This window comes from Stenotrophomonas sp. SBJS02 (genome assembly GCF_020428325.2).
Lineage (GTDB): Bacteria > Pseudomonadota > Gammaproteobacteria > Xanthomonadales > Xanthomonadaceae > Stenotrophomonas > Stenotrophomonas africana.
Genome location: NZ_CP109812.1, coordinates 437206 through 492860, shown reverse-complemented (window position 1 = coordinate 492860; position 55655 = coordinate 437206). Strand labels below are relative to the sequence as shown.

Sequence of the window (55655 nt, the reverse complement as noted above, 5' to 3'; positions counted from 1 at the left end):
TTCGTTGCCGCTGTAGTCGCGCACACTGGCGCGCACGATGTACTCACCCGGCGGCAGCGCCGACGGCTGCCAACGCCCGGTTTCCATCAGGCCGTCACGCACGGTGTTGGTGGCCAGATAACGGAAACGGGTCACCGCGCTGCCATGCACGGTGATCCCACTGTCGGGGGCGTAGGCCACGCGCACCGCTTCCTTCTGCGGCGGCATGCGGTTGAACACGATGTTCCAGCGCGGCTGTTCGTAGCCCTGCAGCGGTTGACCGCCCGCATCGAGGATCTGGTAGCCCACCTGGTACATGCCCAGGCGTCGACGCGGCAGGTTGTTGTCAACCTGGTCCCAGGCCTCGATCACGATCTGCACGCCACGCCCCTGCCGCGCCACCATCACCACGCCGTCGCCGCCGGCGGCCATGGGCTGGTCGTTGTCGTCCAGCAGCGCCACATCGGTGATGCGCGGTGCGAAGTGGTCGGCGTAGTTGTGGAAGCCCAGCGCCACGGCATTGGTCTCGAAGCCACCGGTACCCACGGCCAGGTGCACATGCGCCTGGTTGTTGATGCTACCCAGGCGATCGCCGACGTGGATGCGCATGCCGCGCCGCACGCGCATCCGCTCCAGCTTGCCCTGCTCGTCGTACAGCGCCTGCCAGCGCGCATCGTAGGGCTCATCGCGCGGGGTGCGGCCGACCCGCATGTGGATGTACTTGAGGCGATCCACGGCCAGGCCCTCGGCCTGCTCGCCCAGGCTCCAGGCCGCCATCGGGCTGCTGATCTTGCCTTCGGCGATCGCCAGCACGGTCTGGCCCACATCACCGCGCACGTCGAAGCCGCCATGCAGGTGGTGGCGGCTCTCGCCGGTGAAGTTGCCGCGCACCTCACCCAACGTACCGACCACTTCATGCCAACCGTCCTGCGGTGCCAGCGGCCAGCGGCCGCCCGTCTTCGGCAGCGCCGCATCGGCGGCCGGGCCGACCAGTGCCGGTGCCGGCAGGTCGCCTACCGGCAGCGGCCGCAGGCGATGCAGACGGTAGCTGGCGGCGTCGGCCACCAGCACGCTGCCATCGGCATCCATCGCCAGTCCGCTGGGGCGGGCCAGGCGCGGCAGGCGACCATTGCCGACCAGCGCGATCTGGTGGCCCTGCGGCGTCACCTGCACGATGCGGCCATCAAGATCACCCACGTACAGCACGCCGTCGTGGGTGGTGGCCAGTGACAGCGGCCCATTGATCACACCACCGGCGGCGACCACGGTGCTGACCGTGCCGTCGGCGCCTACGCGGCGCACTGCGTTGTTGAACAGGTCGGCCACCAGCAGCGCGCCCTGCGCATCAAAGGCCAACGCCACCGGCGTATCGAAGCGCGCAGCGGCGCCGGTGCCATCGGCCAGGCCCGGCCGATCGCCGCCGGCCAAGGTGCGCACCATGCCGTCGATGCCGATCACCCGGATGCGGTCATTGAAGGTATCGGCCACGTAGACCTGGCCCTGCGCATCCACGGCGATGCCCATCGGCGCATCAAAGCGTGCCTGTGCGGCGGGACCATCAGCATGGCCCTGTTCACCACCGGCCAGGGTGGTCACCTGGCCATCGGTGCCGATACGGCGGATCGCATGGTTGCCGGTGTCGGCCACATACAGGTTGCCCTGCGCGTCGGCGGCAACGCCCGAAGGCGTATTGAAACTGGCCTGCAGTGCCGGGCCATCAACGCGCCCCTCGCCCTGCCCGGCCACCGTTTCCACGCGACCATCGGGAAGGCGGCGGCGGATCCGGTTGTTGTCACCGGCATCGGTGAAGTAGATGCTGCCATCGGCAGTACGCAGCAACGCGTACGGATCGGCGAAGCGTGCCTGCGCGGACGCGCCATCACGGTCACCCGGGTGGCCATCGCCGGCCAGCGGTTCGATCTGCGCGGTCCACGCCAACGGCGTTGGGGCCGGACCCGCCGGTTCAGCCAGCGTATGCAGCGGTGTCTCCCACCAGGTCGCAGCCAATGCCACTACTGTCGCCAACGCTACGCCTGCCGCCATCCATTGCCACCGTGCCATCGTGCTGCGCTGCCTGCCTGCTGTCTTAAGAGGCATCGACAATAGTCGCTGAACGCACGATCCGCCATGGCCAATCGTGCGGACAAACGCCAGAATTCCATCGATCGCGCTTGTTCTCGCTGGCTGCAGCGGGTTCAATGCGGTTCCCACGGATGGAGATCCTCCATGCCCCGCATCCTCCCCCTCGCCACCCTGCTGGTGGCCGCCCTGGCCAGCACATCCGCCGCCGCCTCGATCACGGTGGCGCCGCAGAAGCCGTCAATCACCGCCGATGCGATGCACCAGGCCTACGCCACGCGCTGGGATGAGGCCATCCAGCAGTCACGCAGTGGCAACACGCTGGGCGCGCTGATCGCGATGGAACGGCTGATGGAAGATCCGATGCTGGATGACTTCGATGCCGAACATCGCGGCCGCGCCGCACAGGTGGCGGGCTGGACCGCGATGGTGCAGAAGAAGCCGGACCAGGCCCGCCGCTACCTGCAGCGCGCACAGGAAGCGCTGCCGGAGGATGCGCAGATCCTGCTGACCCTGATGTCGCTGGAGCTCTCCGAGAACAAGCCCGTTCCGGCTACCAGGCTTCTGGTGCAGGCGCTGAAGCATGCCGACGCGCCGCTGCCGCTTGAGCACCAGGCCATCAACTATCTGCAGTACCGCCTGCGCGACCAGCCGCAGCAGCGCATGGAGCTGCTGCAGGCTCTGTTCGACAACGGCTGGAAGAGCGGCGGCCTGGAGCCGACCGGACTGTGGCTGGCACTGGCCACGCTGCAGGCCGACAATGGCCGGGGCGACGACATCCCGGCCACGTTGGCGCGCATCACCGCCCCCGCCGAGATCATCCGGCTGCGCAGTGACAAGCGCTTCGATCGCTATGTCGACCGCAACGATGCCCGCTTCGATCCGGTGCAGGCTGCACAGAAGCACCTCGACGAACTGCGCGTGTCCGGCCTGCTGGATCGCAAGCTGGATGCACGCATGGCCGAATTCAGCAGCACGCTGCTGATGCTGGACCGCAACGAGGAAGTGCTGGCACTGACTGATGGCATGGCTGGTGCAGCTGCCGAAGGTGAGTCGCCCTCGGCGGCGGAAGCCGAATGGGTGGCGTGGCTGCTCAACAGCCGGCTTACGGCACTGCGCCGGCTGGGACGCACCGACGATGCACTGGCGGCGGCACAGCAGGCCGCCCGCATCGGCGCACTGGGCCCGGACGGCATCGAGCACCAGTTGAATGTCAGCTTCGTACTCACCTCGCTGGGCCGCATGCAGGAGGCTGCGCAGATGGCAAGCGATATCCAGGGCCTCGCCGGTTACGGCAAGGCTGCACAGGCCATGGTGCAGTTCGCCGCCGCGCGCGAGCGGGGCGATGCCAAGGCGATGGATGCCGCGCGCGAAGTGATCCTTGCCCAGCGCAACGACGCACGCCTGTTCCATCGCGAGATGCTGCTGGACGAAGGCAACCTGGAGGGCGCAGCGGCGGTGCTGATCGAACAGCTGCGCTCGCCCGATGACCGCGGCGAGACGCTGGCCAGCCTGCAGGACATGCGTACCTATCCGTCGCTGCCGGGTGACGTGAAGATCGATGCGGCCTGGCGTGCCCTCAAGCAGCGCGCGGACGTGCAGGCCGAGCTCGCCCGCGTCGGCCGCATCGAGCGCTACGAACTGGTCAGCAGCTCAACCTCGCGCTGAGCGGCTTTTGTGTAGAGCCGAGCCCATGCTCGGCTGTAATTGGCGCAGCCGAGCATGGGCTCGGCTCTACAACGCCACGTGCAGGCAGCACCGTCCGCCTAGCGCGCCGGCACCTCGGTACGGATGCCCATCGCTTCACGGTAGCGCGCGTACAGCGCCATCACCTTGTCCACATAGGCCAGGGTCTCGGCATAGGGCGGCACGCCCTTGTAGCGGGTGACCGCGCCGATGCCGGCGTTGTAGGCGGCAGCCGCCAGCGGCCGGTCACCGTTGTAGCGGCGCAGCAGCGCGCGCATGTAGCGGGCGCCACCCTCAATCGACTGCTGCGGCGAGAACGGATCGCTCACCCCGTATTCCTGCGCGGTATCGGGCATCAGCTGCATCACGCCCTGTGCGCCCTTGCTGGACACCGCCAGCGCATCGAAGTTGCTCTCGGCATGGGCGATCGCGCGCAGCCACGCGTCATCCACGCCGGTGGCCTTGGCGGCAGCCTTGAACTGTTTGGCATGCTGGGCCAACTGCGGCTTGCCGACCTTGCCCAGGCCTTCGTGTGCAGGCTCACCCGGCGGCGTGGCCACGGTGAACTTCAGGAACACTTTCGAGCCGGGCAGGTTGCGGGTGGAATAGACCAGCGAGCCGTCCTGCTCACGCTCGTACAGCACGCCGCTGAACACGCCCATGTTGCCCCACAGGTTCGGGGCCTGGATGGCGTTGTCGTCGATCTCTTTGGCGGTGCAGCGAGAGCCCGGTTCCGGGGCGGTGGCCAGGCTGACGGTGTTGCCCTGCACACAGCGGTAGACGGTGCGCGCGGCGGCCAGCCCGGGCCACAGGCTGGGCAGCAGCAACAGCGCAAGCAGGAGAGGGTGACGGGACATGGCGGCCGGATCATCCGGCCGCGCCCGCTAATGTTGGGTGAATGGGGGTCGGGAAGGGGCACCGGGACCCGCACCGGTAGAGTCGACTGTCAGTCGACTATCGCGCGCAGCGCGGGCTTTTCCGGTGGCCCATGGAAGAGCAGTCGACTAACAGTCGACTCTACCGATTTCCGACGTTCCCTATTTCCGGCATTGCCGAGTCCCCACGTTCCCGGTCATTTCGCGGTCCTCCGACGCACCCAGTACCCCACGCCCAGCAGCACGAACCACACCGGGCTGGCGATCAACGCCTGGCGGGTGTCGGCCTGCAGGCTCAGCAGCACCAGCACGCCGGCAAAGAACACCAGGCAGGCCCAGCACATCGCAACGCCGCCGGGCATCTTGAAGATCGAGGCAGCGTGTCGCTCCGGGTAGCGACGGCGATAGGCCATGTAGGCCGCCAGGATCAGCGACCAGACGAAGATGAACAGCACCGTCGCCAGCGTCGTCACCAGGGTGAAGGCGGTCACCAGGTTCGGAATCAGGTAGATCAGCAGCGTGCCGCCCAGCAGGCACAGGCAGGAGAACAGCAGGCCACGGGCCGGCACGGCGGCGCGTGACAACTTCGACAGCCCGCGCGGTGCGTGGCCCTCTTCGGCCAGACCGTACAGCATGCGGCTGGTGGAGAAGATGCCGCTGTTGGCCGAGGACGTGGCCGAGGTCAGCACCACGAAGTTGATCAGGCTGGCGGCGGCGGGAATGCCGGCCAGCACGAACAGCTGCACGAACGGGCTCTTGTCCGGCACCACCTGGCGCCACGGGGTGACGGCCATGATCGCGATCAGCGCCAGCACGTAGAAGATGATGATTCGCACCGGAATCGAGTTGATCGCCTTGGGCAGGTTGCGCTCGGGGTCGGCGGTTTCGGCGGCGGTGGTGCCGACCAGCTCGATGCCGACGAAGGCGAACACCGCAATCTGGAAACCGGCGAAGAAGCCGACCAGGCCCATCGGGAACATGCCGCCGTCATTCCACAGGTTCGACAGCGACGCGGTGTGGCCACTGGGCGAGGTGAAGCCCCAGGCCACCAGCCCGGCGCCGGTAATGATCAGCGCGCAGATCGCCACGATCTTGATCAGCGCGAACCAGAATTCCATCTCGCCAAACAGCTTCACCGTTACCAGGTTCAACGACAGCAGCAGCATTACGCAGGCCAGCGCCGGCTTCCAGGCTTCAAGCCCGGGGAACCAGAACTGTGCGTAGGCAGCGATCGCGATCACATCGGCGATGGCGGTGACGATCCAGCAGAACCAGTAGGTCCATCCACAGAAGAACCCAGCCCAGGGGCCGAGCAGGTCGGTGGAAAAATCGATAAAGGATTTGTACTGCAGGTTGGACAGCAGCAGCTCGCCCATCGCGCGCATCACGAAGAACAGCATCGCGCCGATGATCAGGTAGACGAAGACGATGGACGGGCCGGCCAGGCTGATGGTCTTGCCCGACCCCATGAACAGGCCGGTGCCGATGGCACCGCCGATGGCGATCAGCTGCAGATGGCGGTTGGACAGGCTGCGGCGCAGGTGCTCCGGGGGCGTTGCGGGCTCGGTCATGGGCGTGGGAAAGGGCGGGCGAAGCGTCCGACGGTAGTCCTCTACTGCCCCGAGCGCCAGCGCCGGACGGCCCGATCACGTCAAACCTGGCCGCTTTCATCACAATGTGACCCAATACCGGATTCGTCCCATTCCACCCGGCCCGGCGCCATGCTCAGATAGCCGCATCTGCCCAAGGACCGGCCCCGCCCATGCTCCCTGCCCTGCCCGCCCCGCTGGAGCTCCGGCCATGAGCCGGCTGCGCGTGATCATCGGCGGTACCGCGCTGGCGCTGCTGGCTGCTGCGGTGCCGATCGCGGTCATGGCCTACGCCACCTGGGACCGCGCGATCAGCGTCGAACAACAACGGCTGCACGACATCGCCCTGCGCACCCTGCGCCGTTCCGATCTGTCCTACCACGAGGCGCTGGCCGCGCTGAAATCGGCCGAGGCCAGCACCACCTCGGGCTGCGACGACGAGCACATCCGGCGCATGCAGACGCTGGTGATGACCACGCCGTCGGCCGACCAGATGGGTTACTTCGAAGGCGGCAAGCTGCGCTGCACCTCATGGGGCCCGTTCCGCTCCGACGTGAACCAGCCCAGGGCCGACCATGTGACCAGTGACGGCGCCGGCATTGCGGTGGACGTGCGTCCCGAAGCCAGTGGCCGACGCCAGGTCCTGTCGATCCTGTATGGCAACTACGACGTGCTGGTCGATCCGCGCCGCTTCGTCGATGTCATCGTGGATCCGCATGTCCGCCTGGCGCTGGCCAGCCCGGATGGGCGCCTGCTGGCCAAGCAGGACGGCATGGACCCGGCACTGCTGGAGACCCTGCTGCGCAATCCCGGCGAAGGGCTGGACCAGAACACGCTCTACGCCACCGCCCGCAACCAGGAATGGCTGGCGATCGCCACCACGCCACGCACCGCGCTGGCCGCCACCTTCCGCCAGCAGGCCTGGCTGTTCGTGCCGCTGGGCCTCCTGCTGGCGGCCGCCGGCGCCGGGCTGGTGATCTGGCTGTCGCGGCGGCGCCTGTCACTGCGTGGCGAGCTGGCCACCGCCATCCGTCGCCGCGAGCTGTACCTGCATTACCAGCCGATCATCGAACTGGACACCGGCATCTGCGTTGGCGCCGAGGCCTTGATCCGATGGCAGCGCCCGGACGGCACCCAGGTGCGGCCGGACCTGTTCATTCCACTGGCCGAAGAGGCCGGCATGATCGCCGCGGTCACCGACCTGGTGATCGAGAACGTGGTGCGCGACATGCGCGAACTGCTGGTGGCCGACCGCAGCGCACATATCGCGATCAACCTGGCCGCCGAGGACATCAGCAGCGGCCGTGCCTTGCAGATGATCTCCAAGCACATGGCCGGCAGCGGCATCCTGCCGCAGCAGATCTGGATGGAGGCCACCGAGCGCGGCTTCCTCGACCTGGATCGCGCCCGCACGATGCTGGCGCAGGCACGGCGTGCGGGTCACAGCGTGGCCATCGACGATTTCGGCGTGGGCTTCTCCAGCCTGCAGTACCTGGAACAGCTGCCACTGGATGCGCTGAAGATCGACAAATCGTTCATCGATGCGATCGGCACCGAGAGCGCGACGAGCCCGGTGACACCGCACATCATCGACATGGCCAAGGAACTGGGCCTGTGGGTGGTGGCCGAGGGCGTGGAGACCGAGGCGCAGCTGGCCTACCTGCACAGCCGGCACGTGGAGTTCGGGCAGGGCTGGCTGTTTTCGCGCCCACTGCCCCGTGATGAGTTCGTGGCGTTCCACCACAAGCGGCAGCAGCGATATGGCGCGGCGCGGGAGCACATGCAGAATCCGCGCAGCGTGCCGATCGAGCGTGAGGGAGTGGAGTAGGACGGCGAACGGCGGAGCCCCTCGTGGTGGGTCGCGCCCGGCGGATCCATCAGTTGGGGCCGGGTGGATGGTCGCGCAGGGGGCGCTGCAAGTACGTCCATGTAAGCTCGGTCGCCGCATCCATGCGGCTCACGCCCCTGCGCAACCCACCCACCCGGCCACGGACACATTGCGGCGGCGTCCCGCCACGGAATCAACGGAAGAAGGCAAAAGCAAAGGCAAACGCGGGTCGCTGCGCTCGGTGGATCCACGCCATGCGTGGATGGCGGCGACCACGGTAGTGCCGGCCGCTGGCCGGCACCTCCGTAACGTTTGCTCTGGGCCTACGCCCAGGCCTTCGGCCGTGCCAGCAGCCACGCCACGCTCACCGCCAGCAGCAGCAACGGCAGCCATCCCAACTGGTTCGGGCCGCCCGCCTGCAGCAGCACACCACCCGCAACGCCACCGGCGGCGATGGCCAGGTTCCAACCAGTCACCAGCATCGACTGCGCCAGATCCGCGGCGGCACCGGCGCGACGTGCCAATGCGGTCTGGAACAACGTAGGCACCGCGCCGAAGGCCACGCCCCACAGGATCGTCGCCAGCAGCAGCGGCGTCGCTTGACCCGGCCACAACAGCAGGGTCAGCACCGGCACGATGAAACCGATCACCGCCGCCCACACCAGCGTGCGCAGATGACGGTCCACGCCCCAGCCGGCAATGCCGATGCCGGCGATGGCGGCCACGCCAAAGGCCAGCAGCAGGCGGTCCAGCCACGGGCCGGCACCCGCCTCCACCGCCAATGGTTCGATGTAGGTGTAGAGCACGTTGTGCGCCAACACATACAACACCATCACCAGCAGCGCGCTGCGCACGCCGGGCATGCGCCAGACCGCGCCCAGCGATGTGCGCTGGCCGGCACCGGCAGCGGGCAAGGCTGGCAGCGCCCAGCGCGCGTAGGCCAGCAGCCCCACGCCCAGCACGCTCATCAACGCGAACGCCCAGCGCCAGCCGATCTGCTGGCCCAGCAACGTGCCCGCCGGTACGCCCAGCGACAGCGCCAACGGCGATCCGATCATCGCCACCGCAATGGCTCGGCCCTGCAGCGACGGCACCACCATGCGCGCGGCGTAGCCGGCCACCAGCGACCACAGCAGGCCACCACTCACGCCGGCCAGGAAACGTGCGGCCAGGATCAGCGGATAACTGCTGCTCAGTGCGGTCAGCGTGTTGACCACCACGAAGCCAGCAATCGCAGCCAGCAACAAGGGGCGTCGCGGCAGGCGCTGGGTCAGCGCGGTCATCGGCAGTGCGGCCATCACCGAGCCAAGCGCATACACGCTGACCAGCTGGCCGACCGCCGCATCACTCACACCGAGGCTTTCGCCCATCGGCCGCAGTACACCGGCCGGCAGGGTCTCGGTCAGCAGGGTGATGAAGCCGCCGCCGGCCAGCGCCAGCAGTCCCGCCCACGGCAGGCGCGTGGCTTCACCGGCCGGGCTGGCCGCATCAATGACATGGCCGCTCATCGCTCGGTCTCCAGATCGGCGTACACCGCGTCACGCAGCTCATCAACGAAGGCACCGTCCATGCCTTCGTACAGGGTGTTGGTCAGCGCCACCACGCTCAGCCCGCGCGCAGGGTCAACGAACCAGCTGTGCCCGTAGGCACCGCCCCAGCGCCATGTGCCTGTGTTCTGTGGCGTGCCGCCGGCGGCAGCATCACGCAGCACCGCAAAGCCCAGGCCGAAGCCCCAGCCGGCCGGTTCCGGCGGCCCCTGCTCACCCACCTGCGGGGTGGCCATCTGCGCTGCCAGTGCGGGCGGTAACAGGCTTGAACGTTGCACATCACGCAAGGCCTCCAGCACCGCCATTACGTCATCGGCGGTACCGACCAGACCGGCCCCTGCCGAAGGGAAACAGCTGGCATCGGTGGCACGCGCGAGGCTGTACTCGATGCCGACGGTACCCTCGAACGGAGCGACCACCTCGCCTTCCTGAAGGCGATGCGGGTGTGGCGTGTCGGTGACATAGGGCGTGGCCAACCGTGCCGCGTTGCGCGCAGCAAAGGCTGTATCGCGCAGGCCCAGCGGTGCGGCCAGCAAGCGCTCGAACAGCACCTGCAGCGTTTCACCGGTTGCTGCTTCGGCCACCGCACCGGCCACATCCACGCCCAACGAGTACAGCCATTGGCTGCCCGGCGCGAACAGCAGCGGTGCCTGCGCGATGCGGTGCACGTTGTCGGCCAGGGAGAGCGGGTTCGCGTCCAGCCCATCGCTGACGCCGGCGCGTGCATAGGGGCCGTCGACGTCGGCCTCCAGGAAGCGGTAGCCCAGCCCGCTGCTGTGGCTGAGCAGCTGGCGCAGGCTGATCGCTGGCGTGCTGCCATCAGCCAGCGCCGGGCGGAAGTCCGGCAGCCAGCGTTGCACCGGAGCATCGAGGTCGAGCACGCCCTCGGCCACCAGGCGCAGGATCACCGTGGTCAGCAGCGGCTTGCTGACCGATGCCAGCCGGAACACCTGATCGCGCTGCATCAGCGTGGCCGACTCGCGATCGGCCAGTCCGGTCGCGCTGGCATGGCGCAGCACACCGTGCTCGCGCACCAGCACCACCGCACCGACCAGGCGCTGCGGGTGCACGTGCTGCAACAGCCGCTGCACCGATGGCAGCGTCGGCGTGGGTTCAAGGGAAGGAGCGGCATTCATCGCGGGAATCCGTGGGGAGAGGCCTGCCACGTTAGGCAGCGGGCGTCCGCGCAAAAAGCCGGTTGCCGCTCCGGGCATCATGGACCGTGCAGTCCGCAATCGGCATGATGGCCGGAACTGCAAGGCCGCAACGGTCCCGCGCCACCCCGCACCACAGCGTTGCGATGGCGGAGCCGCCCGCTACAGCCGCGCCGACCTACCCTGCCGCTTTCATTGCCCGCACGCCCATGTCAGTCCTGGACAACCTCGCCAATCTGCAGACCTTCGTGCACGCGGCTGATACCCGCAGCTTCGTCGAGACCGGGCGCCTGCAGGGCATCTCGGCCTCGGCCGCCGGCAAATGTGTTGCCCGGCTGGAGCACGCGCTGGGCGTGCGCCTGTTCCACCGCAGCACGCGCAGCATCACCCTCACCGCCGAGGGCCAGCTGTTCCTGGCGCGCTGCCGGCGCATCCTCGACGAGCGCGATGCCGCGCGCACCGAGCTGGCGCAGCCGCACGCCACGCCCCGCGGCACGCTGCGCATCGGCCTCCCGTTGGTGGGCGACCTGACCCTGCCGCTGATGGCCGAGTTCATGGCGGCCTATCCCGATATCCGCCTCGACCTCGATTTCAGCGATCGGCTGGTCGATGTCATCGAGGAGGGCTTCGATGCCGTGCTGCGCGTCGGCGAGCCCAGCGACTCACGCATGAACGCACGACGCCTGGGGGTGTTTCCACGCCGCATCGTCGCCTCGCCCGCCTACCTGCAGCGCCGCGGCACGCCGCGCACGCCGGCCGACCTGTTGCAGCACACGCTGCTGCACTACCGCTTCCCCAGCACCGGCAAGCTGGAACTATGGCCGATCCACTGGCCCGACCATGAAACCCCGCAGGAACTGCCGGTGCACATGGTGGCCAACACCATCGAAGCACGGGTAGCGCTCGCATTGCGCGATATCGGCCTGGCCTTCGTGCCGGTGCACTCGGTGCGCGATGCACTGGCCGACGGCCGGCTGGTGACCGTACTCGACGAGCATGTGCACTCCTGCGGCATCTTCCACCTGCTGTGGCCCTCCGGCCGCCACGTACTGCCGAAGCTGCGGGTGTTCATCGACTTCGTCAGCGCACGCCTTGAAACCGTGCCGTAGGCCGGTAGATCCGCGCTCGATGGCCGTGCCACGTAGGGTCGAGCTTGCTCGACTGCTCCTCAAAAGCAGTCCAGCAAGCTCGACTCTACAATTCGCATGCCCTGCGGGCGGTATAATCTCCCCTCATTCCTCCCAGAGGCTCGCGACCAATGCGCCATTGATGCCGCCGTCTTCCCACCAGACGGCCTGACTCTTCCCGCCCCTGCGCACAGGGGAGAACCCGGCATCCATGGAGGTCGCATGACCCCGCATTCCCTCACGCTCGATCGCGTGTCGTATCGATTGGCCGACGGCCGTCCGCTGTTTTCCGATCTGACGTTTTCCTTCGAACCGGTCGCTACCGGCCTCGTCGGTGCCAATGGCGCCGGCAAGAGCGTGCTCGCACGCCTGCTGGCCGGCCGGTTGCTGCCCGACAACGGCGAGGTACGCGGCAGTGGCCGCGTGTTCCTGTTGCCGACGCCCGGGTATCCACCCGCCGGCACGGTCGGTGAACTGGCCGGTGTCGGCGCGGAACTGGCCGCACTGCAACGCATCGAAGCCGGCAGCGTGGACGAGGCCGACTTCGCCTGCGTCGGCGACCGTTGGGATCTGCGCGAACGCCTGCAACAGCAATGGCGCGCGCTGCAGCTTCCCGACGACCTCGAACCCACCCAACCCGCGGCGCGCCTCAGTGGTGGCCAGGCCATGCAGGTCGCGCTGTCCGGCGCCTGGGCCAGTGGTGCCGATTGGCTGATTCTGGACGAGCCCAGCAATCACCTTGACGCACGCCATCGCCAGCAGCTGTACGAGCAGTTGCAGCAGTGGCGCGGTGGCCTGCTGGCGGTCAGTCATGATCGCGAGCTGCTGGCGCACATGCAGCAGATCGTCGAGCTCGATGGGCGCGGGCTGCATCGTTACGGCGGACCGTGGCAGCACTACGCCGATGCGCGCGCCGCCGAGCGCGAAGCTGCCGCCGCCCAGCTCGACCACGCGCGCGCCCAGCACCGGCAACAGCAACGCAGCGCGCGCGAACAGCACGAACGGCAACAACAACGCCAGGCGCGTGGCAATCGCGATGCGAAGCAGGCCAACCAGGCCCCGATCCTGCTCGGTCGGCAGAAGCAGCGCGCCGAGGCCAGCCACGGCCGTGCGCAGCAGGTGCAGGCCGAGCGCCTGCAGGCCAGCGCAGAGCAGCTGCGCGCAGCGGCATCCGCGGTGCACGCGGTGCCGGAATTGGCGCTGTTTGCTGGTGCGGGGGAGCGTGGCAGCACGCGCCTGCTTCAGGCCGAGGCGCTGGTGCTGCCACATGGCTGCAGTGCACCGTTGCAGCTGGAGATCCGCCGCGGCCAGCGCATCGCCGTGGTCGGTGACAACGGCAGCGGCAAATCGACCCTGCTGCGTGTGTTGGCCGGCCAGCTGCGTGCATGCAGTGGCACCGTGCAACGGCATGCGCCGCTGGCCCTGCTCGACCAGCAGCTGCTGGGGTTGTCCGGCGAGCGCAGCATCCTCGACACCGTGCAGGCCGCCAACCCGCACGCGGACCCAGGCGAGCTGCGCACGCGGCTGGCCCTGCTCGGGCTGGATGCACAGCGCATCCAGCGGGCAGCCCACAGCCTCAGCGATGGCGAACGCGTGAAGGGTGCGCTGGCCAGCGTGCTGTACGCCGATCCCGCGCCCCAACTGCTGCTGCTGGACGAGCCTGGTAATGCACTGGATCTGAGTGCGTTGCACGCGTTGGAAGAACTGCTTGCGGCGTGGCCGGGAGCGCTGGTGATGGTCAGCCACGACCGGCACCTGTTGCAGGCATTGCGACCGACGCAGGTGCTGCAGGTGAGCACCGGGGGTTGGCAGTGGCGTGACGCCTTGTAGATCCACCCCATGCGTGAATTCGATTCCGTAGAGTCGAGCCATGCTCGACTCCGCCATGTCGGCCATCCACGTGAGGGGTGGATCCAGCGCAACAGCAGCCGAGCGTCGGCTCGGCTCTACACGACCCGTTGGCTCAGCGCTTCCACACCGGGAACGCCTGCGGCAACTGCTGCCACAGCAATGGCCCCGCGCGCAGCTCCTGGTCGTTGAGCAGGCACGCATCCAGCTGCGCGCGCACGGCACGCTCATCCATGTGCACGCCGATCACCACCAGCTCCTGGCGACGATCCCCCCACAATGGGTGCCACAACCGTTGCATCGCCGAATGCGCGGCCGCATCCGGGAATTCTTCCGGCCCCGGCAGCGGCGCGCTCCAGCAGTCGGCCTGCTGCCGCGCCCACCCGAGGTCGCTGTAAGGCAGCGGTGTCGGCGGCAACAACGGCGCGGTGTCTTCCAGCCCGGCCCGCACGCGGTCACGTGCGGCGTACCAGAAGCCCGCCGCCTGCGTGCGCGTCGCAGCGCCCACCGTGTTCAGCTCGCCCACCCAATCCATGCGGTTGGCCAACCAGAACCAGCCCTTGCTGCGGATCACGCTGGGCATGCCGGACTGCAGTGCGCGGGCGAAGCGCGCCGGGTGGAACGGACGTCGCGAGCGATAGACGAAGCTGCCGATGCCGTACTCCTCGGTTTCCGGTGTGTGCTCGCCGCGCAGTTCCTTCACCCAGCCCGGCGCACGCTGCGCACGCTCCATGTCGAAGCGACCGGTATCCAGCAGCTCGGCCAGCGGCACATCGCCGAAGCTGGACAGCAGCAGCTTCGCGTCGCGGTTCAGACCACGCAGCACCGCCAGCGTGTCCTGCAGCACTTCGTCATCCACCTGGTCCACCTTGCTGACCACGATCACGTCTGCAAATTCGACCTGCTCGCACAGCAGGTCAACCACACCTCGGTCGTCATCCGGCCCGGCCTGCTGGCCACGCTCGGCCAGTCGCGACGTCGAGCCGAAGTCGGCAAGGAACGCGCTGCCGTCGACCACCGTCACCATCGTGTCCAGCCGCGCGATATCACTCAGGCTGAAGCCGTGTTCGTCGCGCACCGCGAAGGTGGCTGCCACCGGCATCGGCTCGCCGATCCCGGTCGATTCGATCAGCAGGTAGTCATAGCGACCGGCATCGGCCAGGCGCCGCACTTCCTGCAGCAGGTCATCGCGCAGCGTGCAGCAGATGCAGCCATTGCTGAATTCCACCAGCGTCTCTTCAGTGCGGCGCAGCTCGGCGCCACCATCGCGCACCAGCTGCGCATCGATGTTGACCTCGCTCATGTCGTTGACGATGACCGCCACGCGCAGGCCTTCGCGGTTGCGCAGGATCTGGTTGAGCAGGGTGGTCTTGCCGGCCCCCAGGAAGCCGGACAGCACGGTGACCGGAAGGCGACGGTCGGCGCGGGAAACAGTGTTCATGTCGGAGCGGGTTGGCTGCGGAACGGAAATGTTACTGTATAACAATTGTTGAGCAAGGAAACTCCCCCGATGAAGTCGCCTTCTGCCGCCCTGCTTGATGCCGGCGCGGTCGCCCTGTCCAGCCTGTGCCTGCTGCACTGCCTGGCGCTGCCCCTGCTTGCCGCCGCGCTGCCGCTGTTCGGCACCTGGGCCGAAGCGGAATGGGTCCACCTGCTGTTCGTGGCCATCGCCCTGCCGCTGACCGGCTACGCGCTGTGGCGGGCCGAGCGCCGTCACCCGCTGCCGGTGTTGGCCTGGGCCACCGCCGGCGGCGGGCTCGGCCTGCTGCTGGCCGGCGCACTGGCCCTGCCCTTGCATGAATGGGAAACGCCGATGACGGTCACCGGCAGCCTGCTGCTGGCCGCAACGCATATCTGGAACGCGCGGCACCGGCACGCAGGGTAGAGTCGACTGTTAGTCGACTCTCGCGCGAAGCGCGGGATCTCATGCCGCCTGGGCGAAGAGCAGTCGACTGACAGTCGACTCTCCCCCCCCCTCGGCCTATTTGCCGTACCGGCGCAGCAGCTCTACCAGCACCGCGGCCTCGTCCGCCCGCTGCTGCGGGTCATCGGCACCCACCACGTGTTCCTGCAGGTGCTCGTGCAGCAGCTCCATCAACAGGCTGTGGGCGGCACCGCGCACGGCGGCGACCTGCACCAGCACGTCCGCGCAGTCACCCGCTTCCCCCTCGGGCGTGTCCAGCGCCTGCTCCAACGCCGCCACCTGACCTGCGATGCGGCGCACCCGGGTCAGCAGCTGCTTTCGATTCCTGTGTACATGCGCCATGGCGGGATCATATACCCTATGGGGGTATCCACTCCAGCTCCCGCCACCATGCATTTGGACGCCCTCGCCGCCGCCCGTCGCCACGAACACCGCTTCGACGACGGCAACCCGCTGGCCGAACGCAATACCCGCCGCGCCCTGTGGCTCACCGTCGGCATGATGCTGGTGGAGATCGTCGGCGGCTGGTGGTTCAACTCCATGGCCGTGCTCGCTGACGGCTGGCACATGAGTTCGCACGCGCTGGCGCTGGGCCTCTCAGTGTTCGCCTACCGCTGCGCGCGTCGCTACGCGCACGATCCGCGCTTTGCCTTCGGTACCTGGAAGATCGAGATCCTGGCCGGTTACACCAGCGCCATCGCCCTGCTCGGCGTCGCCGCGCTGATGGCCGTGCAGTCACTGGAGCGGTTGTGGGTGCCGGCGCCGATCCACTACAACGAAGCCATCGCCATCGCTGCGGTCGGCCTGGGCGTGAACCTGCTCTGCGCATGGTGGCTGCACGACAGCCCGGGCCACGCGCATCACCACCACGGGCATGACCATGGCCATCCTCATGGGCATGACCACGAACACGGCCACGCGCACGGTCACGACCTCAACCTGCGCTCGGCCTACGTGCACGTGCTGGCCGACGCCGCCACCTCGGTGCTGGCCATCGTCGCCCTGCTCGGCGGCAAGCTGCTGGGCCTGACCTGGCTGGACCCGGTGATGGGCCTGATCGGTGCCGTACTGGTCACGGTGTGGGCGATCGGCCTGCTGCGCGACAGTGGCCGCATCCTGCTTGATGCGCAGATGGACGCACCGGTGGTGGCCGAAGTGCGCGAAGTGATCGAACAGGGCCCCTGGCCGGCGCGCCTGGCCGACCTGCACGTCTGGCAGGTCGGTCGCGGCAAGTACGCGGTCAGCGCCAGCGTGGTCACCAGTGATACCAGCCTGGATGCCGATACCGTGCGCAACGCACTGGCGATCCATGAGGAGCTGGTGCACGTGACGGTGGAGATCCACCGCAGCTGATTCTGTCCGACTGCCGTCGCACTTGTAGAGCCGAGCCATGCTCGGCTGCCGCCGGCATCAGCCGAGCGTGGCTCGGCTCTACAGTCAGAGCTTCAGCATCATCCGCAGCAGGTACATCAGCAGCGGCAGCGCGCTCAGCACCGCACCACCGATGCCGATCCACGGCCAGCGCTCGCCGCGCACGCGCGAAGCCACCGCCAGGCCGCAGCCCACCAGTGCCGCGCCCAGCACGCCCACGCCCAATCCCGCAGCCATGCCATTGCCGCCTGCGGCCACCGCCGCCTGCGCAGCGAGGCTGCCCGCGCCCCAGCCCACCACGATCCCCAGCCAACTGGCCATGCCGCACCACGGTGCCTTGCCCTGCGCCATCCGAAAACCCCTGTGTCCTTGCCGAATTTCTGTACGGACCACGCCCGTGTGCTGCCTACACTAGCCGCACCTGCCCCGTCGGGACATCCCATGCGCACGCTCCGCCTGCTGCTGCCCGGTGCCGTCCTGCTGCTCACCGCCTGCAGTGGCGATGCCGGGCTTCCTTTCAGCGCCGATCCGTTGCAGGGCTGCTTCGCCACCGGCGCGCGCAAACCGGCCGACTTCCGCATCGACAGGGAAGGCGTCCAGTACTTCGTCTCCTTCAGCCGCGGCGACCAGTGGCAGCGCGAGCCGAATGCCCTGCACAAGGCCACCCGCAGCGAGATCAGCCGCTACTTCCGCGATGACGCCGAGCAGATCGACAGCGCGTTGATCCGCATGGCTGGTGGCTTCGGCATCTTCCACTTCAACAAGGACGCGACGTTGAAGGGCAAGGCCAGTGATAGTGACTACATGGCGTTGATGCTGATCGGTGCTGGGCCGGTGTATGCGGTGAAGTGCCCGTAAGACGCAATGATTCTGATGGCGGCTCAGGGCACTATGGGCGCATCCTGTCTTCTTTGAGGAGCGATGCCAATGCTGCTGTTTCTGCTGCTTGCGGTAAGCGCGCCGAAGACCCAGGGTGCCTATGACGAAGTCCGGCAGCTGCCCGATGGCCAGACCCTGATCATGCGCACCCTGGACTGGGATCTCGGTGATGGTCGCCACGAGCGCGTTACCGTGCATTGGCTGCTGCAGGAAGACGGCAGCCTGCGCTACGACTTTGATCGGCAGCCACCGGAAACCCAGGACGTCCATCGTCGGTCGTGCGCGCTGCAGGGCATGCAGCCCTCGCGTGGCGTCAACATGATTTCAGGAGAAGGAGCCACGCACGGCTTCAGCTGCACCAGCCAGCGGTAGCGCCGAGCCCACGCTCGGCTCCTCCCGTCTACATCCACGCATGGCGTGGATCTACTGCAGCAGCCACACGTGGCCCCGGCAACAGCTGCGGTACCATGCCCTCCCCCGAACCGCCCCGGTACCCGCCGTGCCCCATTACACCGGCCCCCTGCTGACCCGCGACAGCGCTGACACCCTGCGCCGTGCCCATGACAAGGGCGCTGCCGAATGGCAGGGCTCGCTCGACCTCGGTCGCAGCGAGGACAGCGTGGCGCTGGATGCCGACGGCTTCCACTTCCGTGGCCAGCCCTACCCGTGGCCGGGCAAGCTGAAGGACCGCACGCTGTACTACTGGGACGGCGAGGACTTCGCACCGATCTCGCGTTACAGCGGTTCGCTGATCAAACTGGTGCCGACCGAATGGGGCGCACCGACCTTCGAGATCGACGGCATCAAGATGCTGCCGACCTCCAAACTGTCACCGTTCGAGGACGCGCGCCGCAAGGTCGAGCTGGTCGCCCCAGCCGGCAAGGTCATCCTCGATACCTGCGGTGGCCTGGGCTACTTCTCCGCCTGCGCGCTGGAGGCCGGTGTCGGCCAGATCCGCTCGTTCGAGAAGAACGCCGACGTGATGTGGCTGCGCACGCTCAACCCGTGGTCGCCGGATCCGGACTCGGCCGCGGCCGGTGGCCGCCTGCAGTTCCGCCACGGCGACGTCTCGCAGCAGATCGAACAGGTGGCCAGCAACAGCGTCGACGCCATCCTGCACGACCCGCCGCGCTTCGGCATCGCCGGCGAACTGTATTCACAGGTGTTCTACGACCACCTCGCCCGCGTCATCCGCAAGGGCGGGCGCCTGTTCCACTACACCGGTGCGCCGAACAAGCTGACCAGCGGCCGCGACGTGCCGCGTGAAGTGGCCAAGCGCCTGGAAAAGGCGGGGTTCAAGGCCGAACTGGCGCTTGACGGCGTGCTGGCCGTCAGGCGCTGAGCTTCATTCCGAATCCACCTTGGCCAGCTTCATCACCCACGAAGGCACCTCAGGTTCACCGGCGTAGAAGTCCTTCGGTTTCTTCTCCGCCATCGCCCAGCGGTGCAGCCAGCTCGGGCCGTAGCGGCCACTGTAGCCTTCGGCCCCGCGTGCATAGGCCGGGTCACGCATCGCCTCATCCAATGAAATGAAGCGATAACCGCGGCGCTTGGTCGCCGCCACCAGTTCGGCAAATGTGGCTGCATTGAGTTCGTTCGCGTGCATCAGCCAGACCTGCGGCAGCGCATGGCCCAGCAGCGCCAGCGACTGCTTCTCGTAGTAGTCCAGCTTGTTCAGCATGTACGGCACATAGCCCTTGCGCAGCTGTGCCAGCGTCGCCTCGCGCGCCGGGGAATCGGGCTGCTCGTTCATCACGTTGGCATAAGCGAATGCCCACACCCACTCGCCGTTGTCGACCGTCACCGGCGCCACGCGGTAGCCATGCTGCTTGAAGAACACGTCCATCTCCGCGCGTTCTTCCGGCGTGCGCCCGGCACGCAGATAGGGGTGACGCATCCACTGCGGTTTCAGTCCGCGCTCGGCCAGCAGCGGCCGCAGCACCGTCTCGCCACGCAGGAAATCCTGCTGGAACGCAGGCACGCCCTTGGCGTTCAGATCCATGTGCGAGTAGGTGTGGTTGCCCAGCACATAACCGGCGTCCAGCCAGTCGCGCAGCATCTTCACCCGCGCCGGCTGCACCTGCCCGTCGATCTCAAGCTTGTTCCCGTTGACGAAGCCGACCACCGGCACACCCGCCTGGTGCAGCTGCGCCATCAGCGCTTCATGCCGCGACTGCAGGTCCGGCGGAACGATCTCGTCCACCCGCGCCCAAGGCAGGTCGTCGATGGTCATCGCGATCCGACGATCCACTTCAGCGGCGTGCACCGCCAACGAACACAGCAGCAATGGCAAAGCACGCAGCAACCAACGCATCAGCACATCCTTGCAGGAGCGAAGTGCTGACTTTAGCGCGATTGGGGGCGCGTGGCCGGTCACACGCCCGCTATGGGCTGGGCGACTGCACCTGACGTTCGCGCACGATCGCCCGCCACAGCATGAATCCCGCAGCCATCGCCATCACCATCAACGCGACCAGCACCAAGGCAAGGTCATCGGGATTGCGCAGTAGCGGCGCGTGCTCGCGGGTGAGGATGCCAAACACCACCTCCTGCGCCTGTGCCAGCGGCAGCCGGCCCTGCTCGCCCAGTTCCACCAGGCACGCCGCTGGGGACAGTTTGGCCACGCTGGTCCATGCCATGTCGTACAGGTGCAAGGCCCTGAGGGCCAGCGCCAGGATCGCGGCATGCAGCGCCATCACCCCCCAGTTGGCGCGTCGCAGGCGTTCCGACACGCGGCCCAGCCGGTAGACGCTGATCGACATCGCGCCCAGCAGCGCCAGTACCACGCCCGCCATCGGAATCCACTGCAACGGTTGCCACGGTGCAAGCGCAGCGGACCGCGCCAGCAGCTGTTCGGCCACCTGCATGCGCGCGACCGGATCGGGCCCACCGCATGCGTCATCCACCGGCTCCAGCAGCAGCCCCACGCGGTAGTGGAAGAAGCCGGCTGCAAGGGCTACCGCCAGCAGCGCCACCACCTGCAGTGCCAGCAGGATCGGGCCGGGACCACAGATGCGACAGAAGCGGGCAGCAGCAGAGACCATCGGTTCATCCGTGACAACAAAGGACCATCCTAACCAAGCGCCCTGTGATTGTCGGCTGGCGGATACGACAACCGCCGCGTGGTCCCGGTAGGATGTGGATGAGCATGGATGGTCGTATGTAGAGGTGTTGTGGATGGTCACGCTGTATCTGTGGGTGCGAACGCTGCTTCCGCTGCTGGCGTTCGTGATCGCGTGGGTGCTGCTGTCGCGTCTGATCAAGGCCCGCGTGGCGCGCCTTCCACGCGTTCCCTTGAACCTGCCCGAGCACAGCAGCAGCCCGCGCAGGAAGGACCGGCGCATCTACGCACGCAAGCTGCGGCGCAGACCGGGCCTGCGCACCGCAACGCGCCCGGCCACCGCGCCGCGCAGCTGGAACCTCGCCGCGGTGTTCGTTTCGTTCTCTGCGTTGATTGCCGCCGTGCTGGTCATGCCGGATGGCGCGCGCTTCCAGGTGATGGTCGAGAGCCTCACCGGCTACCCGGCCACGATTGCTGAAGTACATGTTCCCGCTGCCGGGCAGCCCCTCGTGCTGCAGGCGTGGCAGCCAGCGCTTACCCAGCTGTCACGGCCGGTAGCAATGCGCTACCCGATCGGGCGCACCGGCGGCCAGCATGACGCGCACGCCACGCTACCGGTACAGGTGAGGCATCAGGGTGATCGGCTGCAGGTGGCTACGGCCGTGCCGGTGGATTCCGCGCTGCTGCGTGCAGAGCTTGCACGCTTGGCGGGGCTGCCGACGGAGGCGGTCACGGTTCGACAGATGACGATTGCGCCGTGGGCGGAATCGGGTTGGACGCCGGTGGCCGACCGGTAGAGCCGAGCCTACGCTCGGCTGCTGTTGCCCGCCGAGCAAAGGCACGCGCTGCGCGCGCAAGCCGAGCATGGCTCGGCTCTACCGATCAGGATCCGCGCGGCAGCTTCGCGGCCCACATGTTGTCCACCAGATTCGGATAACGCCGGCCATTCTCTTCCGCCCGCTGCCGCGCCGCCTCTTTCTGTGCAGGCGACAGCGGCTGCGAGGTCTGGCCCTTGGGATTGGGCTTCTTCCACGGGGGTGTCTTGGTCTGGCGCATGGCCGCAGCTTACCGCTTCAGGAAGTTCAGCAGCGCCAGATTGAAGCGATCCGCATGGCTGGTATTGCAGCCGTGCGGCGCGCCTTCAAGGATCACCACTTCGCTGCCCGGAATGGCCTGGTGCGTGCGCTGGCCCGAGCCTTCAAACGGCACGATGGCGTCACTGTCACCGTGCAGGATCAAGGTTGGCACCGTGATCTTCTTAAGGTCTTCGCGGAAGTCGGTGGTGGCGAACGCCTTCATGCACCCCAGCGCTGCGTTCTGGTCGGATTGGTGGCACAGCGCGATGGCCGCCTGACGCGTCTCTTCAGTCACCATCAGCTGGCCATTGGCACTGAAGAAATCGCGGGTGAAGCCATCGAAGAAGGCTTCGCGGTCCTTCTCCAGACCGCTGCGCATTTCATCGGCCTTCTCCTGGGTGAGCGGACCTTCCGGATTGTCGTCACTGCGCAGCAGGAACGGCGGCACCGCCGCAGCAAACACCACGCTATGCAGGCGCTCCTGCCCGTGATTGGCCACATAGCGCGCCACCTCACCGCCGCCCATCGAGAAGCCGACCAGGGTGACGTCGCGCAGGTCACGTTCCTCGATCACCCCGGCCAGATCCGCCGCCAGCGTGTCGTAGTCGTAACCTTCTGCCGGCTTGTCAGAACGGCCGAAGCCACGCCGGTCGTAGCTGATCACCCGGTGCTGCGCGTCGCGCAGGATCGACACCTGCGTCTTCCAGGCATCGGCGGACAGCGGCCAACCGTGAATCAGAATGACCGGGCGGCCATCGCCACCAGTGTCTTCAACGTGCAGGCGGATGCGGGAAGCAGGCATGGAAGCTCCTGTGGAAGGGGAGGATTTCAGACTATGGGCCGGCCCCTATCGCGACCGTGATGGAATCGCCGGCCGCCATGACACCGCCTGCACAAGGGACGCCCCCGGCCAATCCATAGATGCGGGCATTCACTCCCTGGAAATCCCGTTTCGTCGCAGCGCGGCTGCGGCCCTCGGAGCACCGTGCGAGCCTGCATGAATCCCGCCCTGGAGCCTCGCCATGCTGCTGCTCACCCTGCCCCTGCTGGCCGCCGGCCTCGCCGCCGCACCCGCGCCCTCCGATGACCTGCGCGAGCAGATCCACCAGGCCGACGCGCAGCTGTTCGCCGCCGCGTTCGACGACTGCGATGCCGACAAGGCCGCGACCATGACCACTGAAGACATGGAGTTCTTCCATGACAAGGCGGGCAAGTCCGCCAGCAAGCGTGACGACTTCCGCCGCAGCGTGGCCGCCCTGTGCGAGAGCACCCGCGCCAACCGCACCCACCTGCGCCGCGAGTTGGTGGAAAGCTCGCTGCAGGTGTTTCCGCTGCACGACGATCGCGCCCTGGAGATCGGCGACCACCGCTTCCACGAGCGCGATGCAAAGGGTGTCGAGCGCTGGACCGGCCAGGCCCGCTTCATCCAGGTCTGGCGCCGCGTGGACGGGCGCTGGCTGGCCGAGCGGGCGATCAGCTACGACCATCGGCCGGCGGACTGATCGCCGCGATGCGGTGGTTCACGAGCCGGTTCTATACTGCCCAGGTCCATCACGACCTACCGCTGCAGATCGACCCATGGCAGAGATCACCCCCAACCATCCCGAGTACGGCCTCAACCAGCAGATCCGCCAGGGCGTGGCCGCTCTGGACGCGCAGCATGGCCGTCCGTTCGACCAGACCAGCGAGCGTCTGACCGCCAGCCTGACCGTGCTGGCCCGCGAGCAGGGCCTGCAGCAGGTCGACCACGTGCTGGTCAGCAACGCCACGGCCAACCAGCCGGCGGGACACAACATCTTCGTGGTACAGGGCGACCCGGCCAATCCGGCGCACCTGCGGGCGATGATGCCGACCGCGGTGGCCGCGCAGACGCCGGTGGAGCAGTCGATGCAGAAGCTCGGCATTGCCCCGCAGCAGCCGGCCATGGGGCAGCTGCCCGAACAGCAGGCCCGTGAGCAGGAACAACAGCAGAACCCAGCACACCGCCTGGGCTGAGCCGCCTCCAGCGTTACCGGCGGCCCACCGCGAGAACGTCGGCTCGCCGTACGCTTGCCGCCCTAGGCCATGCGCGGCCCGGACTGCTCCTGCACCTGGCGCTGCTGCAGCTCATCCTGCGTACGCGCCTGCCCAGACTGCGACAGCTGCTCAGCGCGCTCGAAGGAGATTTCTGCCGGTGTCTGCGCGGCCACCGCCGTTGGCATGCTGGCCCGCAACTGTGCCGGGTCGTTGCGCTCCCCTTGGACGATGAAGATGCTCTGCGCCACATCGGCCTGCGCGGTGCGATCGCTCAACAGCACATGGTCGACCTGGGTCAGGCCATTGGCCTTGGCCAGCGCGTACAGGCTGGCACTGATGTTCTCGCTGGTGGCATCGAAGGCACGGCCCCGCTCTGCATCGAGCCGGGCCACGCCCTGGTGGATCTGCGAGAGCAGCGGGTCGTTGCTGTGCCGGGCCAGAAGATCACCGCTTCGTTCGCCCATGCCTTCGGCATCACTCAGCATGTGTTGCTTGAGACTGCGCTCCGGCAGGGGATTGGTTTTCCTCTGGTTGAGCTCGCTGTCCGGAAACGGCGGATCAATGCTATCCACACCGTGGATGTTGCGCAGCGGTCGGAATGCATCCTTGCCTGCCCCCTTGATGTCAAGAGGAATGCGAACATCCGGAAGAAGCTGGCCGGCGGGACCACCCAACGCGTTCACGTCGATGCTGCTTTTCCGCTGGATGCCCGCGTGATTCAGCGCTTCCCAAGTGAAGTCCACGCAGTTGTGGCGAACATCCTGATAGTGCTTGCTGAAACCAAATTTCTCCGGGTCCGAGCCGAACTGCTGGAGCTTCCCGTACTGATCTTCGCTGATCTCGAGGGTACGGGTGTAGCGCGGGTCTCTATAGACCGTTGCGTCATCCTCCATGATGGCGCCAGGACCATTCATGCTTCCGTGCTCCTTGGGAGCAAATCCATAGCTCTTCGCAGGCACGCCGGGTGCATGCAGGACGTAGAACATATGTCCTGGGGCGGACGTCTGCGGAACACCCTCAGCGTCGACGGCCGGCTTGTGCGTCCTGGGGTCGATCAGCGGTGTGCCAGGTGCAGCAATAACGATCTCTACGGTATAGCGCGGCTTGTCCATAAGGTGATTCCTTCGTTCCTTCCAATGGTAAGTGATTACTTGCCTGGCGGCCGGGCTGCGTGTACCCGCAACTGAGCCGAGTAATGCTGCAGTTCCGGCGAGGCCTGCGCAGTGCGAACCTGTACGCGATAGCGGGTATCAAGCTCCAGTGGCAGAGCAACCAGGCTCAGCGTGTATTGGCCGTCACTGCCCATGTGCGGCGACGTATACCGCCATTCGCTGGATGCATGCCATTCCGGAAGCTGTTCACCTGCATTGAGCACCCCGGCCTGATAGCTGTCGTAGGTGGGAACATCCTTCCAGGCATCAGTGCCCCATTGCTGCAGGGTCACCTCGAACGGGACCCTTGATGTGCCCACGTCAGGCTCGTCCGGCCTTCGTGTCCCTTGGCGCTGCAACTCCAGCTCCAGCGCGTACGTGCGACCCGGCTTGAAGTTGCGGGCATTCGTCTCGAACTCGAACCGCACCGCCTGGCCAGGCTCGGCAACGATGATTGGCTTGACCAGATCCAGTGGCTCCGGCGCATCCGGTACGCGGCTGCTGCAGGCGCCGAGTGCGCCCGCCAGCGTGAAGACCAGGCCGGCGCGCAGCCAGCGGTGGATACCCAGCATGATTCAGATCCTTTGGCTCCCTGCCATGAGGTTCAACCCTAGCCGCCGGCTGCTGGCGCCGCAACCGGCCAATGAAAAAGGCAGGGTCTTCACCCTGCCTTCTTCACGCGGCTCGCCGCCGGGCGTGCCCCGGCGTCACCTCATTACAACTGAATCCGCGCCACGCTCTCGTCAGCGCCCTTGTCATCCTTCTCGCCGTTCTTGATGCTCACGAACAACACGTTGTTCTTCGCATCCAGCGCCAGGCTGTTCGGGTGGGTCGGCACCGTGTAGGTGGCCACCTTCTGGTAGCTGTCACTGTTGTAGGCCGTCACCGTACCGGCTTCGCGATTGGTCACGTACAGGCGCTTGCGCGGTGCATCCAGCAGGATACCCAACGGGCCGGCGTCGGTCGGGATGCTGGCCAGTTCCTTGCCGGTGCTGCGGTCGAGCACCAGCACGCGCTGGCCCGGATGCTTGCTGACCAGGCCGCTGCTCTTGGCCTGGTAGCCACGCAGGAATTCCGATCCCTGGTCGGTCACAAACAGGCGCTTGCCGGCCGGGTCCAGCGCGATGTTCATCGGCTGCTCGGCGGCGATCCTGTGCTGTGCCACCACCGTGTTCGAATCGGTGCCCACCACCACCAGATCGGCCAGCAGGTTGCTGGTGTAGACGCGCTTGTTGGCCGCATCCAGCGCCAGGCCCGGTGCCTTGGCATTGCCCAGGCCATCAATGGTGTTGATCACCTTCAGCGTGGTGGTATCGATCACGAACAGCACGCTGCTCACGTCCGGCTGGCTGCTGTGGCCGGTCACGTACAGGCGGTTGGCCGCGCTGTCGACCACCAGCTCGCGCAGGTCGTGGGTGTAGGCGGCCTTGCCGTCCTTGCCGGTCTTCTTCTCCATCAACTGGATGGTGCCCACGGCCTTGTTCTGCGCGGTGTCGATCACGGTCACCGACAGGTCCACGGTGTTGCCCACGTACAGGCGGTTGTGGGCGTCATCCAGCACCACGCCGAACGCCTTGCGCTCCAGCGGGATGCGGGTTTCCACGGCCAGCGTGGCCGGGTTCAGGCGCAGCACCTGGGCCGGGCCGGCGTCATCGCCGAAACCGCCGGAGGAGGCCACGAACACGGCGTTCTGCTTCGGGCTGTAGGCCAGCTCGTACAGGCCCTTGGCCACGGCCTGGCGCTGCACGGCGGCGGTAGCACTGGCAGCGGGTGCGTTGTCGGCGAATGCGGAGGGCACGCCGAGGCTGAGCGAAACGGCAACGGCCAGCGCGGCCGAGCGGAAGAGAGGATTACGGAACATGCGAGCGTCCTTGAATGGGCACGGGAAGGTGTCCTGGCTCGCTGGGCCGTACTGCGACGGCCCGCCCCGCATCTGTCTGCGCTGGGTGGGCTGGCTGGGGTTGCGGGGGAATGGTAGCAGGTGGGGGGCGTGGCGTGCGCCGGCGCGGGCATGGCCAACGCTCGACCTCGATGCTGCGCCCGCCGCTATGCCATCCGTGGGCCGTGGCTCTGCTGAAGCTGCTGCTCCTCCTGCAGGCGCTGCGCGTCTCGCTGCGGCTCATTCTGCTGCAACTGCGCGACCCGATCGAACGAGGCCTCCACCGGTGCCTGCGCAGCCACCTCCGCCGGCATGCTGGCGCGCTGGTGTGCCGGGTCACTGCGGTCCCCCTGCACGATGAACAGCTTCGGTGCGGTATCACCGCGCTGCTCGCCCAGCACCACCTCGTCCACGCGCGAGAACTGCTGCTCCTTCGACAGCGCGAGCAGGCTGGCACTGACATTGCCGTTGCGCGCCCCGAAAGCGCCGAGGTCGGCCACCTGCTGGTGGATCTGGTTGAGGCGGGCATGATCGTCGTGCGCCGGGTCTGCGGGCGTGCCGCTTGCCGCGAGCGTACTGTTGCCGCGCCACTGCTCGCCGTTCTCGGTGAACATCCACTCGCGGAAGGTCTGCTTCGGCATCGGGTTCCACTGCACCTTGTCCAGCTCGCTGCCCTTCACCTGCTGCGGAATGGCGTTGACCGCGCGGATGTTGTCCAGGACCCTGGTAGCGCCCTCGTAGTTGGTGATCTCCCCGGCCAGCCCGACCGGGCGCAGCCCAGCGTGGTTCAGGGCACCCCAAGCGAAATCGGTGCAGGCGTTGGAGAAGAAGTCGTAATCCATGTCGAAGCCGTGCTTCTTCGGGTCTGCCGAGAACTCGAGGATGCGGTCGTACTGCTCCTTGCTGATCTCGATCGTGCGCTCGAAGCGGGGTTTGTCGTAGACCAACACATCCATGTCATCGACTTTGCCCCTGTTCGGCTCGTCCTTGGTGCCTGCGTGGGTGAAACCCATGCTCTCCGGGAAGGGTTCACCCGAACGGCGCAGCGACAGGAACATGTGCCCCGCGAACGATGGCTCCAGCAGAAACCTGTTTCCCTCAGCATCACGGCCGTAGCGCGGCGTGCCGGGGGCCGCCAGATGAATGGTTACGCTGTAGCGTTCGGCATCGTCCTTGTGCATGTCTACTTTCCTAGTGATTGGTAGCCAACGATCAGTTCTGCTTTCAGGCCTTCCAGCCGGGGCCGATCCTCCACAAGGTCCACCCGCAGAACGTAGCGCCCGGGTGCAATGCCTCCGACCTGCGCCAACTGCAACGTGCGATAGAGCACCTCTTCAGAGTACAACCCGGCCTCGGCCAAGCTGTTGATGTCCACGCTCCCCGTCGTCAGGTCTGTTACCACGCCATCCTCCCCGATTTTCTGAGAATCGCGTCCATCGCGAGTACGCTGCCAGAGCTGCACAGGACCAGGTGCACCGCCATCAATACGCTCCAGGCGCAGCCGCGTTGGCAGCCGTCCCAGCGTGATCTTCTCCGAAGCATCCAGCAGCCGTCGCGCATCGGTATCCTGCAGCCGCAACCCGATGTTCAGGATCGGAATGGCCGGCTTCTGGGGCGCCGGTAAATCAAACGTGACCTCGGCAATCCGACCGGCCTTCTGCAACTGCACGGCCCGCGTGAGCGGCACAACCGTGCGGGCCTCGGCCTGTGCGCGCGTCAGCAGGGACGGCGCAACCTCAGGCGCTGGTGACGCACGGCATGCCGCCAGCGCGCCCAGCACCGCCAGTACCACCAGCCCCCGCCGCAGTGACCGCGTCATTGCTCCTTCAACCGCAGCGAATCGGCCACATCGGTCTTGGCCGCCACTTCGGTGGCGATGCTGGCGCGGCGGTGCCCCGGGTCATTACGATCGCCCTGCACGATGAAGATGCTCTCTGCCGCATGGCTGCTCTTCGTTGGCTGGCTGAGCAGCACGTGGTCCACGCGCGAGAGATTGTTCTGCTTGGCCAGCACCAGCAGACTGGCGCTGATACGCTGGCTGGCCGCATCGAACGGGCGGCCATGTGCGGCGTCCAGCTCGGCCACTTTCTGGATCAGTTGCGCGAACAAACGATGGTCGGGATGAGAAGGGTCCAGCAGCGTGCCGGCGACTTCAATCGGCGTCGGCGGCGGCTCGTCGCTGGCGCGGTCGCCCTGCCGATGGTGCTCGGCCTCGCGCTCGGGCATCGCGTGGTGGGTTTCGGCATTCAGATCGCTGCCCGGGAACGGCGCAGCAATGCACTGGATTTCCGGCAGGTTGAACAGCACCGCGAACTCGCCCAGGTTGCTGCCGCCGTCCAGCGGCGCCGGCAGCGGATGCAGGCCGGCATAGTGCAGCGCTGCCCAGACGAAATCGCTGCAGCGGTTGATGGTGGCCGGGCGATCCACATCGAATTCGAACTCGGCCGGTTCCTCGGCGAAATCACGCAGGCAGCCGTAGTGCTCCTCGGTGATTTCCAGGGTGCGGCTGTAGTACGGGTCCAGATGCTCGTCGGCATCGTCGTGGCGCACCTGCGCGTACTGCACGCGGGTGCGGGTTTCGCCCAGCGCCTGGCGCCGTGGTGCGAAGCCGTAGCTGTGGGCTTCCTCGCCTGCGGCCACCTGCAGGTACATGTGGCCGCACGGCGAGACGCCTCCACTTTTCAGCGGGGTGCCGGGGGCGGCCAGAAAAAGGGTCGCGGTGTAGCGTGTTGCCTGCTCCATGCCTGTTCAGCCTTGATGGGTGCTGCGGTCCTGGGCGGATGATGGCATAGGTGGGATGGGGGACAGGTGGAGGACAAAGCCAGGGCTACGGCTGACATGCTGAATGTGTGAACCAGCCAGCAAACGTGGGCGATCAATACCCCGCCGGTAGAGTCACTCGGGGTCTGCCCCGTATAGTGACCTCTCCACTGCAAGGGACTTGCCGATGGGCACCGCAATCCAAGGGGCGCTAGCCTCGCTTCCCGCGATCTCGGCTTGGCGGCCTCTACTGCTTCCGCGTCATGTGATGTCGCATCTTGCTCGCGCTGGCGCAATTTCCGGACTATCGGCCATGCTTACTCTGACGTCTGCATGTGCGCGATCGCCGGATACGTCTGCCCTCAATGAACGTGCCGCTGCCACAGATACGCACCCTGCCCGCATCTCCATGACCGAGCTGCAGAAACGGATTCTCGCCTATGCGGATTCGCTCAGGTCACGGGCGGACATCAGTCCGGACAAGTTCGGCACGGCGATCGGTGTCTCGCTCGTGCCAGACGAAAAGGTCAGCATCAGGCACATCGCAAAGGACCTGGCAACGACGGACGGATATAACTATGGGGCGTCTTATCTGTCGGTTGAGTCGGTACGTGAGTTCCCCAACCAAGAGGTGATCTTCTATCAGCTGGGCAAGCAGCCAGTGACGGATGCTCCGAATGGCGTGTGCTACTGGGAAGCCGAAAGTGCCGGACGAGCGCTCGAAGCCCTCGGATACAGGACCGGAGGAGAAGTGCCATTCCAGAGAGGGGGCATCAGGCAGTACCGGCGCCCCATCACCGGTAGTAAGCAGGGTATGGATACCAGCTTGTTGACTTATCGTTCCAATGAAGGTGATACCGCGAGAACCTGCGTCTACGCGGTCCAATTTGGAGGAGGAGACAAATGAAGGGAATCGAATCCAGCGTCGAGCCACTGTTGGCCGATCTGCGCGCAGACAAACAGCTTCCCAGTGGTGCCGAGGATGCGATCCGACGCAGCATTGCTGGCTCCCCCTACCTCAATCACCTTCTGGCAAACGCAGCCACCAGCGGGCAGATCAGCCGGATTGCCGTGTCCTACGGACATCACAATGGCGGCCACTTCCAGGATGGGTCGGATGGAAACCCGCCAACGATCTTCATCAGCGCCTCCAATTTCCAAAGCGTAACGGGCACCCGGCTTGAGGAACGACTTACCGAAGTGCTGGGCCACGAGACCATGCACGGCATCCTGGCCAAGGAGCGCGCCGCAGCGCTCAGGGACTTCAAGCAGACCTACAGCGAGGAACTGATCGCTTCACACGATTCCCGGTCAGGTTCGGTGAACCTGACTGAGCCGGTGCGCACGCTTCTGGACAAGGGACGACGGGACGAGGCACTGGCGGAGGTCTCGGGCCTGCGGGCATTGGATAGCCGATTCAGAGCGTTGAATCCAACGTTGGATGACAACGGACTGGAGGCAATGCTTGCGTCCCGCTCGCTCTCCCGATGCATTCGGGCAGAGGGCGCAACCAGAAGCCTGGCGGAGGGCATTTCATATGATGCGCTTGCCAAGCGCCCCAACAATGACGGCGTCCAGCTCACCAAGGCCGTCGAGCAGTGCTTCTACGACGGCACTGGCACGCTGGGCCGGCACGGCGATTCCGACTACCGCAACTACTACGGCACCTATCCGTTATCAGTGATCGGGACGAGCCATGCCTTCCTGGCCGAAGGCCGCCAGCCCCCGGCAATCCGCATCGATCTGCATGAGCTTGGACTCGACCCGAAGCAGCTTGAGCGCAATGGCCTCGACTTTGGCAGCACAAAGATCCTGCCTGTTGGCGACTTCGGAAAGGACGGACTGGGCTGGGTGGAGCTGAAGAACACCGGCAGCGCCCACACCATTTCGCCACCGACGCAGAGCGTTGAAGATATGCAGTCCTCGCCCATGCGCTCGCTCAGTCCTGCAGATCAGGCGCTGCTGGACCAGATTCGGGGCAAGGTGGAAGCACTGGACAGGGCCAACGGCCGAACCTTCGATGACGCCAGTGAACGCATGTCTACCAGCCTGCTGGCTGCGGCCAAGGATGCCGGAATTACCCGCGCGGACCATGTGGTTCTGAGCAGACAGACAGTTGCCTCCCCGGCCGCACACAACATCTTTGTGGTGCAGGGTGCGATGTCCGACCCTGCCTCCCTTCGCACTCACATGGCGACTGCAGAGGCCGCCCAACGGCCAGTGCAGGAGAGCCTGAACCAAGTGGAAGCAATCGGCCACCGGCAGGCGCGCGAGCAGGCAGACATGCAGCGCACGCAGGAGCAACAGCAGCGGGTTTCGGCGCCGTCGATGTAGGCTACTGGCCTCAGCTAGCTCGACTGTTCCACCGGTGCCCTCCCCTCGATGACCCGGCGCTTTTCTTCATCGAAGAGAAGACACTCGGCAAAGGTCTCATCGAGCCGCAGCACTTCCTTCTGCAGATCCGGGACATCGGTAAGGATGGCGAGGTGCTGCCCCGCCATCATCGAAAGGTTGTTGCTCATCCGGATGACGTTGACCGCCAATGGCACGGGGAAGCCGTCGCGACTCCGGCTCATTGCGTGCACTCCTGCGTGCACGAATGAGTTCAACGGAGACCATGCATGCACCTTCAGCTCAACAAGGTGCGGGAGCAGATTGCCAAGCTCCGATACTTCCGCAAATGCCTCCAGCATCTTCGACAGCATCGGCAGCCCTTTTTCGCTCATTCCAGCTTCCGGTGGCAGGGACAGCAATTCAACCTGCTCGTCGGCTGCGCAGTGCAGGATCCAGACGGACCGCGTGAAGGCCTCGTACTGGCACCGCATCAATGCCATTGCTGAGGACGCCATGCCGGCCTGCAGCAGCGTGCGAAGGGCCTCTGCATGTTCAAGGCTCAGCAATGCTGCGTCCAGTGACGCCAACAATCTGGGCGAGTCATCCGCCAGGGGATAATCCACCGTAGAGAGGATCGCCTGGCGAAGCAGCGCGGATCGATTGAGCAGGTCTTCCATGACGATGACTCCTGGTATCGGCGGGTGCAGCATATCCAGCGGAGGGAGCTGTCCGCCAGAGCGCATGTGGGACTGGTCCCATGCTTTGAGACCGCTCCGGGCCATCCTCCCCTCCCCCACTGGAGGATGCCCATGACCAAAATCGACCCCACATGGCTTGAAGCCTTCGACAAAGAGCTCCTCCACCTGTTCGCCATCGACCAGAGCGATGCCGGCATGGATGAGTACCTGCTGGGCTGCTATGCAGACCTGCCGCCGCGCGAAGCAGCGCTGGCGTTCGGCAGCGATTACGACCTGGAGCGCGACGATGCGCTATGGCCACGGCCGGTCGTGGCGCTGCAAAGTTAAGCTGTGTCGCAATCGGCACACTGTGCGTATCAACCCGATGGACTATGTGTCGCTTTTGGGATCCCGAACGGCTGAAAACCGTGCTATTTGATGCGCATTCGGGCGGTAGCTTAACACCGGCCGAAACCACTGCACCGCAAGGGTTCTGCCACGCGCGCGCCATGCAACAATGCCGTAAGCGTCAGCATTTGCGGCCTTTGCGGCCTACGGTTTCTTGGCATCTCGCAGCCATGCGAGTACACCTTGGCATGCCACCTCACACAGGGTGGCGCGGGCGTCGAAAACCCGGTCAACAACCATGTGTTTGCGCTTGTCAGCCGGCGTCACGTTCGTGTGGCGCCGGCTGGCAATCCGTTCGCGTTCCATGGCGGGCGGTGCGTGGGGGTCTTCGGACCCGCCGGATTGGTTGTTGACCGGTTTTCGAGCCACGCATCGTCCGCCACTTTTATCGGTGGCGCTGCTATCTGTCCTGTACGGAGCATTGCCATGAACACATCGGACTTCCGTTCCCTGCACGCGCAGTACGATCCGGACAACGCCGAGACCGAGCGCGAATCCTCCCCCGATCCAAACTCCTTCGTCGCCACGCTGCACCGCATCGGAACCGGTGCGGCAGCGGACGGCCAGCCGTGGCCGGAGCGGCATCAGTTGCCTGGGCGCTGTCTTCAGTTGGCGGATGCGGATTGCGCGTTGGCCGGGTTGCGCGTGGTGGCGGAGCTGATGCTGGCTGCGGAGCGGGCCCGGCAGAACGGTGCGCCGGAGGAGTACCTGGGGGATCGGGTGATGGAAGGGTTGAAGATGGCGTGCGTGGCGTTGACTGCGCAGGTGACTGAGCGGTTGCACGTGCGGGAGTAGCTCAGTTGGACGTGGCCATCTGTTGCTTGGCTGGTGGTCACCCACGCGTTATCGGCGGACCGTTCGCCTTTTGGTCCATCCCCTATCCGCAGAGCGTCAAATGAAGCCTGTGATTTATGGCGCTGCGCTGCTGGCAGCGTTGACTACAGCGATCGCCAGCCGCCATGTACCCAAGGCTGGCTTGGAACTGCAGACGGTTCGGAAGGTGTCCGCCGCTGAATTTGCTGTCATGCGCGAGGACGCCGTTCGACTTGTGCGCGAGGGCGTGGTGCATGACGCGCGGTACGCGGGAGAGAGGTACTTCGAGGTCAGCTGTCACGGTGCACCCGTGATGCTGGTGGACAACTCTTTGGAACAGCTCGTGATTGTGCTGTATGCGAATAAGGAGATTGATGTTCCGTGCGTTATGCCGCTGCTGTCGCATTGGAATAGCCGGATTGTACCAAAGTAGTTGTTCAGTACAGCTAATTCTTACGAATCAGATCGGATCCTCACTAGCCCCATCGAGGGCATGCGGCATTCTCGCGTCGCAGCATGCCACCACTTCGTCTGTTGAGAGCTACTAAAGCTAGCTTTCCCTCCCGTTCCACCGACTATTCGAGCTTTGGAATGGAAATGGCCATCGGTAAAAAGCCAACTTTACGGGCTTCGCAAGGCACCCCCGATTCGGAGATGCCTGCTCCCGGCAATTATTTCCTACTTACGCAGCAGTACGGCCCGATGGTAATTCAGGTAAGAGACCTGCGTCGCCGAGAACGGAACGCTCGGAACCTTCTGCACCACATCCCACCTCAAGCGCACTGCCTCGGGCAACTGCTTGCTCAGAATTAGCCGGCCGTCATCTTCAAACGAGATGTATCCACGGTCGAATAGCCTATCGATATGAGGCGCCAACATCAGCCCATTGCTTCCATCAAGACGCTCAGAGTTCGTGCTCTTCGCCCAGGGCTTAATGTGGCTAGCGATAAGAAACTTGCGTTCACTCGTGCCGGTAACGCGGCAGATCTTTTCGATGTCGCTCACGTTCTTACGGTAGATCCCCTGTCCCACTCTGGCGCTGATCAGCTGAGCCTTCACTGTCTCGCCAATATTCTTGTCTTCCTTGATCTCCTTGACTCGCACCTCCTCTTGCCAAGCGCTCAGGTCATCAATGTCAATGTTGAGCAGCGACAGCAGCTCAGTAGCCATTTCCGGGGGCACCGGGAACAGGTAGGCCTGGTTAGCCTTGCCATCCGGCTTCAGCGGCGAGTACTTCATCGGAAGACGCGGCCGAATCTTCGCCATGTGCTCGCTCACCTTTAACGGTGCTTCCACCAAGTGATAGTCAACCGGAACAGCCCAGCCGTCCCTGCGCCATTCGTTGTCCGTCTTCTTGAAGTCATCGGGGCGATCTTTCGCATAGTGCGCGCCATTGACGATCGCGACAGCCTTGATTCGAGTGTTGGCAAATGCAAAGACCACATCACCCGGACGCACCTGAGTCATGTGCTCATAGAAGGGATTCGTCTTCCCTTCTACATTCGTCTTCGGCGACCACAAGTAGCCTGCCTTAACAGCCCGATCAAACGTCTGCTTCTGGTTTACCCACCAGTACGCCATCCCTGCCTCCCCCGTCCCATCAAATTGATGCGGCCTATTGGCCTCCGAGACGGGATAGTACCTTTCGATGTCGCAATCGGCACGCATCTGCTGGATGCGGGGGCACTCCGGGACGCGCCATCCTCTCTACACGGTGCCTTGATGAATTACTTAGAGAACTCCCTTCCTCTTGATCAGCGCCCACACGCAAGAATCTGTAGCGGTCGAGCACTACGTAGACTTCCCTGCGCCTATGTGAAAGCACTTTCTTCTACCGAAATGCGCGCCTATAGCTTGAAACGAACTAGTGATATGAACTGAATGCGCCATACTGGTCAAACATCCAAGAAACCTAACCACTAGCACTGACGGTGCCGCTGAAACAAGAACTAGGTACTTTGGCGAGTGTCCTGATCCACTGTCACGCCGGCATAGAAATGGTCCAGCATGAAGTGCTCTGCGGGGGAACCGAACAGCTCATAGACTTCAGACCGACGGGTCTCCAGCGCCTCGAGCGCATCAGGAAGAGACAAGTCCGCCTTCTCAAAATCTACAATCGCTGACGTATGAATCCTGCGACTAAGCATTCTTGGAAGGCCATACTCTTCGAGTTGATAAACCGTTGCCGGAAGAAAGGCGTGGGAAAGCCTGTAAACGAATGGCGACACATCGAATCCGCGATTTGGACTAACCCTGGCATGAATTGTATTGATGTCCCCGAGGAGCGCTGCCATTTTATAAGAAACCGTCCTCTCAAGCTTAAAGAACTCTTCAACCGTAACCCCATGATTAGAAAGTTTTCGTAGCATTGCCGGAATTGTAGACGTCCATGAGTCTGCGACGACTTTGATGAATGCAACGACTTTGGTGTATGGAGCATCCCATCCAGCCGGACTCAGGTTGATTGCATTGAAGAGCACCCATTCCCATGACTCACGATTCGAGGAATTCAGATTTGCCAAAGCCCTCCAATTGCTCGGATCATTTGAAATCGAATTCACCAGTTTCCAGATGACATTTGCGTCACTCGATTGCAACTTGCCTTCTCGTTGCAGCGCAGCTACAGACGTCACGTTAAGAATAGCCGAAACATCTCTATCAAAAGCCTCGGCCTTGTCCCGCTGCGCTTCGCTCAACGAATCCGACACTGAGTCAATTTCAGCAACACCAAGCAACGACTCAGGCAACTCTAGAGTGAGCTGCGTTTCAGAATCGGCAGGTGCTTTCTCCAGCAAATATACTTCACCAACGAAGTATCTGAACATCCTCCCTCCACGACCAATCAAATTTCGGTAGTCGAAGTTCGAAAGCCGCGGATTGCCATTCTTGTTACTCCAAACCACGACACGTTGCGCTGACGTATTCACGCCCTCAATAATCGAGGACGTAGATACAATCAAATCCAGACCATGCTGTTCCATTTCAAACAGCCGCAGCTGAATCTGAGCAATCGCCCGGTGGATCTGGCCATTATGCAGCCCAATCCGATGTTGAATAAGAGTTGATAAAGCCCAGGTTGCAGAATAGTTATCCCCCAACCATCTACCTATGTCGCGCAGGAGATCAGAACTAGACAATGGCCACGAAATTTTGACAGCATCCGATGCAACCTTGACTTGAGAATGAGATCCTGCATAAAGCAAAGTTTTTGAGCCTGGCTGGCAAATTCTGCGCACTGCAGCCGACTTCTTCTCTACGTCACCAGAAGTCGAGCCCGAAAGGTCGTAAGTCTTTAGAACAACGGTATTAAAGTCCGTCTTAACAAACTCCATACCCCTGGTAAATGGATTTTCCTTCAGCGATGATATGTTGGGCGCGAGGAAATATCTCTGCTTGGCGATCGACGAAAACTTGATCATTGCACGAACTAGCGTTGGAGACCTATCCTTATCGAACGCAGCACTTGCCTTGTAGAATTCATCCACAATGAATAAGTCGAGACTTTCAATTCTGTTCGCGTAGGTAATGGCTCGCTCCTGGGGAAAGACGAATATTTTCGACCCCTCTGGGATATTCCCCTCAGTCGTCGTCACGACTGAGTAGCTGCCACCAAATTTCCTATGAAGTCGACGCCTCACTTCGTCCATCAACGCGAGCGTAGGCACGATGATGAGGACTGATTTTGGCCGAGTTATCGAAATGAAAGCATCAATAACGAAGCTCTTACCAAAGCTAGTTGGTGCGCTTACTGCGACGCTCTGCCCCTTCAACAGCTTAGAAAGCAAGGATGATTGGTCGCGATGGAGAGTTGCAAACTCTGGTAGTCCAACGTCTGCTCGAAAAACGTCTGCGACGATGCGATCCTGCCACATCGCTGTATCAAGCTGAAGATAAGGATAGAGCCCGACCCTACGTAAGAGATGATTCAGAAGGGGCGTATAGGCCTCCTCTGATTTTGACCGTCCATGGAGATGCTCAATCAATGAAGCTCGGGCCTCCTGCTCACATCCAAGCTCGATCATATCGTTGATTCTAGAAAGCACCTCAAAATCAGTCATTGCCACACTCCTTGTGGAATTTCGCGGTTGCGAGGAACTTCTCTACAACCTTCTTCTTGTCAGGGACTGGGAACAAAATCACGTGAAACGTGATGTCACCATACTGAGATACAGTGGACGAAAGCTGGCTGAGCTGCCGACTAAAGTAGGCCACCGCTCGCTCTCGGTGGCGGTCAATCAGGGATTTCTCGTACTCATCGGTCCAAATCGAGGCGCTCGACGTAAGCGCACATTCGTGAAGCAGAAGTATGGGGATGCACAAGTGGGGCTTGAGCTCATCCAGGGAGACGTCCTGGGAGAGCATTTTTTTTTATCTTATCTAGAACGACCTCATTTTTTACGCAAGACGAGAGATCGCTCACGTTGCAGATTATTGCATTCTCCTTCTTAAGCTTATCCGTCCTTAGCGACTCCCCCACCGACTTCACAATAGAGGCAATACGAGCATCTTCGATGTTTGAGTAGAATTTAGACTCACCAAACCAGAGGTGAAACTCGTCGCCATCCACGGTCACGTGAACACTGTCAGCACCCTTCGCGTTATCTTGGACATTCTGTTTATAGAATATCTTTGGAACTACAGGGAGACCGTCATAGTATGCTCTCATGACCCCGTACAACATGGCCTCAGCAAGCTCGCTGCCTGATCCAATATCCTCTGCGCTATCGGTGAGCCTAAGGTTGCTAGCGGCCCTATTGATAAGGGTTTGCGGACTGTCTATTAGCGCATTTCGCTCAGACTCTGATAGAGCTGTTTGAGCGATATTGTTCCACACGAATTCATGGAATTTTGCTACTCGCCACTTTGAGTCTTCAAAGTCATTCGCGATGCTCAGTACAAAATGTCGATCTCCGCCCGATCCAGCAATGTTCACCGATTCTTTCAAAACAGTCTTGAACACGAACCACTCCAGGTTGGCTAAGCTCTGCTTCCTTCCGAGTCGCAATCGCTCGGAGCACATCGAACCACCATTAGCATACTCATCTTGATACAACAAAAAAGGGCGGCCAATGGCCGCCCTTTTCCACGTCAATTAATTGACGAAATCAAACCCCAACAGGATTAGCCTTCTCCGGATCAATCTTGTACTGCTTGATCGCCCGGGCCACATCCTTCGCGGTCATCTTCCCTTCCTTCGCCAGCGCCGCAATCGCGGCATGGGCGATGTAGTAGCGATCAACCTCAAAGAACCGGCGCAGGTTCGCACGCGTATCCGAGCGGCCAAAACCATCGGTACCCAGCACCGTGTAGCTCATCGGCACGAACGCACGGATCTGGTCCGCATACGCACGCACGTAGTCGGTAGCGGCAATCGCCGGGCCCTGGCGGCCTTCCAGCAGCTCGGTCACGTAGGCCTTGCGCTGCTCACCTTCCGGATGCAGGCGGTTGGCACGCTCCACGTCGAAACCATCGCGACGCAGTTCGTTGAAGCTCGGGCAGCTCCAGATGTCGGCGGTCACGCCGAAGTCCTTGTCCAGCAGCTCGGCGGCGGCAATGGCTTCGCGCAGGATGGTGCCCGAACCCAGCAGCTGCACGCGCAGCTCGCCCTTCTTCGGCTTGCCGGCGTCGGTCAGCAGGTACATGCCCTTGACGATGCCTTCGGCCGCGCCTTCCGGCATTTCCGGGTGGGTGTAGTTCTCGTTCATCAGGGTGACGTAGTAATACTCGTCCACCTGGTCTTCCATCATGCGCTTGGTGCCGTGCTGCAGGATCACCGTCACTTCGAAGCCGAAGGTCGGGTCGTAGCTGCGCACGTTCGGGATGCCACCGGCCACCAGATGGCTGAAGCCATCTTCGTGCTGCAGGCCTTCACCGTTCAGCGTGGTGCGGCCGGCGGTGCCACCCAGCAGGAAGCCGCGGGTACGCATGTCCGCTGCCTGCCAGGCGATGTCGCCCACGCGCTGGAAGCCGAACATCGAGTAGTAGATGTAGAACGGCAGCATCGGCACGTTGCTGACCGAGTAGCTGGTACCGGCGGCCATCCACGAGCTGATCGCACCCGGCTCGCTGATGCCCTGCTGCAGCACCTGGCCGCTCTGGTCTTCGCGGTAGAACATCAGCTGGTCGGCGTCGACCGGCTTGTACTTCTGGCCGAACGGCGCGTAGATGCCGATCTGGCGGAACAGGCCTTCCATACCGAAGGTACGGGCTTCGTCGGCCACGATCGGCACGATGTGCGGGCCCAGTTCCTTGTCGCGCAGGGTGATGTTCAGGCTCTGCACGAACGCCATGGTGGTGGAGTAGCTGCGCTCGCCGCTGCTCTTCAGCAGGCGCTCGTAGGCTTCCAGCTTCGGCGCCACGAAGGTCTTGTCGGCCTTGCGGCGGCGCTGCGGCAGGTAACCGCCCAGTGCGGCACGGCGTTCCTGCAGGTACTGCACTTCCGGCGAATCCGGGCCCGGGTGGTAGAACGGCACTTGGCCGTCGGCCAGCTGCGCGTCGGTCACCGGAATGTTGAAGCGGTCGCGGAAGTGGCGCACCGCTTCGTCGTCCAGCTTCTTGGTCTGGTGGGTCGGGTTCAGCGCTTCACCGGCGCTGCCCATGCCATAGCCCTTCACGGTCTTGGCCAGGATGACGGTCGGCATGCCCTTGGTGTTCACGGCCTGGTGGTAGGCGGCGTACACCTTGTGCGGGTCGTGGCCACCACGGTTCAGGCGCCAGATGTCGTCGTCGCTCAGGCCGGCAACCATCGCAGCGGTTTCCGGGTACTTGCCGAAGAAATGCTCGCGGGTATAGGCGCCGCCGAAGGCCTTGCAGTTCTGGTATTCGCCGTCGACGGTTTCCATCATCAGCTTCTTCAGGACGCCGTCGCTGTCCTTGGCCAGCAGGGCATCCCAGTAACCGCCCCACAGCAGCTTGATCACGTTCCAGCCGCCGCCACGGAACACGCCTTCCAGTTCCTGGATGATCTTGCCGTTGCCGCGCACCGGGCCGTCCAGGCGCTGCAGGTTGCAGTTCACCACGAAGATCAGGTTGTCCAGGCCTTCACGGCCGGCCAGGGCGATGGCACCCAGGGTTTCCGGTTCGTCGCTCTCGCCGTCGCCGATGAAGCACCACACCTTGCGGTCGGACTTCTCGATCAGGCCACGGTTTTCCAGGTAGCGCATGAACTGCGCCTGGTAGATGGCGGCCAGCGGGCCCAGGCCCATCGACACGGTCGGGGTCTGCCAGTATTCCGGCATCAGCCACGGGTGCGGGTACGAGGACAGGCCACCGCCGTCCACTTCCATGCGGAACTTGTCCAGCTGCTCTTCGCTGATGCGGCCTTCCAGGAAGGAACGCGCGTAGATGCCCGGGGCGCTGTGGCCCTGGATGAACAGCAGGTCGCCCGGGTGGTTTTCGCTCGGGGCGCGCCAGAAGTGGTTGAAGCCCACGTCGTACAGGGTGGCGCCGGAGGCGAACGAGGCGATGTGGCCGCCCAGGTCACCCGGCTTGCGGTTGGCGCGGACCACGGTGGCCATCGCGTTCCAGCGGATGATCGAACGGATGCGCCATTCCAGCTCGGCATTGCCCGGGCTCTTGGCCTCGAGCTGCGGCTCGATGGTGTTGACGTACTCGGTAGTGGGAGAGAACGGCAGGTAGGCGCCCGAACGACGGGTCAGTTCCACCATGCCTTCCAGCAGCTGATGCGCGCGCTCGGAGCCCTCGACATCAATAACGGCCTTCAACGACTCGATCCACTCCTGGGTTTCCACAGGATTCGGGTCGTTGTTCAGCACCTCGTTCAACCAGTTCATTAGCGCTCCCATAACCGCACGCACGCGCGCGACTGTTGTATAGATTTCTAGACCGCAAAGTGTAGCGCACCAAGGGCTTTCGTCACTTGGCTACGCAGGCGTATGGATGCAACCGTCCAGTGTCCGCAAGGGGCTTGCCGGACCCGCTGAAGGCCCTGCGGCGGGCCTTGTTGGCTGCGCGGGCTGTCGCTTGCGGGCCGCTGCGCCCATGTGCAGGACGCAGTGTTACCGCTGCCGATGACGGTTGTGGGGCAGCGTGGCAGGCATGCTCGCGAGCGCCCCGGTGCTGGCGCTGAACCGGCGACAACGTGTCGCACCTGCCTCTGGATCGCCCCCCGCCCTGCCCTCAGGGTAGGCCTTGAGTGTTGGCCTCGCCCGCTTCGGTCCGCCGTCTGGCCCTGCCTCACTCCCTTCCACAGCATCGCCGGGGCGCCTCGCAAGGGGCGCCCCTTTGCTGTGCGCGGGGCCGGCCGTGGCCCAAAACGGACCTGCTTGTGGCCGGATCGATGATTGTCGGCTTCGATATATCGATATATCGTTTGCACACTCGTTTAACGATATATCGAAATGAGCCGTACCGCTTCTCCCAGAGCCCGTTCCACCGATCCGGCAGTGCCGCGCCGCAACGGCCAGCCGCGGGTGCTCAGCCGCGGCGACCTGCGCCTGCTGGTGCTGGCCCTGATCGGCGAGCAGCCGCGCCATGGCTACGAGCTGATGCAGCTGATCAGCAACCAGTTCATGCAGGCCTATACGCCCAGCGCCGGCACCATGTACCCGCTGCTGGCCAGCTTCGAGCAGGCCGGCTGGATCGAGGCCGAGGAAGTGGACGGCAAGCGGATCTTCCGCATCACCACCGCCGGCGAGTTCGAGCTGAAGGTGCAGCGCACCCAGGTGCGCCTGGCGCAGCGGCGTGCCTTCGACCGCGCCCGCGAGATCACCAAGGCCTCGCTGCCGCCGCCGCTGGCCGGCGCACTGCGCGATTTCAAGCGGGCGCTGGTGCACCACCACGGGCGCTGGGCCGAGGGCGAGGCGGAAGAAGTGGCTGCGCTGCTGACGCGGGCGTCCGCGCTGCTCAACGGTACCGCCGGTAGCGAGAGCCCACCCTTTTCCACGACCCAGCCAGACTGACTCCAGCCAGGTCGCCCCTACGCCGCGCGCCCCCGCGCGACACCTTTACAGGTATCCCCATGACCGAACACAACAACACGCGCCTGCGCCTGGATGTGCGCTTCCGTGAACTGACCGTGCTGCGCACCGAAGACGTCACCCCACACATGCGCCGCGTGGTGCTGGGTGGCGACGATCTGGCCGGTTTCGATTCGCCCGGCGCCGACGACCACATCAAGCTGTTCTTCCCCAACAGCAGCGGTGAGATGGTGCTGCCGACCATGACCGCCGAGGGCCCGCGCTACCCGGAAGGCAAGGAGCATTCGCCGGCACGCGACTACACCCCGCGCTGGTGGGACCACGAAACCGGCGAGCTGGCCATCGACTTCGTGCTGCACGACCAGGGCATTGCCGGACCGTGGGCCGAGCAGGCCCAGCCGGGCGACGTGCTGGTGATCGGCGGTCCGCGCGGCTCGTTCGTGGTGGCCGACAGCTACGACGCCTATGTGCTGATCGGCGATGAAACCGCGCTGCCGGCCATCGCCCGCTGGCTGGACGTGCTGCCGGACGGTGCCGAGGTGCAGGCTTTCATTGAAGTGAGCGACGAAGCGGAACGCCAGGACCTGCCGCAGTACGAGAACGTGCGCATCCACTGGCTGGAGCGCAATGGCTTCCCGGCAGCGAGCAGCACGCTGCTGGAAGACATGCTGACCGACTTCGAGGCACCGGACGGCGATGTCTTCTACTGGATCGCCACCGAATCGCGCCGCGCGCGGATGATGCGCAAGTTCATCGAAGGCCACCTGGGCGTGCCGCGCGACTGGATCCGCTCGACCGGCTACTGGAAGGCCCACCCGGACGAAACCGACGGCGATTGATCCAAAGACGGTGGGTGCGGACCGTTGGTCCGCACACCCTTGACTGTGTAGAGCCGAGCCCACGCTCGGCTGCTCTCCGCTCGGTCACCGATGGACCCATCGCGCTACGCGCGATGAGCCGAGCATGGGCTCGGCTCTACAGGAGGGACCGCGACCGGCGGCTCGGCCACCTGCTGCGCCCACCCGAACCGCTGCGCGGCCCAGATCTCCAGCGCCACCAGCAGCGCGATGATCAACAACGGCAGCAGCAGCCCGAAGTACACGCCGGGCATCATGCCGTTGATCTGCGCCTTCACCAGCCGCAGCACGCCACGGGTGTGCAGCAGCTCATCCACATGCATGGTCAGCGCCTCACGCACCACCTTGGGCTCCAGGCCCACGGTGCCGGCCTTGTCCACCAGCGTGTCTTCCACCATGCCGCGCAGCAGGCCCTCGCGCACCTTGCCGATCACCCAGCCGGTGCCGCGCGCCAACGGGCCGTTGCCAAGACGATCCAGGCCGGGCAGCGGATGTTCGGCGAGGTAGGCCGAGGCGATGGTGTCGGCCACATCGCCCACCGTGCCCTCGCTGCGCAATGCCTCGCGCATGCGCGGGTTGTCCAGTGAATCGGTGAAGCCTTCGCTCCAGCCTTCCACCAGGGTCTGCAGGTGCGGCTGGAAATGATCGAGCTGCTTGAACAGCGCGCGGTGCGCACCGGCAGTGAAGCCCAGCTGCAGGCCGAAGAAAGCAGTGGCGAGCGGCAACAGCACCACGTAACTGGCCAGCAGCCAGTGATGCCAGCGCTTGCGCCGCTGCAACCAACCCCGGCGGTGCAGCCAGCGCCAGCCGAGGATGCCCAGCACCAGGCCAAGCAGCGTACCGAGCACGCTGCCGCCCACCAGATCGAGCACGCTCAGGCCCGACCAGAATTCGTTCAACCAGTACTGCGTGTCCTGCATGGGTCTTCCTTCCGTGGATGAAAAGCAGGCCATTGTAGAGCCGAGCCCATGCTCGGCTGCTTTTCGTTCCGCCATCGGGAAACCCTCGCGCTGCGCGCGATGAGCCGAGCATGGGCTCGGCTCTACAGGAATTCCGCCGCCCGGTTCAACGCATCAGCCGGCCAGCAATGCGACAATCGCGCTCCTTTCCTGCAGCAACGAGGCCCACATGGCCAAACTGACCCTGGCCAGCGTGGACGCGCTGCGTACCCGCTTCGCCGATGACGCCGCCTGCGACGCGGCATTGGCCGCCTTCGCCGACACCGGTGCACTGCGCGCGCCGCTGCGGGAGCTGGTGGAGGCACAGCACCGCTACCTGCAGGCCGAATTCGAAGTGGCGCAGGTGGCCGACGTGCTGCGCCGCGACCAGAAGTACGCGCCGGTGGGCCGGCCGTCGATCAACATCGTGCAGCTGCGCAAGCAGCAGGCCGCGACCAAGCAGGCGGCGCTGATCGCACGCCAGGTGGTGGCGCAGGCCGCGCAGACCTTCGCGCGCGTGAGCGGGATGACGGTGAAGGCCAGGCAGAGCCCGAGCGAAGCGTGCGTGGCGTGGTTGGGCGCGCTGCGCTGAGCGCGCATACCCGGTAGTGGCCAACCTTGGTTGGCCTGCGGAGTGCCCGTGTGCCAACCAAGGTTGGCATCTACCAGGGCGTGTTCCCCAGCACCCAAAAAGAAGGCCCGCTTTTCAGCGGGCCTTCTGCCTTCTCACGACGAGTGAGTGGGGTGCATCAAGCGGCCGGCTTTTCGCCGGTGGCTTCGGTGGTGATGCGGATCTTCACTTCATCGCTGACGTTCGGGGCATACGCGCCGACGCCGAAATCGCTGCGCTTCAGGGTGGTGGTGGCATCGAAGCCAGCCGCCGGAACCTTGGCCATCGGGTGCTCGCCACCGCCGTTGACGGTCACGTCCAGGGTGACCGGCTTGGTGATGCCCTTGATGGTCAGGTCACCGGTGACGGTCAGCTTGTTGGTGCCGGCCGCTTCCACCTTGGTGCTCTTGAAGGTGGCATCGGCGAACTTGGCGGCGTCGAAGAAGTCGGCGCTCTTCAGGTGCTCGTCGAACTTGGCGGTGAAGCTGTTCAGGCCGCTCAGCGGCAGCTTCACTTCCACGGTGGACTTGGTCACGTCTTCGGCGTTGTACACCAGGGTGCCTTCGACGTTGCCGAAGTGCGCGCTGGGGTTGGAGAAGCCGAAGTGGCTCCACTGGGCCAGCACGTCGGTGTGGCTCGGGTCCAGCTTGTAGGTGCCCGAGGCGATCTTGATCGCTTCGGCGGCCGGCGCAGCAGCGGCGGCATCGGCAGCCGAGGTGGCAGCCTGCTCGGTGGTGGCCGGGGCGGCGGCGTCAGCAGCCGGGGCAGCGGTGTCGGCCGGCTTGGAGCAGGCGGCGATGGCCAGGGTCAGGGCCAGCGGCAGCAGCAGTTTACGGGTGGCGCTCATCTCAGGAACTCTCCGGATCGTAGGGTGGGTACAGCAGGGACCGCCAAGGGGGCGGCCCGGAATCGATACAGCGACTTACGCGATGCGCGCCGCTTCGTCGAACGACAGGCGCGGCAGACGCGGGAACAGGCCCGCCGGGTCACCGTAACCCAGGTTGACCAGGAAATTCGACTTGATGGAGGTGCCGGCGAAGAAGGCTTCATCCACCTTGGCCGCATCGAAGCCGGACATCGGGCCGGCATCCAGGCCCAGCGCGCGTGCGGCCAGGATCAGGTAGGCGCCCTGCAGGCTGCCGTTGCGGAGGGCGGCTTCGTGGCGGCCTTCCTGCGGGCCGTCGAACCAGGCCTTGGCATCGGTGTGCGGGAACAGGTACGGCAGCTTCTCGTGGAAGTCCAGGTCGAAGCCGATGATGACGGTGACCGGGGCGGCCATCGTCTTGTCGTGGTTGCCTTCGGACAGGGCCGGGGCCAGCTTGGCCTTGGCTTCCTTCGAGGTGACGAAGACGAAGCGGGCCGGCGTGGTATTGGCAGCCGTCGGACCCCACTTCACCAGGTCGTACAGTTCCTGCAGCAGGCTGGCCGGGACCGGCTTGTCGAGGAAAGCGTTCTGGGTACGGGCAGTGCGGAACAGCTGATCGAGGGCAGCAGCGTCGAGCGCGTGGGACATCGGTGGATCTCCAGGGCGGCTAAGGGAAGTCAGTGCCCGCGGGCGGCGCGGGGCGAATCGACGAGCCGCAGTGTAGAGTGTCGCGACTGTTGCAACACCCAGCAGGGCTGAAACGAATTAATGCCAATGGTGAAACGATCGAGTGCGCCCTGGACGGTCACGGACGGCCGTGCGGGCAATGTCCGCCAGGCGGTCGCGCTGGCCTCGGCGCTGCGCCAGGGCACCCATCGGCCGCTGGTCCTGCAGCCCCGCGCGCCCTGGCGCTGGCTGTCGCCGCGGCGCCTGCCCGGCGATGTGAACGGCTACGGCGAGGCTTTCGCGACGCTGGCGGCGCACGCCCCGACGCTGGCGATCGGCTGTGGCCGCCAGGCCGCCGGTGCCCTGCGCGTGCTGCGCGCACGCGGCAGCCAGGTGGTGCAGATCCTCGACCCGCGCATCGGCGCACGCCACTGGGATGTGGTGGTGGTGCCCGAACACGATGCCCTGCGTGGCAGCAACGTGCTGACCCTGCTCGGCAGCCTCAACCCGGTGGACGACGACTGGCTGGCCTGGGGCCGCGCCGCGTTCGCCGGCTTCAGTACCTTGCCCGGCCCGCGCACCGCGTTGCTTGTCGGTGGACCGACGCCGCTGGCGCCGTGGGATGAAACGGCGATGGTGGGCGTGTTCCAGGCGCTGGCCGGGCAGATCCGCAGCGAAGGCGGCAGCCTGCTGGCGACCACCTCGCGACGCACGCCGCCCGCCCTGGCCGAGATCCTGCGCGCGACGTTCGCCGACCTGCCGCATGTGATCTGGGGCGACGGCGGCGATGGTACGAATCCTTATGGCGGCCTGCTCGGCTGGGCCAACCGCGTGGTGGTCTCGCCCGATTCGGTGAACCTGCTGTCTGAAGCCTGCGCCACGCGCATGCCGGTGATGGTGGCGCTGGCCGATACCGCGCAAGGCCGGCTGGCGCGCTTCCAGCAGCAGCTGCGCGAGCGCGGGCGGCTGCAGGCGCATTGGCTGGACTGGCAGTACGACCGCATCGAACCACTGCGCGAGACCGCGCGGGTGGCCGCGGAAGTGAAACAGCGTCTGGCATTGGGGTAGTGCCGGCCGCTGGCCGGCAATGCTCTACGCGCTACCGAAGATCCTGACGTTGCCGGCCAGCGGCCGGCACTACCGGGTGCGCAGCGTTTTCTGAACATTTCGATCCGACTGTGCGGTTAGAGTCCAGCGTCCCCCATCACGCTGAACGTCTTCATGCGCACCCTGCTCCTGCTGCCCCTGGCCCTGCTCGCCGCCTGCTCCACCACGCCCACCGAGCTGGATCCGATCTCGTATCAATGCCAGCAGCAGCTGGACGCGTACCGCGAACAGCCGGCGCTGCGCGATCCGAAGACTGGTCAGCGCCCGCCGCTGCCGGTGGCCCCGATCAGCGACGCCTGCGACAAGGAACTCCAGCGCAAGGGCCTGGACCGCCCACTGCGCTGAGCAGCGTATGATCGGCGCGCGGGCCTGCCCGCCGCTGAAGGTACCGACATGGATCGTTTTTCCCGCCTGCCCCGCGCCGCGCTGCTGATCGCCAGCCTGTTGGCGACTGCACCGGCCTGGGCCAACAGCACCGAATGCCGCGAGCGCTACCCGAGCGTGGCCGCGCAGGCGGCGATGCTGGACGTGGCCTGGACCACCGCCGAGCGCCTGGACGCGCTGCCCGATGTGGACGTGGTGGTCGCCGCGCGCGGTGGCCAGGACCTGAGCCGCTACGGCCTGCGCCACAGCCACCTGGCGTTCCTGCTGCGCGAGGACGACGGCCGCTGGCGCGCGATGCACCTGCTCAACCGCTGCAAGACCGACAGCTCGCAACTGTTCCACGAAGGGCTGGGCAACTTCGTCGGCGAGAGCGGTGGTCATACCGACCTGCGCATCGGCGTGCCGTCGGCACCGTTGCGTGCGGCACTGCGGGCGATGCTGGTTTCACCCTCGATCCAGCCCAGGGCGCTGCACGAAACCAGGTACAACGTGGTTGCCTACCCGTTCGCAACCGACTACCAGAACTCCAACCAGTGGGTGCTGGAAGTATTGGCCGCGGCGATGGCGCAGACCGAAGGCGCGCCGGCCATCGTCAAGCGCGAACAGGCGCAGCAGTGGCTGCGCCAGCAGAAGTACCAGCCCAGCGTGCTGCATATCGGCCTCGGCAAGCGCGTGGGTGCGCGCCTGTTCGTGGCCAATGCCACCACCACCGACCATCCGGCCGGCGAACGCATCTCCGGCAACTATTCGGTGGTGACGGTGGAATCGGTGTTCGACTTCCTGCACCAGCGCAGCCAGCTGCATCAGGAACTGGTGATCCCCCATGTGCCGGTGGCCGGCGCTGCCGCCGCCACGCCCTGAATCCCGCGAGGAGAACGACATGCGTCCGCTACTGCCTTCCCTGATGTCGATGGTGTTCGTCGCCAGCCTGTTCGCCGCGAATGCCGCCCATGCCGAACGCCGCATCGTGATCATCCATGACCCGGGTCCGCAGGGGCCAAGCCTCGAAATGTCCACGCAGATGGTCACCTCGGCACGTGCGGCTGCAGCGCAGGAAGCGCAGGATGCGGCCGATGTGGGTCGCCCGTTGGCCCGTCAGCAGCAGATCAAGCTGCCGCAGATGGAGGTGAGCGCTATCGCCACCACCGTCGACGGCCGCCGCGAAGTGCTGCTGCGTGATGCCAACAACCCGCAGAACACCGCCTCGATGCAGTACCCGCGCGGCGTTGGCGATCCCGCCGTGCAGTTCAGCGTGGGCCAGACCGTGAACTTCGAGCCGACCGGCAACGATCAGGGCTGGCAGCTGAAGGACAACCAGGGTCGCCCGCTGGAATACCTGCCCGAGGCCACCGGCCCGCGCGACATCTTCGATACCCGGCGCTGAGCTGCCGTCCCCATCCCGACCAGGAGGTCTCCATGTTCCGTTGCCTGCGCGTTCCCGCCACTGCCCTGCTGCTTTCGGCACTGGTGGTGACCACCGTCCATGCCGGCGCCGCGCCGCAGTTGAACAGCAGCCAGGCCAGCGTGATCGTGACGTCGTTCGTGGTGCTGTCGTTGCCACTGGCGGCCTCGATGGGCCTGTCCGAACTGTCCAAAGCGCCGTTCAAGGCCAGCGAGCGCAACGGCCGGGCCGCGCGCACCAAGGCCGTGCCACTGCCACCGATGGAAGTGAAGAAGGTGGAGACCACGCAGGCGGGCCAGCGCCAGGTGCAGCTGCAGGTGCCGGACAAGGCCGACCAGACCGCCACCCTGCACTGGCCGGTAACACCGAAGGATGAAGATCCGACGGCTGCGTTCGTGGTCGGCCAGCAGGTGCGCTTCGAGCCGACCCCGGCCGGTGCCGGCTGGAACGTAAAGGGCGCCCAGGGCCAGACGTTGGCCTATGTGCCGACCGCCTACGCCGCCGGCGACGTGATGAGCGAAGCGCTGTAAAGCTGAACGAGTGGTTTTGGCTTTGCCGCGGGCCGGGCGGATAATGGGCGATCCCCTTTGTCCCCCTGGCTCGCCATGTCCGTGCGCCCTGCCCCTGTGTTTGCCCCGCTGACCGCCCGCGCCCTGGTGCTGGCGGTACTGGCGATGGGCGCGGTGGTGCTGCTGTCCAACGTACTGGTGCAGTACCCGATCAACGATTGGCTGACCTGGGGTGCCTTCAGCTATCCGGTCGCGTTCCTGGTCAGCAACCTGATCAACCGCCGCTTCGGCCCGGGCCCGGCGCGCCGCGTGGCGTGGATCGGCTTCCTGGTGGCGGTGCTGCTGTCGATCTGGGTAGCCACCCCGCGCATCGCCATTGCCTCGTGTTCGGCCTTCATCGTGGCCCAGCTGCTGGACATCACCGTGTTCGACCGCCTGCGCCGTGGCAGCTGGTGGCGCGCACCGATGGTGGCCACTACCTGCAGCGCGACGGTGGATACCACCATTTTCTGGTCGATCGCGTTTGCCGGTTCGGCGCTGCCGTGGGTGAGCTGGGCCGCAGGCGACCTGGCGGTGAAGCTGGCGATCGGCGTGTGCCTGCTGGCCCCGTTCCGCGCGTTGTTGTGGAAGATGGCGCCGCTGCGCGCGACCAGCTGACTGCACATGCTCTGGTAGGTGCCAACCTTGGTTGGCACGCTGTTGCCGGGGTCATGAACGCTGATGGATTGTGCCAACCAAGGTTGGCATCTACCGACGGCGGGCTATCGCTGCTGACAGATTGTGCCGACCCACGGTCGGCACCTACCAACAGCGGGTCATCGCAGGGCCATTGCTCTGGCGGGTGCCCCCGCTCAGGCGAACGGCAACGCTGCCGCTCTGCACGCTGCCGTAATCGCGGCACACGCGTCTTCAATCGCAGGCGTGGTCGGTGCCAATCGCGGGCGCCGGTCCAGCGTGCAGGCCAGGCCCACCTCCAGCAACGTGGCATGCGCTCCATGCAGCGCCTGCGCGGTGTCTTCCGGCAGGAAACCGGCAACCGCCAACGCATCGATCAACGACGGCGTATCGCGCGGCTGCAACAGCGCCGCATGCTGCGCACTGCGCGCCAGCACGCCGGTCTGCAGCAGGAATTCCAGGTCCACTACGCCACCGGCGCCCTGCTTCAGGTCCAACCGCGCGGCGTCGCTGCGGTCCAGTTCGGTACGCATGCGGCCGCGCATCTTCAGCACATCGGCATACAGCGTGGCCGGATCGCGTTCACGACCCAGCGTCTGTGCACGCACCTGCTCGAAGTCGGCCAGCAGGCTGGCGTCACCGGCCACGCCGCGTGCGCGCACCAAGGCCTGGTGCTCCCAGGTCCATGCACGTTCGCGCTGGTACTCGGTGTAACTGGCCAGCGAAGACACCAGCGAACCCTTGCCGCCATCCGGGCGCAGACGCACGTCAATGTCGTACAGGCGCCCGGCAGCGGTGACCGCAGCGAGCAGTGCCATCACCTTCTGTGCCAGGCGCGCATACCAACGCCCCGGCTCCAGCGGACGCGCACCGTCGCTGGCGTCCACGCCGGCCGGGTTGTCGTGCAGGAATACCAGGTCCAGATCGGAACCGAAGCCCAGTTCCAGTCCACCCAGGCTGCCGTAGCCGATGATCGCGAAGCGTCCACCGGGAATCTCGCCGTGCGCAGCGCGCATGTCCGCCTCAGCCATCGCCAGTACGGTGACCACCACCGCCTGCGCCAGTTCGGCCAGTTGCCGGGTGCTGTCCACCGCGCCCTGGCGGCCGTCCAGCGTGGCCATCGCCATGCGGAAGCTGAGTGCCAGCCGCGTCTCGTTGAGCCAGCGCAGCTGCGACTCGGGATCTTCCACCGGCAATACCTGCTGGCATTCGGCCAGCATGCCGGCGAAGTCGGGCATCGGGCCGGACACACGTACGTCCAGCAGTTCGTCCAACAGCAGCGGATACGCCGCCAGGCGCTCGGCCAGCAGCGCGCTGCGCGCCAGCACATCGACCAGCCGCGCCAGCGCACTCGGTTGTTCGTCCAGCAGCGCGAGATAGCTGGTCCGGCGCAGTACCGCCTGCAGCAGACCAAGCACGCGTTTGAGCGCGGCATCCGGTTGCGGTGAACGCGTGGCCGCATGCAGCAGCGCAGGCAGCACGCGATCCAGACGCGCACGCGCGGCATCAGACAACGACTTCACGCCCGTGCCCTGGGCGAAATCGCGCAGCGACTGGTCGGCGCCATTGGCATCGAGGAAACCGGCTTCGGCCAGCAACGGCGCGTTGCTGCCTCCGGGCAGGCTGCGCCAGTAGTTGGCCAATGCATCGGGCGCGGCCTGGCCCTTGCGCGGTGCCAGCAGCGCGGCGAATTCAGTACTGACACGCTGCTGCTGCACGGCCAGTGCTGTGCGCAGCACGTCCCAGTCCAGATAGCCCAGGCCGACGGCAATGCGCTCGCGGTCCAGCGCATCGCTGGGCAGCACATGCGTCTGCGCATCACGCAGCATCTGCAGGCGGTTTTCCAGCCGGCGCAGGAACAGGTAGGCCTCGCGCAGCGCGCTACCATCCTCGGGCGCGATCTGTCCGGCGGCGACCAGTGCATCCAGCGCCACCAGCAGGCGACGCTCGCGCAGCGCCGGTTCGCGCCCACCGCGGATCAGCTGCAGTGCCTGGCACAGGAATTCGATTTCGCGGATGCCACCAGCGCCGCGCTTGATGTCTTCATGCAGTTCACGGCGCGCGACTTCGGCGGTGATCGCCGCCTTCATTTCGCGCAGGCCATCGAGCGCGGTGAAATCCAGGTAGCGGCGGTACACGAACGGGCGCAGGGTCTGCAGCCACGCCTCACCGGCCTCGATGTCACCAGCCACCGCGCGCGCCTTCAGCCACGCATAGCGTTCCCAGTCGCGGCCTTCGCGCTGGAAGTACTGGTCCATCGCCGCGAACGACAGCGCAACGCGGCCGGCGCTGCCGAACGGGCGCAGGCGCAGGTCGACGCGGTGGCTGAAGCCATCGACCGTGGTTTCGTCCAGCAGCTTGGCCAGGCGCTGGCCGAGGCGGGCGAAATATTCTTCCGCCGCCAGCGGGCGCGGCCCGTCAGATTCGCCGCCCTGCGGATAGGCGTAGACCAGGTCTACATCGGAACTGAAGTTGAGCTCGCCACCGCCGAGCTTGCCGAGGCCGAACACGACCAGTTGCTGCGGCGCACCCTGTTCATCGGCGATGACGCCATGGCGCTGGGCGAATTCCTGCTGCAGGGCATCCAGTGCCAGCCGCAGGCAGTCCTCGGCCAGGGCGGTGGCGCCGGCCAGGGTCTGCGCCACGTCGTCCAGACCGGTCAGGTCGCGCCAGATCAGCCGCGTGGACATCGCCGTGCGCCAGCGCCGCAGCTGCGCCGGCCAGTCGCTGGGCTGCAGCGGATCGAGCACCGGGGCCGGGATCGGCGGGCAGCCGGGCGCGGCCAGCTGTGCCAGCAGGCCCGGCTGGCGCACCAGGGTGTCCAGCGCGAAGTCACTGGTCACCGCCAGCCGGGTCAGCAACGGCAGCAGGTCGGCCGGGATGGGCTCGGGCAGGACCTGGGCCAGCCGCGCCAGGGCGCGGTCGACAAGAGGCTGCAGGGAGGCGGGCAGATCAGCGGGGGCGAGGGTCATGGGCTGATTGTATCGACCCGGTAGTGCCGGCCGCTGGCCGGCAAATCCGACGATCCCGCCGTAGGTTACTGGGGTTGCCGGCCAGCGGCCGGCACTACCGATAATGGAGGCCGCGCATTCAAACTGGGCGACAGGCAATAAAAAAGCCCGCTTGCAGCGAACTGCCAGCGGGCTCTGCTCCCTCCCCCACGTCGGGATGCAGGGCCATCGTGCGGGCTGCGAAAGCACTTTGCACGCTGCACTGCAAAACAAAACCGGCGGGTTTGGGTGAGCCCCCGGGGAAAAGCCATTCCACGAAGGTAGAACCCCCCGTACGGATGAGGATGGCCGATAATCGGGATTCCCCCCAGCAACACGTGTCGTCATGTCTGTTGATCGCATCGCCAACGCGCGTCTCCGTGACCGCGTGGTCTCCGCAGAGGCCGCAGCCGCGCTGATCCAGCCCGGTGAAACCGTGGCCATGAGCGGCTTTACCGGCTCCGGGTATCCCAAGGCCGTTCCCGTGGAACTGGCCCGCCGCATCGAAGCGGTGCATGCCCAGGGCCAGCCCTTCCAGATCAGCCTGATGACCGGCGCCTCCACCGCGCCGGAACTCGATGGCGCGCTGGCCAAGGCCGATGGCATCGCCATGCGCATGCCGTTCCAGAGCGACCCGGATGCGCGCAACCGCATCAACGAGGGCAAGCTGGACTACATCGACATCCACCTCAGCCACGTTGCCCAGCACGTGTGGTTCGGCTTCTACGGCGAGATCGATACCGCCGTGATCGAGGTCTCGGCCATCCGCGAAGATGGCTCGCTGGTGCCCTCCACCTCGGTCGGCAACAACAAGACCTGGTTGGACCTGGCCAAGAAGGTGATCGTCGAGGTCAACGAATGGCAGCCGGCCGGCGTCGACGGCATGCATGACATCTACTACGGCACCGCGCTGCCGCCGCACCGCAAGCCGATTCCGCTGGTCAATGCCAACGACCGCATCGGCGACACCGCGCTGCGCTGCGACCCGGACAAGATCGTGGCGGTGGTGCGTACCAACGGCCCGGACCGCAACAGCCCGTTCAGCCCGATCGATGCGACCAGCGAACAGATCGCTTCGCACCTGATCGAGTTCCTCAAGCACGAGGTGAAGAAGGGCCGCCTGCCGCCGAACCTGCTGCCGCTGCAGTCGGGCGTGGGCAACATCCCCAACGCCGTGCTGGCCGGCCTGGCCAAGAGCGGTTTCCGCGACCTGGCCGCGTTCACCGAAGTGATCCAGGACGGCATGCTCGACCTGCTGCGCGACGGCGTGCTGAGCTATGCCTCGTGCACCGGCTTCGCGCTGAGCCCGCAGGCCAACGAGACGTTCAAGGAGAACATCGATTTCTACCGCGAGCGCATCATCATGCGCACGCAGGAAATCTCCAACCATCCGGAACTGGTGCGCCGCCTGGGCTGCATCGGCATGAACGGCATGATCGAGGTGGACATCTACGGCAACGTCAATTCGACGCACGTGATGGGCACGCGGATCATGAACGGCATCGGCGGTTCGGGTGACTTTGCCCGCAACGGTTTCCTGTCGGCGTTCCTGAGCCCGTCCACCGCGAAGAACGGCACCATCTCGGCGATCGTGCCGATGGCCAGCCACGTGGACCACACCGAGCACGACGTGTCGGTGATCGTCACCGAAC

54 protein-coding genes (2 of these 54 only partly in view) are annotated in these 55655 nt (G+C 65.3%); 27 read left to right on the top strand and 27 right to left on the bottom strand.

All coding sequences use genetic code 11. The features are described from left to right. On the bottom strand, positions 1-2040 hold the 5' portion of the coding sequence (locus tag FQS62_RS02260) for an NHL repeat-containing protein (protein WP_208043291.1). 42 nt of this gene lie to the left of the window's left edge; the window shows 2040 of its 2082 coding nt (coding positions 1-2040); its start codon is at positions 2038-2040; its stop codon lies beyond the left edge, outside the window. A 165-nt stretch (positions 2041-2205) separates the two neighbouring features. Between FQS62_RS02260 and FQS62_RS02255 the strand changes: the two genes are divergently transcribed. Then, a complete protein-coding gene (locus FQS62_RS02255; protein ID WP_208043292.1) occupies positions 2206-3726 on the top strand; it encodes a tetratricopeptide repeat protein in 1521 nt (506 codons plus the stop codon). A gap of 98 nt (positions 3727-3824) precedes the next feature. On the opposite strand, the gene FQS62_RS02250 is transcribed toward FQS62_RS02255, so the two are convergent. Together FQS62_RS02250 and cycA are read right to left on the bottom strand one after the other, a co-directional pair. Next, positions 3825-4601: a lytic transglycosylase domain-containing protein gene (locus FQS62_RS02250; RefSeq protein WP_208043841.1), complete on the bottom strand. Its 777-nt coding sequence runs from the start codon at positions 4599-4601 to the stop codon at positions 3825-3827. A gap of 215 nt (positions 4602-4816) precedes the next feature. After that, positions 4817-6190: a D-serine/D-alanine/glycine transporter gene (gene cycA, locus FQS62_RS02245; protein ID WP_088479651.1), complete on the bottom strand. Its 1374-nt coding sequence runs from the start codon at positions 6188-6190 to the stop codon at positions 4817-4819. Positions 6191-6419: 229 nt separating this feature from the next. Between cycA and FQS62_RS02240 the strand changes: the two genes are divergently transcribed. Next, complete coding sequence (locus FQS62_RS02240; RefSeq protein ID WP_057499921.1) at positions 6420-8036, top strand: EAL domain-containing protein; 1617 nt, start codon at positions 6420-6422, stop codon at positions 8034-8036. A 323-nt stretch (positions 8037-8359) separates the two neighbouring features. Here the strand turns inward: FQS62_RS02240 and FQS62_RS02235 are convergent, their stop codons facing one another. Further along, positions 8360-9544: an MFS transporter gene (locus FQS62_RS02235; protein ID WP_208043611.1), complete on the bottom strand. Its 1185-nt coding sequence runs from the start codon at positions 9542-9544 to the stop codon at positions 8360-8362. Continuing rightward, complete coding sequence (locus tag FQS62_RS02230) at positions 9541-10719, bottom strand: serine hydrolase domain-containing protein (protein ID WP_208043610.1); 1179 nt, start codon at positions 10717-10719, stop codon at positions 9541-9543. The genes FQS62_RS02235 and FQS62_RS02230 overlap by 4 nt, the downstream gene beginning before the upstream one ends. A 227-nt stretch (positions 10720-10946) precedes the next feature. Here FQS62_RS02230 and FQS62_RS02225 point away from each other — a divergent pair, with 227 nt between their 5' ends. After that, positions 10947-11846: a LysR family transcriptional regulator gene (locus FQS62_RS02225; protein WP_099490175.1), complete on the top strand. Its 900-nt coding sequence runs from the start codon at positions 10947-10949 to the stop codon at positions 11844-11846. Between the two features lie 240 nt (positions 11847-12086). Next, positions 12087-13694 (top strand): ATP-binding cassette domain-containing protein, encoded by a 1608-nt coding sequence (locus tag FQS62_RS02220; protein ID WP_088479465.1) that lies wholly within the window; start codon positions 12087-12089, stop codon positions 13692-13694. 133 nt (positions 13695-13827) lie between these two features. Here the strand turns inward: FQS62_RS02220 and FQS62_RS02215 are convergent, their stop codons facing one another. Further along, positions 13828-15153: a GTP-binding protein gene (locus tag FQS62_RS02215; protein WP_049449307.1), complete on the bottom strand. Its 1326-nt coding sequence runs from the start codon at positions 15151-15153 to the stop codon at positions 13828-13830. A gap of 69 nt (positions 15154-15222) precedes the next feature. Between FQS62_RS02215 and FQS62_RS02210 the strand changes: the two genes are divergently transcribed. Beyond that, complete coding sequence (locus tag FQS62_RS02210; RefSeq protein ID WP_049449309.1) at positions 15223-15597, top strand: MerC domain-containing protein; 375 nt, start codon at positions 15223-15225, stop codon at positions 15595-15597. Between the two features lie 96 nt (positions 15598-15693). On the opposite strand, the gene FQS62_RS02205 is transcribed toward FQS62_RS02210, so the two are convergent. Further along, on the bottom strand, positions 15694-15978 hold the full coding sequence (locus tag FQS62_RS02205) for a metal-sensing transcriptional repressor (protein ID WP_049449310.1): 285 nt from the start codon (positions 15976-15978) through the stop codon (positions 15694-15696). Positions 15979-16026: 48 nt separating this feature from the next. Here FQS62_RS02205 and dmeF point away from each other — a divergent pair, with 48 nt between their 5' ends. After that, positions 16027-16989: a CDF family Co(II)/Ni(II) efflux transporter DmeF gene (dmeF, locus tag FQS62_RS02200; RefSeq protein WP_154348424.1), complete on the top strand. Its 963-nt coding sequence runs from the start codon at positions 16027-16029 to the stop codon at positions 16987-16989. A gap of 84 nt (positions 16990-17073) precedes the next feature. On the opposite strand, the gene FQS62_RS02195 is transcribed toward dmeF, so the two are convergent. Continuing rightward, positions 17074-17358: a hypothetical protein gene (locus FQS62_RS02195; RefSeq protein WP_208044070.1), complete on the bottom strand. Its 285-nt coding sequence runs from the start codon at positions 17356-17358 to the stop codon at positions 17074-17076. 90 nt (positions 17359-17448) lie between these two features. Between FQS62_RS02195 and FQS62_RS02190 the strand changes: the two genes are divergently transcribed. From FQS62_RS02190 to FQS62_RS02180, 3 genes are all read left to right on the top strand, one after another. Continuing rightward, complete coding sequence (locus tag FQS62_RS02190; protein ID WP_208044069.1) at positions 17449-17865, top strand: hypothetical protein; 417 nt, start codon at positions 17449-17451, stop codon at positions 17863-17865. Between the two features lie 69 nt (positions 17866-17934). Then, entirely contained in the window at positions 17935-18258 is a 324-nt protein-coding gene (locus tag FQS62_RS02185) for a hypothetical protein (protein ID WP_059036103.1), read from the top strand. 127 nt (positions 18259-18385) lie between these two features. Then, positions 18386-19228 (top strand): class I SAM-dependent methyltransferase, encoded by an 843-nt coding sequence (locus tag FQS62_RS02180; RefSeq protein ID WP_154348421.1) that lies wholly within the window; start codon positions 18386-18388, stop codon positions 19226-19228. A gap of 3 nt (positions 19229-19231) precedes the next feature. Here the strand turns inward: FQS62_RS02180 and FQS62_RS02175 are convergent, their stop codons facing one another. Both FQS62_RS02175 and FQS62_RS02170 read right to left on the bottom strand, forming a co-directional pair. After that, the gene (locus tag FQS62_RS02175; protein ID WP_154348420.1) at positions 19232-20200 is read right to left on the bottom strand and encodes a polysaccharide deacetylase family protein; all 969 of its coding nucleotides are present in this window, start codon (positions 20198-20200) and stop codon (positions 19232-19234) included. A gap of 70 nt (positions 20201-20270) precedes the next feature. Further along, the gene (locus tag FQS62_RS02170) at positions 20271-20930 is read right to left on the bottom strand and encodes a hypothetical protein (protein ID WP_154348419.1); all 660 of its coding nucleotides are present in this window, start codon (positions 20928-20930) and stop codon (positions 20271-20273) included. A gap of 133 nt (positions 20931-21063) precedes the next feature. On the opposite strand from FQS62_RS02170, the gene FQS62_RS02165 reads away from it, so the two are divergent. After that, the gene (locus FQS62_RS02165; RefSeq protein WP_049449325.1) at positions 21064-21744 is read left to right on the top strand and encodes a hypothetical protein; all 681 of its coding nucleotides are present in this window, start codon (positions 21064-21066) and stop codon (positions 21742-21744) included. Positions 21745-21829: 85 nt separating this feature from the next. Here FQS62_RS02165 and FQS62_RS02160 read toward each other — a convergent pair whose 3' ends face one another. After that, positions 21830-22003 (bottom strand): hypothetical protein, encoded by a 174-nt coding sequence (locus tag FQS62_RS02160; RefSeq protein WP_005412082.1) that lies wholly within the window; start codon positions 22001-22003, stop codon positions 21830-21832. Positions 22004-22012: 9 nt separating this feature from the next. After that, positions 22013-22825: an alpha/beta fold hydrolase gene (locus FQS62_RS02155; protein WP_208044068.1), complete on the bottom strand. Its 813-nt coding sequence runs from the start codon at positions 22823-22825 to the stop codon at positions 22013-22015. Positions 22826-23045: 220 nt separating this feature from the next. Here FQS62_RS02155 and FQS62_RS02150 point away from each other — a divergent pair, with 220 nt between their 5' ends. Beyond that, positions 23046-23525: a DUF4440 domain-containing protein gene (locus tag FQS62_RS02150; RefSeq protein ID WP_208044067.1), complete on the top strand. Its 480-nt coding sequence runs from the start codon at positions 23046-23048 to the stop codon at positions 23523-23525. 76 nt (positions 23526-23601) lie between these two features. Then, the gene (locus tag FQS62_RS02145; protein WP_010484171.1) at positions 23602-24018 is read left to right on the top strand and encodes an XVIPCD domain-containing protein; all 417 of its coding nucleotides are present in this window, start codon (positions 23602-23604) and stop codon (positions 24016-24018) included. A 62-nt stretch (positions 24019-24080) separates the two neighbouring features. On the opposite strand, the gene FQS62_RS02140 is transcribed toward FQS62_RS02145, so the two are convergent. The 6 genes from FQS62_RS02140 to FQS62_RS02115 all read right to left on the bottom strand — a co-directional run bounded on the left by FQS62_RS02140 (position 24081) and on the right by FQS62_RS02115 (position 29811). After that, entirely contained in the window at positions 24081-25151 is a 1071-nt protein-coding gene (locus tag FQS62_RS02140) for an XVIPCD domain-containing protein (protein WP_208044066.1), read from the bottom strand. A 35-nt stretch (positions 25152-25186) separates the two neighbouring features. Next, on the bottom strand, positions 25187-25762 hold the full coding sequence (locus tag FQS62_RS02135; RefSeq protein WP_010484173.1) for a hypothetical protein: 576 nt from the start codon (positions 25760-25762) through the stop codon (positions 25187-25189). A 143-nt stretch (positions 25763-25905) separates the two neighbouring features. Continuing rightward, positions 25906-27051, bottom strand: a complete 1146-nt coding sequence (locus FQS62_RS02130) for a YncE family protein (protein ID WP_208044065.1) — start codon at positions 27049-27051, stop codon at positions 25906-25908. Between the two features lie 185 nt (positions 27052-27236). Continuing rightward, on the bottom strand, positions 27237-28250 hold the full coding sequence (locus tag FQS62_RS02125) for an XVIPCD domain-containing protein (protein WP_188239192.1): 1014 nt from the start codon (positions 28248-28250) through the stop codon (positions 27237-27239). 2 nt (positions 28251-28252) lie between these two features. Then, a complete protein-coding gene (locus FQS62_RS02120; RefSeq protein WP_208044064.1) occupies positions 28253-28888 on the bottom strand; it encodes a hypothetical protein in 636 nt (211 codons plus the stop codon). After that, positions 28885-29811 (bottom strand): XVIPCD domain-containing protein, encoded by a 927-nt coding sequence (locus FQS62_RS02115; RefSeq protein ID WP_208044063.1) that lies wholly within the window; start codon positions 29809-29811, stop codon positions 28885-28887. The genes FQS62_RS02120 and FQS62_RS02115 overlap by 4 nt, the downstream gene beginning before the upstream one ends. A gap of 427 nt (positions 29812-30238) precedes the next feature. On the opposite strand from FQS62_RS02115, the gene FQS62_RS02110 reads away from it, so the two are divergent. After that, positions 30239-30736, top strand: coding sequence for a hypothetical protein (locus FQS62_RS02110; protein WP_208044062.1), 498 nt, complete (start codon positions 30239-30241; stop codon positions 30734-30736). Continuing rightward, the gene (locus FQS62_RS02105) at positions 30733-32163 is read left to right on the top strand and encodes an XVIPCD domain-containing protein (RefSeq protein WP_208044061.1); all 1431 of its coding nucleotides are present in this window, start codon (positions 30733-30735) and stop codon (positions 32161-32163) included. The genes FQS62_RS02110 and FQS62_RS02105 overlap by 4 nt, the downstream gene beginning before the upstream one ends. Positions 32164-32177: 14 nt before the next feature. On the opposite strand, the gene FQS62_RS02100 is transcribed toward FQS62_RS02105, so the two are convergent. Continuing rightward, entirely contained in the window at positions 32178-32840 is a 663-nt protein-coding gene (locus FQS62_RS02100; RefSeq protein ID WP_208044060.1) for a DUF6988 family protein, read from the bottom strand. Positions 32841-32972: 132 nt separating this feature from the next. On the opposite strand from FQS62_RS02100, the gene FQS62_RS02095 reads away from it, so the two are divergent. From FQS62_RS02095 to FQS62_RS02085, 3 genes are all read left to right on the top strand, one after another. Further along, a complete protein-coding gene (locus tag FQS62_RS02095) occupies positions 32973-33188 on the top strand; it encodes a hypothetical protein (RefSeq protein WP_208044059.1) in 216 nt (71 codons plus the stop codon). A 486-nt stretch (positions 33189-33674) separates the two neighbouring features. Continuing rightward, complete coding sequence (locus tag FQS62_RS02090; RefSeq protein WP_208044058.1) at positions 33675-34043, top strand: hypothetical protein; 369 nt, start codon at positions 33675-33677, stop codon at positions 34041-34043. A 100-nt stretch (positions 34044-34143) separates the two neighbouring features. Continuing rightward, positions 34144-34494, top strand: a complete 351-nt coding sequence (locus tag FQS62_RS02085) for a hypothetical protein (RefSeq protein ID WP_208044057.1) — start codon at positions 34144-34146, stop codon at positions 34492-34494. 245 nt (positions 34495-34739) lie between these two features. Here the strand turns inward: FQS62_RS02085 and FQS62_RS02080 are convergent, their stop codons facing one another. The 4 genes from FQS62_RS02080 to aceE all read right to left on the bottom strand — a co-directional run bounded on the left by FQS62_RS02080 (position 34740) and on the right by aceE (position 41854). After that, the gene (locus tag FQS62_RS02080) at positions 34740-35729 is read right to left on the bottom strand and encodes an HNH endonuclease (protein WP_208044056.1); all 990 of its coding nucleotides are present in this window, start codon (positions 35727-35729) and stop codon (positions 34740-34742) included. A 281-nt stretch (positions 35730-36010) separates the two neighbouring features. Beyond that, positions 36011-38119, bottom strand: a complete 2109-nt coding sequence (locus FQS62_RS02075; RefSeq protein WP_208044055.1) for a DEAD/DEAH box helicase — start codon at positions 38117-38119, stop codon at positions 36011-36013. A gap of 275 nt (positions 38120-38394) precedes the next feature. Next, the gene (locus FQS62_RS02070) at positions 38395-39021 is read right to left on the bottom strand and encodes a HamA C-terminal domain-containing protein (RefSeq protein ID WP_268923722.1); all 627 of its coding nucleotides are present in this window, start codon (positions 39019-39021) and stop codon (positions 38395-38397) included. A 145-nt stretch (positions 39022-39166) separates the two neighbouring features. After that, positions 39167-41854 carry a pyruvate dehydrogenase (acetyl-transferring), homodimeric type gene (aceE, locus tag FQS62_RS02065; protein WP_106466883.1) on the bottom strand — a complete coding sequence of 896 codons (2688 nt, stop codon included), beginning with the start codon at positions 41852-41854 and terminating at the stop codon, positions 39167-39169. A 567-nt stretch (positions 41855-42421) separates the two neighbouring features. Here aceE and FQS62_RS02060 point away from each other — a divergent pair. After that, positions 42422-42982: a PadR family transcriptional regulator gene (locus FQS62_RS02060; RefSeq protein WP_208044053.1), complete on the top strand. Its 561-nt coding sequence runs from the start codon at positions 42422-42424 to the stop codon at positions 42980-42982. A gap of 59 nt (positions 42983-43041) precedes the next feature. Further along, positions 43042-43839, top strand: coding sequence for a siderophore-interacting protein (locus FQS62_RS02055; RefSeq protein WP_208044052.1), 798 nt, complete (start codon positions 43042-43044; stop codon positions 43837-43839). 104 nt (positions 43840-43943) lie between these two features. Here the strand turns inward: FQS62_RS02055 and FQS62_RS02050 are convergent, their stop codons facing one another. Continuing rightward, positions 43944-44777: a hypothetical protein gene (locus tag FQS62_RS02050; protein WP_208044051.1), complete on the bottom strand. Its 834-nt coding sequence runs from the start codon at positions 44775-44777 to the stop codon at positions 43944-43946. Between the two features lie 208 nt (positions 44778-44985). Here FQS62_RS02050 and FQS62_RS02045 point away from each other — a divergent pair, with 208 nt between their 5' ends. Beyond that, positions 44986-45387 (top strand): hypothetical protein, encoded by a 402-nt coding sequence (locus tag FQS62_RS02045; protein WP_208044050.1) that lies wholly within the window; start codon positions 44986-44988, stop codon positions 45385-45387. Positions 45388-45544: 157 nt separating this feature from the next. Here FQS62_RS02045 and FQS62_RS02040 read toward each other — a convergent pair whose 3' ends face one another. Together FQS62_RS02040 and FQS62_RS02035 are read right to left on the bottom strand one after the other, a co-directional pair. Next, positions 45545-46252 (bottom strand): YceI family protein, encoded by a 708-nt coding sequence (locus FQS62_RS02040; protein WP_208044049.1) that lies wholly within the window; start codon positions 46250-46252, stop codon positions 45545-45547. A gap of 75 nt (positions 46253-46327) precedes the next feature. Then, positions 46328-46918 carry a malonic semialdehyde reductase gene (locus FQS62_RS02035; protein ID WP_164158519.1) on the bottom strand — a complete coding sequence of 197 codons (591 nt, stop codon included), beginning with the start codon at positions 46916-46918 and terminating at the stop codon, positions 46328-46330. Between the two features lie 126 nt (positions 46919-47044). On the opposite strand from FQS62_RS02035, the gene FQS62_RS02030 reads away from it, so the two are divergent. The 6 genes from FQS62_RS02030 (at position 47045) to FQS62_RS02005 (ending at position 50995) form a co-directional block, all read left to right on the top strand. Continuing rightward, positions 47045-48004 carry a mitochondrial fission ELM1 family protein gene (locus FQS62_RS02030; protein ID WP_164158520.1) on the top strand — a complete coding sequence of 320 codons (960 nt, stop codon included), beginning with the start codon at positions 47045-47047 and terminating at the stop codon, positions 48002-48004. Between the two features lie 153 nt (positions 48005-48157). After that, on the top strand, positions 48158-48388 hold the full coding sequence (locus FQS62_RS02025; protein ID WP_005407834.1) for a hypothetical protein: 231 nt from the start codon (positions 48158-48160) through the stop codon (positions 48386-48388). Between the two features lie 48 nt (positions 48389-48436). Next, the gene (locus tag FQS62_RS02020) at positions 48437-49288 is read left to right on the top strand and encodes a DUF2145 domain-containing protein (protein WP_208043770.1); all 852 of its coding nucleotides are present in this window, start codon (positions 48437-48439) and stop codon (positions 49286-49288) included. A gap of 19 nt (positions 49289-49307) precedes the next feature. After that, a complete protein-coding gene (locus FQS62_RS02015; RefSeq protein ID WP_208043769.1) occupies positions 49308-49811 on the top strand; it encodes a hypothetical protein in 504 nt (167 codons plus the stop codon). 32 nt (positions 49812-49843) lie between these two features. Further along, a complete protein-coding gene (locus FQS62_RS02010; RefSeq protein ID WP_208043768.1) occupies positions 49844-50359 on the top strand; it encodes a hypothetical protein in 516 nt (171 codons plus the stop codon). A gap of 75 nt (positions 50360-50434) precedes the next feature. Then, positions 50435-50995: a queuosine precursor transporter gene (locus FQS62_RS02005; protein ID WP_049449368.1), complete on the top strand. Its 561-nt coding sequence runs from the start codon at positions 50435-50437 to the stop codon at positions 50993-50995. Positions 50996-51189: 194 nt separating this feature from the next. Here the strand turns inward: FQS62_RS02005 and glnE are convergent, their stop codons facing one another. Next, the gene (gene glnE / locus FQS62_RS02000; protein WP_208043767.1) at positions 51190-53985 is read right to left on the bottom strand and encodes a bifunctional [glutamate--ammonia ligase]-adenylyl-L-tyrosine phosphorylase/[glutamate--ammonia-ligase] adenylyltransferase; all 2796 of its coding nucleotides are present in this window, start codon (positions 53983-53985) and stop codon (positions 51190-51192) included. A 364-nt stretch (positions 53986-54349) separates the two neighbouring features. On the opposite strand from glnE, the gene FQS62_RS01995 reads away from it, so the two are divergent. Beyond that, positions 54350-55655: the 5' portion of a succinyl-CoA:acetate CoA-transferase ScpC gene (locus FQS62_RS01995; RefSeq protein ID WP_049449372.1), read on the top strand. Its footprint extends 209 nt past the window's final position; the window shows 1306 of its 1515 coding nt (coding positions 1-1306); it begins with the start codon at positions 54350-54352; the stop codon falls past the right edge of the window.

Coding starts and splice junctions, on each gene's coding strand:
- FQS62_RS02095 (WP_208044059.1), top strand. CDS start 32,973: ATGACCAAAATCGACCCCACATGGCTTGAAGCCTTCGACAAAGAGCTC.
- FQS62_RS02115 (WP_208044063.1), bottom strand. CDS start 29,811: ATGGAGCAGGCAACACGCTACACCGCGACCCTTTTTCTGGCCGCCCCC.
- FQS62_RS02005 (WP_049449368.1), top strand. CDS start 50,435: ATGTCCGTGCGCCCTGCCCCTGTGTTTGCCCCGCTGACCGCCCGCGCC.
- FQS62_RS02030 (WP_164158520.1), top strand. CDS start 47,045: ATGGTGAAACGATCGAGTGCGCCCTGGACGGTCACGGACGGCCGTGCG.
- FQS62_RS02040 (WP_208044049.1), bottom strand. CDS start 46,252: ATGAGCGCCACCCGTAAACTGCTGCTGCCGCTGGCCCTGACCCTGGCC.
- FQS62_RS02110 (WP_208044062.1), top strand. CDS start 30,239: ATGACCGAGCTGCAGAAACGGATTCTCGCCTATGCGGATTCGCTCAGG.
- cycA (WP_088479651.1), bottom strand. CDS start 6,190: ATGACCGAGCCCGCAACGCCCCCGGAGCACCTGCGCCGCAGCCTGTCC.
- FQS62_RS02130 (WP_208044065.1), bottom strand. CDS start 27,051: ATGTTCCGTAATCCTCTCTTCCGCTCGGCCGCGCTGGCCGTTGCCGTT.
- FQS62_RS02220 (WP_088479465.1), top strand. CDS start 12,087: ATGACCCCGCATTCCCTCACGCTCGATCGCGTGTCGTATCGATTGGCC.
- FQS62_RS02125 (WP_188239192.1), bottom strand. CDS start 28,250: ATGCACAAGGACGATGCCGAACGCTACAGCGTAACCATTCATCTGGCG.
- FQS62_RS02250 (WP_208043841.1), bottom strand. CDS start 4,601: ATGTCCCGTCACCCTCTCCTGCTTGCGCTGTTGCTGCTGCCCAGCCTG.
- FQS62_RS02185 (WP_059036103.1), top strand. CDS start 17,935: ATGCTGCTGTTTCTGCTGCTTGCGGTAAGCGCGCCGAAGACCCAGGGT.
- FQS62_RS02105 (WP_208044061.1), top strand. CDS start 30,733: ATGAAGGGAATCGAATCCAGCGTCGAGCCACTGTTGGCCGATCTGCGC.
- FQS62_RS02240 (WP_057499921.1), top strand. CDS start 6,420: ATGAGCCGGCTGCGCGTGATCATCGGCGGTACCGCGCTGGCGCTGCTG.
- FQS62_RS02010 (WP_208043768.1), top strand. CDS start 49,844: ATGTTCCGTTGCCTGCGCGTTCCCGCCACTGCCCTGCTGCTTTCGGCA.
- FQS62_RS02140 (WP_208044066.1), bottom strand. CDS start 25,151: ATGGACAAGCCGCGCTATACCGTAGAGATCGTTATTGCTGCACCTGGC.
- FQS62_RS02205 (WP_049449310.1), bottom strand. CDS start 15,978: ATGGCGCATGTACACAGGAATCGAAAGCAGCTGCTGACCCGGGTGCGC.
- FQS62_RS02060 (WP_208044053.1), top strand. CDS start 42,422: ATGAGCCGTACCGCTTCTCCCAGAGCCCGTTCCACCGATCCGGCAGTG.
- glnE (WP_208043767.1), bottom strand. CDS start 53,985: ATGACCCTCGCCCCCGCTGATCTGCCCGCCTCCCTGCAGCCTCTTGTC.
- FQS62_RS02155 (WP_208044068.1), bottom strand. CDS start 22,825: ATGCCTGCTTCCCGCATCCGCCTGCACGTTGAAGACACTGGTGGCGAT.
- FQS62_RS02015 (WP_208043769.1), top strand. CDS start 49,308: ATGCGTCCGCTACTGCCTTCCCTGATGTCGATGGTGTTCGTCGCCAGC.
- FQS62_RS02165 (WP_049449325.1), top strand. CDS start 21,064: ATGGTCACGCTGTATCTGTGGGTGCGAACGCTGCTTCCGCTGCTGGCG.
- FQS62_RS02120 (WP_208044064.1), bottom strand. CDS start 28,888: ATGACGCGGTCACTGCGGCGGGGGCTGGTGGTACTGGCGGTGCTGGGC.
- FQS62_RS02080 (WP_208044056.1), bottom strand. CDS start 35,729: ATGCGTGCCGATTGCGACATCGAAAGGTACTATCCCGTCTCGGAGGCC.
- FQS62_RS02190 (WP_208044069.1), top strand. CDS start 17,449: ATGCGCACGCTCCGCCTGCTGCTGCCCGGTGCCGTCCTGCTGCTCACC.
- FQS62_RS02075 (WP_208044055.1), bottom strand. CDS start 38,119: ATGACTGATTTTGAGGTGCTTTCTAGAATCAACGATATGATCGAGCTT.
- FQS62_RS02145 (WP_010484171.1), top strand. CDS start 23,602: ATGGCAGAGATCACCCCCAACCATCCCGAGTACGGCCTCAACCAGCAG.
- FQS62_RS02225 (WP_099490175.1), top strand. CDS start 10,947: ATGTCAGTCCTGGACAACCTCGCCAATCTGCAGACCTTCGTGCACGCG.
- FQS62_RS02050 (WP_208044051.1), bottom strand. CDS start 44,777: ATGCAGGACACGCAGTACTGGTTGAACGAATTCTGGTCGGGCCTGAGC.
- FQS62_RS02170 (WP_154348419.1), bottom strand. CDS start 20,930: ATGGTCTCTGCTGCTGCCCGCTTCTGTCGCATCTGTGGTCCCGGCCCG.
- FQS62_RS02055 (WP_208044052.1), top strand. CDS start 43,042: ATGACCGAACACAACAACACGCGCCTGCGCCTGGATGTGCGCTTCCGT.
- FQS62_RS02215 (WP_049449307.1), bottom strand. CDS start 15,153: ATGAACACTGTTTCCCGCGCCGACCGTCGCCTTCCGGTCACCGTGCTG.
- FQS62_RS02210 (WP_049449309.1), top strand. CDS start 15,223: ATGAAGTCGCCTTCTGCCGCCCTGCTTGATGCCGGCGCGGTCGCCCTG.
- FQS62_RS02195 (WP_208044070.1), bottom strand. CDS start 17,358: ATGGCGCAGGGCAAGGCACCGTGGTGCGGCATGGCCAGTTGGCTGGGG.
- FQS62_RS02175 (WP_154348420.1), bottom strand. CDS start 20,200: ATGCGTTGGTTGCTGCGTGCTTTGCCATTGCTGCTGTGTTCGTTGGCG.
- FQS62_RS02020 (WP_208043770.1), top strand. CDS start 48,437: ATGGATCGTTTTTCCCGCCTGCCCCGCGCCGCGCTGCTGATCGCCAGC.
- FQS62_RS02235 (WP_208043611.1), bottom strand. CDS start 9,544: ATGAGCGGCCATGTCATTGATGCGGCCAGCCCGGCCGGTGAAGCCACG.
- FQS62_RS02090 (WP_208044058.1), top strand. CDS start 33,675: ATGAACACATCGGACTTCCGTTCCCTGCACGCGCAGTACGATCCGGAC.
- FQS62_RS02100 (WP_208044060.1), bottom strand. CDS start 32,840: ATGGAAGACCTGCTCAATCGATCCGCGCTGCTTCGCCAGGCGATCCTC.
- FQS62_RS02150 (WP_208044067.1), top strand. CDS start 23,046: ATGCTGCTGCTCACCCTGCCCCTGCTGGCCGCCGGCCTCGCCGCCGCA.
- FQS62_RS02230 (WP_208043610.1), bottom strand. CDS start 10,719: ATGAATGCCGCTCCTTCCCTTGAACCCACGCCGACGCTGCCATCGGTG.
- aceE (WP_106466883.1), bottom strand. CDS start 41,854: ATGAACTGGTTGAACGAGGTGCTGAACAACGACCCGAATCCTGTGGAA.
- FQS62_RS02135 (WP_010484173.1), bottom strand. CDS start 25,762: ATGCTGGGTATCCACCGCTGGCTGCGCGCCGGCCTGGTCTTCACGCTG.
- dmeF (WP_154348424.1), top strand. CDS start 16,027: ATGCATTTGGACGCCCTCGCCGCCGCCCGTCGCCACGAACACCGCTTC.
- FQS62_RS02035 (WP_164158519.1), bottom strand. CDS start 46,918: ATGTCCCACGCGCTCGACGCTGCTGCCCTCGATCAGCTGTTCCGCACT.
- FQS62_RS02255 (WP_208043292.1), top strand. CDS start 2,206: ATGCCCCGCATCCTCCCCCTCGCCACCCTGCTGGTGGCCGCCCTGGCC.
- FQS62_RS02025 (WP_005407834.1), top strand. CDS start 48,158: ATGCGCACCCTGCTCCTGCTGCCCCTGGCCCTGCTCGCCGCCTGCTCC.
- FQS62_RS02045 (WP_208044050.1), top strand. CDS start 44,986: ATGGCCAAACTGACCCTGGCCAGCGTGGACGCGCTGCGTACCCGCTTC.
- FQS62_RS02160 (WP_005412082.1), bottom strand. CDS start 22,003: ATGCGCCAGACCAAGACACCCCCGTGGAAGAAGCCCAATCCCAAGGGC.
- FQS62_RS02085 (WP_208044057.1), top strand. CDS start 34,144: ATGAAGCCTGTGATTTATGGCGCTGCGCTGCTGGCAGCGTTGACTACA.